The sequence below is a fragment of the Brevibacillus sp. FSL K6-2834 genome (genome assembly GCF_038592925.1).
Taxonomy (GTDB): Bacteria; Bacillota; Bacilli; order Brevibacillales; family Brevibacillaceae; genus Brevibacillus; species Brevibacillus borstelensis.
The window spans coordinates 1,135,590-1,192,383 of sequence record NZ_CP151945.1; the positions used below are offsets into that span (position 1 = coordinate 1,135,590).

General features: G+C 50.6%; 57 protein-coding genes and 2 pseudogenes (1 of these 59 running past the window's edge). 27 read left to right on the forward strand and 32 right to left on the reverse strand.

Going from position 1 to position 56,794, the window contains the following annotated elements; translation table 11 throughout:
• The 3 genes in view from NST96_RS05715 to NST96_RS05725 are tightly spaced (at most 7 nt apart) and all read right to left on the reverse strand, a layout consistent with a single transcriptional unit that may run on beyond the window.
• Nucleotides 1-1,050, reverse strand: the 5' portion of a protein-coding gene (locus NST96_RS05715) for a TRAP transporter permease (protein ID WP_171505729.1). It extends 912 nt beyond the left edge of the window; the window shows 1,050 of its 1,962 coding nt (coding positions 1-1,050); the start codon lies at nt 1,048-1,050; its stop codon lies beyond the left edge, outside the window.
• On the reverse strand, nt 1,031-1,561 hold the full coding sequence (locus NST96_RS05720) for a DUF1850 domain-containing protein (RefSeq protein ID WP_251247295.1): 531 nt from the start codon (nt 1,559-1,561) through the stop codon (nt 1,031-1,033). The genes NST96_RS05715 and NST96_RS05720 overlap by 20 nt, the downstream gene beginning before the upstream one ends.
• A gap of 7 nt (nt 1,562-1,568) precedes the next feature.
• Nucleotides 1,569-2,582 carry a TAXI family TRAP transporter solute-binding subunit gene (locus NST96_RS05725; RefSeq protein ID WP_122958440.1) on the reverse strand — a complete coding sequence of 338 codons (1,014 nt, stop codon included), beginning with the start codon at nt 2,580-2,582 and terminating at the stop codon, nt 1,569-1,571.
• A gap of 195 nt (nt 2,583-2,777) precedes the next feature.
• Between NST96_RS05725 and NST96_RS05730 the strand changes: the two genes are divergently transcribed.
• The 3 genes from NST96_RS05730 to NST96_RS05740 all read left to right on the forward strand — a co-directional run bounded on the left by NST96_RS05730 (nt 2,778) and on the right by NST96_RS05740 (nt 6,194).
• Entirely contained in the window at nt 2,778-4,055 is a 1,278-nt protein-coding gene (locus tag NST96_RS05730) for a sensor histidine kinase (RefSeq protein WP_003391076.1), read from the forward strand.
• A gap of 4 nt (nt 4,056-4,059) precedes the next feature.
• Nucleotides 4,060-4,980 (forward strand): response regulator, encoded by a 921-nt coding sequence (locus NST96_RS05735; protein WP_003391078.1) that lies wholly within the window; start codon nt 4,060-4,062, stop codon nt 4,978-4,980.
• A 158-nt stretch (nt 4,981-5,138) separates the two neighbouring features.
• Nucleotides 5,139-6,194, forward strand: a complete 1,056-nt coding sequence (locus NST96_RS05740; protein WP_003391081.1) for a tetraprenyl-beta-curcumene synthase family protein — start codon at nt 5,139-5,141, stop codon at nt 6,192-6,194.
• Between the two features lie 10 nt (nt 6,195-6,204).
• Here NST96_RS05740 and NST96_RS05745 read toward each other — a convergent pair whose 3' ends face one another.
• Nucleotides 6,205-6,378, reverse strand: coding sequence for a YlaF family protein (locus NST96_RS05745; protein ID WP_003391083.1), 174 nt, complete (start codon nt 6,376-6,378; stop codon nt 6,205-6,207).
• Between the two features lie 118 nt (nt 6,379-6,496).
• On the opposite strand from NST96_RS05745, the gene NST96_RS05750 reads away from it, so the two are divergent.
• Nucleotides 6,497-7,117, forward strand: a complete 621-nt coding sequence (locus NST96_RS05750) for a PilZ domain-containing protein (RefSeq protein ID WP_251237655.1) — start codon at nt 6,497-6,499, stop codon at nt 7,115-7,117.
• 59 nt (nt 7,118-7,176) lie between these two features.
• Here NST96_RS05750 and NST96_RS05755 read toward each other — a convergent pair whose 3' ends face one another.
• Genes NST96_RS05755 through NST96_RS05765 form a run of 3 tightly spaced genes read right to left on the reverse strand, consistent with a single transcriptional unit; the run spans nt 7,177 to nt 11,351 of the window.
• Entirely contained in the window at nt 7,177-8,427 is a 1,251-nt protein-coding gene (locus NST96_RS05755; RefSeq protein ID WP_340701141.1) for an MFS transporter, read from the reverse strand.
• Nucleotides 8,428-8,482: 55 nt separating this feature from the next.
• On the reverse strand, nt 8,483-9,628 hold the full coding sequence (locus NST96_RS05760) for a winged helix-turn-helix domain-containing protein (protein WP_024985412.1): 1,146 nt from the start codon (nt 9,626-9,628) through the stop codon (nt 8,483-8,485).
• Between the two features lies 1 nt (nt 9,629).
• The gene (locus NST96_RS05765) at nt 9,630-11,351 is read right to left on the reverse strand and encodes a sigma 54-interacting transcriptional regulator (RefSeq protein WP_342405731.1); all 1,722 of its coding nucleotides are present in this window, start codon (nt 11,349-11,351) and stop codon (nt 9,630-9,632) included.
• 237 nt (nt 11,352-11,588) lie between these two features.
• Between NST96_RS05765 and NST96_RS05770 the strand changes: the two genes are divergently transcribed.
• A complete protein-coding gene (locus NST96_RS05770) occupies nt 11,589-12,509 on the forward strand; it encodes a proline dehydrogenase (RefSeq protein ID WP_340701143.1) in 921 nt (306 codons plus the stop codon).
• Between the two features lie 72 nt (nt 12,510-12,581).
• On the opposite strand, the gene NST96_RS05775 is transcribed toward NST96_RS05770, so the two are convergent.
• A complete protein-coding gene (locus NST96_RS05775; RefSeq protein ID WP_243014355.1) occupies nt 12,582-13,166 on the reverse strand; it encodes a spore coat protein in 585 nt (194 codons plus the stop codon).
• Nucleotides 13,167-13,272: 106 nt separating this feature from the next.
• Here NST96_RS05775 and NST96_RS05780 point away from each other — a divergent pair, with 106 nt between their 5' ends.
• Nucleotides 13,273-14,196, forward strand: coding sequence for a DNA-3-methyladenine glycosylase 2 (locus NST96_RS05780; RefSeq protein WP_340701144.1), 924 nt, complete (start codon nt 13,273-13,275; stop codon nt 14,194-14,196).
• Between the two features lie 201 nt (nt 14,197-14,397).
• On the forward strand, nt 14,398-15,732 hold the full coding sequence (brnQ, locus tag NST96_RS05785) for a branched-chain amino acid transport system II carrier protein (protein WP_340701145.1): 1,335 nt from the start codon (nt 14,398-14,400) through the stop codon (nt 15,730-15,732).
• Between the two features lie 20 nt (nt 15,733-15,752).
• Here the strand turns inward: brnQ and NST96_RS05790 are convergent, their stop codons facing one another.
• The 3 genes from NST96_RS05790 to NST96_RS05800 form a co-directional block, all read right to left on the reverse strand.
• Entirely contained in the window at nt 15,753-16,670 is a 918-nt protein-coding gene (locus NST96_RS05790; RefSeq protein ID WP_340701146.1) for a DMT family transporter, read from the reverse strand.
• Nucleotides 16,671-16,845: 175 nt separating this feature from the next.
• Nucleotides 16,846-17,412: a GNAT family N-acetyltransferase gene (locus tag NST96_RS05795; protein WP_340701147.1), complete on the reverse strand. Its 567-nt coding sequence runs from the start codon at nt 17,410-17,412 to the stop codon at nt 16,846-16,848.
• The gene (locus NST96_RS05800) at nt 17,409-17,864 is read right to left on the reverse strand and encodes a DinB family protein (RefSeq protein ID WP_003391106.1); all 456 of its coding nucleotides are present in this window, start codon (nt 17,862-17,864) and stop codon (nt 17,409-17,411) included. Before NST96_RS05800 ends, NST96_RS05795 begins: the two co-directional genes overlap by 4 nt.
• A 172-nt stretch (nt 17,865-18,036) precedes the next feature.
• Here NST96_RS05800 and NST96_RS05805 point away from each other — a divergent pair, with 172 nt between their 5' ends.
• Entirely contained in the window at nt 18,037-18,459 is a 423-nt protein-coding gene (locus tag NST96_RS05805; protein ID WP_342406534.1) for a thioesterase family protein, read from the forward strand.
• Between the two features lie 94 nt (nt 18,460-18,553).
• Nucleotides 18,554-19,267 carry an HAD family hydrolase gene (locus tag NST96_RS05810; RefSeq protein WP_342405736.1) on the forward strand — a complete coding sequence of 238 codons (714 nt, stop codon included), beginning with the start codon at nt 18,554-18,556 and terminating at the stop codon, nt 19,265-19,267.
• Between the two features lie 65 nt (nt 19,268-19,332).
• Here NST96_RS05810 and NST96_RS05815 read toward each other — a convergent pair.
• From NST96_RS05815 to NST96_RS05830, 4 genes and pseudogenes are all read right to left on the reverse strand, one after another.
• A pseudogene (locus NST96_RS05815) lies at nt 19,333-20,234 on the reverse strand (ABC transporter ATP-binding protein).
• Nucleotides 20,235-20,918 carry an ABC transporter permease subunit gene (locus tag NST96_RS05820; RefSeq protein ID WP_039071420.1) on the reverse strand — a complete coding sequence of 228 codons (684 nt, stop codon included), beginning with the start codon at nt 20,916-20,918 and terminating at the stop codon, nt 20,235-20,237.
• 695 nt (nt 20,919-21,613) lie between these two features.
• On the reverse strand, nt 21,614-21,700 hold the full coding sequence (locus NST96_RS05825) for a YjcZ family sporulation protein (protein ID WP_031932133.1): 87 nt from the start codon (nt 21,698-21,700) through the stop codon (nt 21,614-21,616).
• 178 nt (nt 21,701-21,878) lie between these two features.
• On the reverse strand, nt 21,879-22,334 hold the full coding sequence (locus tag NST96_RS05830) for a GNAT family N-acetyltransferase (RefSeq protein ID WP_003391117.1): 456 nt from the start codon (nt 22,332-22,334) through the stop codon (nt 21,879-21,881).
• A gap of 63 nt (nt 22,335-22,397) precedes the next feature.
• Here NST96_RS05830 and NST96_RS05835 point away from each other — a divergent pair, with 63 nt between their 5' ends.
• Nucleotides 22,398-22,844 carry a YbaK/EbsC family protein gene (locus NST96_RS05835; RefSeq protein WP_003391118.1) on the forward strand — a complete coding sequence of 149 codons (447 nt, stop codon included), beginning with the start codon at nt 22,398-22,400 and terminating at the stop codon, nt 22,842-22,844.
• A gap of 63 nt (nt 22,845-22,907) precedes the next feature.
• On the opposite strand, the gene NST96_RS05840 is transcribed toward NST96_RS05835, so the two are convergent.
• From NST96_RS05840 to NST96_RS05855, 4 genes are all read right to left on the reverse strand, one after another.
• Nucleotides 22,908-23,792: a YitT family protein gene (locus tag NST96_RS05840; protein ID WP_003391120.1), complete on the reverse strand. Its 885-nt coding sequence runs from the start codon at nt 23,790-23,792 to the stop codon at nt 22,908-22,910.
• A gap of 171 nt (nt 23,793-23,963) precedes the next feature.
• Complete coding sequence (locus tag NST96_RS05845; protein WP_003391123.1) at nt 23,964-24,227, reverse strand: zinc ribbon domain-containing protein; 264 nt, start codon at nt 24,225-24,227, stop codon at nt 23,964-23,966.
• A gap of 65 nt (nt 24,228-24,292) precedes the next feature.
• Nucleotides 24,293-25,300, reverse strand: coding sequence for a YafY family protein (locus NST96_RS05850; protein ID WP_003391126.1), 1,008 nt, complete (start codon nt 25,298-25,300; stop codon nt 24,293-24,295).
• A gap of 66 nt (nt 25,301-25,366) precedes the next feature.
• Nucleotides 25,367-25,870, reverse strand: coding sequence for a GNAT family N-acetyltransferase (locus NST96_RS05855; protein ID WP_342405741.1), 504 nt, complete (start codon nt 25,868-25,870; stop codon nt 25,367-25,369).
• A 226-nt stretch (nt 25,871-26,096) separates the two neighbouring features.
• On the opposite strand from NST96_RS05855, the gene NST96_RS05860 reads away from it, so the two are divergent.
• Nucleotides 26,097-28,271 carry a hypothetical protein gene (locus NST96_RS05860; protein ID WP_342405743.1) on the forward strand — a complete coding sequence of 725 codons (2,175 nt, stop codon included), beginning with the start codon at nt 26,097-26,099 and terminating at the stop codon, nt 28,269-28,271.
• Nucleotides 28,272-28,302: 31 nt separating this feature from the next.
• Here NST96_RS05860 and NST96_RS05865 read toward each other — a convergent pair whose 3' ends face one another.
• Both NST96_RS05865 and NST96_RS05870 read right to left on the reverse strand, forming a co-directional pair.
• Nucleotides 28,303-29,739, reverse strand: coding sequence for a glycosyltransferase family 4 protein (locus NST96_RS05865; protein ID WP_170208411.1), 1,437 nt, complete (start codon nt 29,737-29,739; stop codon nt 28,303-28,305).
• 104 nt (nt 29,740-29,843) lie between these two features.
• A complete protein-coding gene (locus NST96_RS05870) occupies nt 29,844-31,031 on the reverse strand; it encodes a glycosyltransferase family 61 protein (protein WP_342405745.1) in 1,188 nt (395 codons plus the stop codon).
• 228 nt (nt 31,032-31,259) lie between these two features.
• Here NST96_RS05870 and NST96_RS05875 point away from each other — a divergent pair, with 228 nt between their 5' ends.
• On the forward strand, nt 31,260-31,982 hold the full coding sequence (locus tag NST96_RS05875; protein ID WP_003391137.1) for a class I SAM-dependent methyltransferase: 723 nt from the start codon (nt 31,260-31,262) through the stop codon (nt 31,980-31,982).
• 243 nt (nt 31,983-32,225) lie between these two features.
• Here the strand turns inward: NST96_RS05875 and NST96_RS05880 are convergent, their stop codons facing one another.
• Complete coding sequence (locus tag NST96_RS05880; protein WP_338462352.1) at nt 32,226-33,389, reverse strand: bis-aminopropyl spermidine synthase family protein; 1,164 nt, start codon at nt 33,387-33,389, stop codon at nt 32,226-32,228.
• 598 nt (nt 33,390-33,987) lie between these two features.
• On the opposite strand from NST96_RS05880, the gene NST96_RS05885 reads away from it, so the two are divergent.
• From NST96_RS05885 to NST96_RS05900, 4 genes are all read left to right on the forward strand, one after another.
• Nucleotides 33,988-34,692 (forward strand): futalosine hydrolase, encoded by a 705-nt coding sequence (locus NST96_RS05885; protein WP_251237662.1) that lies wholly within the window; start codon nt 33,988-33,990, stop codon nt 34,690-34,692.
• A complete protein-coding gene (locus NST96_RS05890) occupies nt 34,692-35,534 on the forward strand; it encodes a 1,4-dihydroxy-6-naphthoate synthase (protein ID WP_003391143.1) in 843 nt (280 codons plus the stop codon). The genes NST96_RS05885 and NST96_RS05890 overlap by 1 nt, the downstream gene beginning before the upstream one ends.
• A 238-nt stretch (nt 35,535-35,772) precedes the next feature.
• A complete protein-coding gene (locus NST96_RS05895; RefSeq protein ID WP_243015134.1) occupies nt 35,773-36,732 on the forward strand; it encodes a sugar phosphate isomerase/epimerase in 960 nt (319 codons plus the stop codon).
• Between the two features lie 2 nt (nt 36,733-36,734).
• A complete protein-coding gene (locus NST96_RS05900) occupies nt 36,735-37,463 on the forward strand; it encodes a hypothetical protein (RefSeq protein ID WP_003391146.1) in 729 nt (242 codons plus the stop codon).
• 173 nt (nt 37,464-37,636) lie between these two features.
• On the opposite strand, the gene NST96_RS05905 is transcribed toward NST96_RS05900, so the two are convergent.
• The 7 genes from NST96_RS05905 to NST96_RS05935 all read right to left on the reverse strand — a co-directional run bounded on the left by NST96_RS05905 (nt 37,637) and on the right by NST96_RS05935 (nt 43,167).
• A complete protein-coding gene (locus tag NST96_RS05905; protein WP_122957809.1) occupies nt 37,637-38,041 on the reverse strand; it encodes an acetylxylan esterase in 405 nt (134 codons plus the stop codon).
• A gap of 110 nt (nt 38,042-38,151) precedes the next feature.
• Nucleotides 38,152-38,823: a restriction endonuclease gene (locus tag NST96_RS05910; protein WP_003391150.1), complete on the reverse strand. Its 672-nt coding sequence runs from the start codon at nt 38,821-38,823 to the stop codon at nt 38,152-38,154.
• Nucleotides 38,824-38,870: 47 nt separating this feature from the next.
• Complete coding sequence (locus NST96_RS05915) at nt 38,871-39,617, reverse strand: NERD domain-containing protein (RefSeq protein WP_003391152.1); 747 nt, start codon at nt 39,615-39,617, stop codon at nt 38,871-38,873.
• A gap of 88 nt (nt 39,618-39,705) precedes the next feature.
• Entirely contained in the window at nt 39,706-40,602 is an 897-nt protein-coding gene (locus NST96_RS05920) for a hypothetical protein (protein WP_003391154.1), read from the reverse strand.
• Nucleotides 40,603-40,936: 334 nt separating this feature from the next.
• Nucleotides 40,937-41,485 carry a GNAT family protein gene (locus tag NST96_RS05925; RefSeq protein ID WP_342405754.1) on the reverse strand — a complete coding sequence of 183 codons (549 nt, stop codon included), beginning with the start codon at nt 41,483-41,485 and terminating at the stop codon, nt 40,937-40,939.
• A gap of 464 nt (nt 41,486-41,949) precedes the next feature.
• A complete protein-coding gene (locus tag NST96_RS05930; RefSeq protein ID WP_003391160.1) occupies nt 41,950-42,507 on the reverse strand; it encodes a GNAT family protein in 558 nt (185 codons plus the stop codon).
• 24 nt (nt 42,508-42,531) lie between these two features.
• Entirely contained in the window at nt 42,532-43,167 is a 636-nt protein-coding gene (locus NST96_RS05935) for a TetR family transcriptional regulator (protein WP_342405756.1), read from the reverse strand.
• 552 nt (nt 43,168-43,719) lie between these two features.
• On the opposite strand from NST96_RS05935, the gene tnpA reads away from it, so the two are divergent.
• From tnpA to NST96_RS05960, 5 genes and pseudogenes are all read left to right on the forward strand, one after another.
• Nucleotides 43,720-44,130, forward strand: a complete 411-nt coding sequence (tnpA, locus tag NST96_RS05940) for an IS200/IS605 family transposase (protein WP_152562205.1) — start codon at nt 43,720-43,722, stop codon at nt 44,128-44,130.
• Nucleotides 44,131-44,132: 2 nt separating this feature from the next.
• Nucleotides 44,133-45,224 carry an IS200/IS605 family element RNA-guided endonuclease TnpB gene (gene tnpB, locus NST96_RS05945; protein ID WP_122957805.1) on the forward strand — a complete coding sequence of 364 codons (1,092 nt, stop codon included), beginning with the start codon at nt 44,133-44,135 and terminating at the stop codon, nt 45,222-45,224.
• A 55-nt stretch (nt 45,225-45,279) separates the two neighbouring features.
• A pseudogene (locus tag NST96_RS05950) lies at nt 45,280-45,800 on the forward strand (helix-turn-helix domain-containing protein).
• Between the two features lie 52 nt (nt 45,801-45,852).
• On the forward strand, nt 45,853-46,770 hold the full coding sequence (locus NST96_RS05955; RefSeq protein ID WP_342405758.1) for a DNA-3-methyladenine glycosylase: 918 nt from the start codon (nt 45,853-45,855) through the stop codon (nt 46,768-46,770).
• Nucleotides 46,754-47,239 (forward strand): methylated-DNA--[protein]-cysteine S-methyltransferase, encoded by a 486-nt coding sequence (locus NST96_RS05960; protein WP_338462338.1) that lies wholly within the window; start codon nt 46,754-46,756, stop codon nt 47,237-47,239. Before NST96_RS05955 ends, NST96_RS05960 begins: the two co-directional genes overlap by 17 nt.
• Nucleotides 47,240-47,408: 169 nt before the next feature.
• Here NST96_RS05960 and NST96_RS05965 read toward each other — a convergent pair whose 3' ends face one another.
• Entirely contained in the window at nt 47,409-48,008 is a 600-nt protein-coding gene (locus NST96_RS05965; protein WP_227278349.1) for an undecaprenyl-diphosphatase, read from the reverse strand.
• Between the two features lie 296 nt (nt 48,009-48,304).
• Here NST96_RS05965 and NST96_RS05970 point away from each other — a divergent pair, with 296 nt between their 5' ends.
• The 3 genes from NST96_RS05970 (at nt 48,305) to NST96_RS05980 (ending at nt 51,269) form a co-directional block, all read left to right on the forward strand.
• Nucleotides 48,305-48,712, forward strand: a complete 408-nt coding sequence (locus tag NST96_RS05970) for an SRPBCC domain-containing protein (protein WP_024985433.1) — start codon at nt 48,305-48,307, stop codon at nt 48,710-48,712.
• A 45-nt stretch (nt 48,713-48,757) separates the two neighbouring features.
• On the forward strand, nt 48,758-50,572 hold the full coding sequence (gene pepF / locus NST96_RS05975) for an oligoendopeptidase F (RefSeq protein ID WP_003391181.1): 1,815 nt from the start codon (nt 48,758-48,760) through the stop codon (nt 50,570-50,572).
• A gap of 268 nt (nt 50,573-50,840) precedes the next feature.
• Nucleotides 50,841-51,269 carry a VOC family protein gene (locus NST96_RS05980; protein ID WP_003391183.1) on the forward strand — a complete coding sequence of 143 codons (429 nt, stop codon included), beginning with the start codon at nt 50,841-50,843 and terminating at the stop codon, nt 51,267-51,269.
• Between the two features lie 214 nt (nt 51,270-51,483).
• Here the strand turns inward: NST96_RS05980 and NST96_RS05985 are convergent, their stop codons facing one another.
• Nucleotides 51,484-52,032 carry a cysteine hydrolase family protein gene (locus NST96_RS05985; protein ID WP_339167403.1) on the reverse strand — a complete coding sequence of 183 codons (549 nt, stop codon included), beginning with the start codon at nt 52,030-52,032 and terminating at the stop codon, nt 51,484-51,486.
• A gap of 142 nt (nt 52,033-52,174) precedes the next feature.
• Here NST96_RS05985 and NST96_RS05990 point away from each other — a divergent pair, with 142 nt between their 5' ends.
• Complete coding sequence (locus tag NST96_RS05990; protein WP_003391188.1) at nt 52,175-52,540, forward strand: helix-turn-helix domain-containing protein; 366 nt, start codon at nt 52,175-52,177, stop codon at nt 52,538-52,540.
• A 281-nt stretch (nt 52,541-52,821) separates the two neighbouring features.
• Here NST96_RS05990 and NST96_RS05995 read toward each other — a convergent pair whose 3' ends face one another.
• Nucleotides 52,822-53,631 (reverse strand): methyltransferase domain-containing protein, encoded by an 810-nt coding sequence (locus tag NST96_RS05995; protein ID WP_122957802.1) that lies wholly within the window; start codon nt 53,629-53,631, stop codon nt 52,822-52,824.
• A 323-nt stretch (nt 53,632-53,954) separates the two neighbouring features.
• On the opposite strand from NST96_RS05995, the gene NST96_RS06000 reads away from it, so the two are divergent.
• Complete coding sequence (locus tag NST96_RS06000) at nt 53,955-56,237, forward strand: hypothetical protein (protein WP_342405765.1); 2,283 nt, start codon at nt 53,955-53,957, stop codon at nt 56,235-56,237.
• Nucleotides 56,238-56,247: 10 nt separating this feature from the next.
• On the forward strand, nt 56,248-56,625 hold the full coding sequence (locus NST96_RS06005; RefSeq protein WP_171506083.1) for a hypothetical protein: 378 nt from the start codon (nt 56,248-56,250) through the stop codon (nt 56,623-56,625).
• Nucleotides 56,626-56,794 lie beyond the last annotated feature (169 nt).

Consider the following 56,794-nt stretch of genomic DNA (forward strand, 5'->3'; position numbering starts at 1 on the left):
CCCGCGCAAGCCGAGGCGTTTTGCTTCCAGGTGGGTCATGATCCAAACTCCGGTGAAGTAGAGAATGGCTGGAAGTGCAGCTGCTTTGGCAATTTCGAAGTAAGGCTTGTTCAAAAACTCGGACATCAGAAAGGCTGCCGCCCCCATGATTGGCGGCATGATCTGTCCGCCAGTAGATGAAGCGGCTTCGACGGCACCGGCGAATTCACTGCGGTAGCCGAGGCGTTTCATCATGGGAATCGTAAAGGACCCCGAAGTCACTACGTTTGCGACCGAGCTGCCGCTGATCGTTCCTTGCAGAGCGCTGGAGAAGACCGCCACTTTTGCCGGTCCGCCAATGCGGCGCCCAGCGACGACGAGGGCGAGATCGTTGAAGTATTGCCCTACGCCAGTCTTTTCAAGAAAAGCCCCAAACAGGATGAACAGAAAAATGAACGTAGATGATACGCCAAGCGGTGTGCCCAGAATCCCTTCCAGCGTAAAGAACGAGTGGCCGACGATCCGGTCGACATCGTTTCCGCGGTGTTCAAGGAAACCGGGCATATACGGACCGAAGTATGTGTACAGCAAAAACAGAGAGGCGATGATGGCGATCGGAAGTCCGACAACGCGGCGAGCCGCTTCCAGTACGAGTACGATGGCGATACCGCCGATTACCAGATCGAGCGTGGTAAAGTTCCCCGTACGTACGACCAGTCCCTCGTAATCGTATACCCAATAGAGAGGGAGGACAAAGGCGATGACTGCCAGCAGTATTCCGAAAATGCCAATCTTATGGTTATTTCTTTTCGTGCTGAGCGGATACAACAAGAAGATCAAACCCAGACCGAAGGCCAAGTGAATCGGACGGTGGATTTGCGGGGGCAGGGCATAAAAGATCGTACTGACTAGCTGATAAACCGTAAACAAAACCAACAGACAAAAGGTAATCCATTTCATCGGGCCGATGTAATTCCGTACGGCCGATTCCTTGTCGTACTGAGCAATTAGCTGGTCCATCTCTTGCTGACTCATATTTTGTGTGCTCAATCTAGTACCCTCCAATCTCATTCAAAATGGAATGCTTCTCCACCTGAATGGTAACGGCCGCTCCCGGCCTGTCGACGCTTGCGAGCGGTATTTCCCTTCCAGCGAAAAGCAGTGTATGATTAGCCCTCACCTGACCGATGAACAGGTGCAAGGCAGGGAAGGCGCGATTCATATTGACAACGCGAAACTGGCCGTCTTGGCTGATCAGCTTTTCTCCGGGAGCAAGTTCGCTTTCCATGCCAATGCCGTAATCCTGAAAAGACATTTCGGATAAAAGGATGTGCCCGTCTCGGATGAGGTAGGTCTCTACCACGGGCGTGCGGTGAATGGAATGAGTCCAACGTATGGAAAATGTGCCATTTTCTTCGATGCGGCCGCTCCAGATCGGCCGGTTTGTCTCCGTGTCGCGGATGACCAGAGACGGGAAGAAGGGGATGACAACCAGGGAAAGCACAGCGATGAGACACAGTAAGGAGAAAAGGCGGAACGACGTCCGCCCTTTCCCGGTTCCTACTTGCGTTTGCAGAAACATAGGGTAATTACTTTACGCCTTTTTCTTCAAAGAACTTCTTCGCGCCAGGGTGTACAGGCAAGCTCACGCCAGCAAGTCCTTCTTCAATGGTGATTTCTTTTGCCTTGGCATGGCCGAGCTTGTCAGTGTTTTCGAAGATCGCTTTGGTCGCTTTGTACACCAGATCTTCGCTCAGGTCAGCGCGAATAACGAGCATGGCTTTGACAGAAACAGTGTTGATCTCTTCCGGAACCGTTTGATACGTGTTGGCCGGAATTGTTGTTTTTACATAGAACGGATATTTTGCGATCAGCGCATCGATCTTGTCTGCGTCAATCGGGATGATTTTTACGCCCTTGGTCGCAGCCAATTCGGTAATCGCAGCGGTTGGAGTTCCAGCAGTTTGGAATGCCGCATCCAGTTTGCCGTCCTGGATTGCTTTCGCAGAATCAGCGAAGGAGAGGCGCTGCAGTTGCAGATCGTCAAACTTCAGGTCATATGCTTCCAAAATTTGCTGTGCGTTCATCTCGGTACCGCTTCCAGGTGCGCCTACAGATACGCGTTTGCCTTTCAGGTCAGCTACACTTGCGATGTTGCTGTCGCTGGAAACAACAATTTGGATCGTCTCGTTATAGAGAGCGCCCATCGCCTGGAATGCATCGATTTTGCCATCTTGCTGGAACATATTTTCGCCTTTGCTGGCGTAATCGGCGATGTCACTTTGCGTGAAAGCGATATCAGCTTTCTTGTCGCGAATGAGGCGGATGTTTTCAGCCGAAGCTCCAGTTGCTTGCGCCGTAGCGGTTACGCCGGCATTTTTGCCGATCAGGTCAGCCATACCGCCGCCCAGAGGATAGTAAGTTCCGCCGGTACCGCCGGTTGCGATGATCAACTGGGAAGGATCGTTGCTTCCGCCACCGCTTCCGCCGGTGCTTCCACCATTGCCGCCTTGGGCGTTGTTTCCGCCACCGCCGCCACAGGCTGTGACCAAAGACATGGTCAGAAGCAGTGTCAGAGAAAGAAGGAGACTGCGTTTTTTCATGAAAATTCCCCCTTATTTAAAATATCTGTTCATTTCCTATAGTACCTCTTTTTCGCAAGAATACAATATTTATGCGAAGACAAAGGTACTACCATCAAGCAGTGTAAGCGCATACCTATAAAAAACTACAAAAAACTATACGAAAATATAGTAAAATAAATGTCGAAACCATTCGACAAAAGAAAGCGAACGATTATGAGAGAAAGCGTATACATTTTGCTGCTGATGCTGATAGCCGTCCCTATTGCCGGAGAACTGAAGTTTCACCCGTTTCAGGATGACTTTCGGATCAGCTTTGGAACGACGGCCTTTTTCTTTTTTTTGCTATGGTTGAGGAAAATCCCTTCCTATATAAGTGGGCCGCTTACGGGATGCATGGTCATCCTGTTTCGGCTGGGACTCGATTGGATCGCCGATGAGCCTTTTGACTTGCTCGCATCGTTCCAGATGCATCTTCCTGCTTTTTTCTTTTACGTCACTTTTTCGGTTATTTTTGCGCTGTTTCGCGTCAATCAGCTTCATCATGTTCCGTTAGCAGTCGGTTTGCTCGCTACTGTTGCCGAAATCGCCGCCAATTTGGTCGAGCTGGCTTTCCGCTCTCCGCAGTGGGATGCCGTTTTTCAGTGGGAAGTGATCAGCTCTGTCGCCGTAATCGCTCTGATCCGCAGCTTTTTCGTGCTGAGCTTCTTCAATATGATTCAGCTTCGGCAGGCCAAGTGGATGGAGGAGCAGCAGCGCACTCGAAATGAGCACATGCTCATGCTCGTTTCCAGCCTGTACGAGGAGTCCATTCATCTCAAAAAGACGCTCCAGGATGTGGAGGAGATCACCAGAGACTGCTATGAGCTCTATCGGGGACTAAAGGAAACGGACGGACAGGGAAAGGGCTACGCCAAGCAGGCGCTCCGGATTGCCGGACAGGTGCACGAAGTGAAAAAGGACAACCAGCGGATCTATGCAGGCCTCTCCAAGCTCATCTCGGACGAAAACGACCGGGATTACATGCCTCTGGGCGAACTGCTGAAAGTGATTGTGCGGGCAAACGAAAAGTACGCCAGGCTGCTCGGAAAGGATATCAGGCTGACCTATCGGGTGGATGTTCCTTTCCTCGCCTGCCATATATTTACGACATTGTCCCTTTTAAACAATCTGGCAGCAAACGCAGTGGAAGCGATCCGCGAGCGCGGTGCGATCGCCATCACTGTGACGCTGGAAGAAGGCCAGTTTCTTCTTTTTACAGTAAAGGATGATGGTCCCGGCATTACTCCGAAGAATCGGGAGCTTCTCTTCGTGCCCGGTTTTACGACCAAATACGACGTGTCAGGAAATCCTTCTACGGGAATCGGCCTTTGCTATGTCAAGGAAGTCGCGGATAACTTGCGGGGACAGGTGGAGCTGTTGGAAGGAACGGACGGGTACACAACGGTTTTTACGATCCGTTTGCCGGTTGCAAATCTGGTCCAGAAAGGTTGATAGCATGCGTTACTTCATCACGGATGACGATCAGGCGGTGCGTTCGATGCTCGCTCACATTATCGAAGATGCCGATCTGGGAATAATAGCGGGAGAAGCAGAAGACGGCTCGCAAATTGACGGAGATTTTTTGCGATTGAAACAGGTCGACATTCTCTTGATCGATCTTCTGATGCCGAACCGCGACGGGATTGAAACGATCCGGCAGCTGATCGGCTTCGAGGGGAGGATCGTCATGATCTCCCAGATCGAGTCGAAGGAAATGATCGCGGAGGCGTATTCGCTTGGAATCGAATACTACATTACAAAGCCGATCAACCGTCTGGAGGTTTTGAGCGTCTTGCAAAAAGTGCAGGAGAGGATCTTGCTGCAGCGTTCCATTGAAGGGATTCAACGCTCGCTCAGCGTGCTCCAGGGCGGTGCGGCAAGAGAGCCGCGAGAACAGCCGTTTACCGAGAAGACAATCCAGACACCTGGCAAGTTTTTGCTGACCGAGCTGGGCATGATCGGAGAGAGCGGAAGCAAGGACCTGCTGGAAATGCTCGATTATCTCCATCGTCAAGAAGGTATGCAAACAGGCGTTTACAAATTCCCTGCATTAAAAGAAATCTTTTTGGCTGTCGCGCAAAAAAAGCTGGGCGATCAGGCGAGCGGCTATGAACTGCAAAAGGAAGTAAAAGCGGCGGAGCAACGGGTACGCCGGGCGATTTACCAGGCGCTTTCCCATCTGGCCTCACTTGGACTGACTGACTACGCGAATCCGAAATTCGAGACCTACGCCTCCACTTTTTTTGATTTTACCGAAGTGCGCAAGCGGATGAGGGAGCTGGAAAACCAGATCGAGCCCGGCCCGTCGTCGACGAAAATCAACACAAAAAAGTTTATGCTGGTGCTTTATCTGGAAGCAAAGCGCTTGATGGGATAACAATAAAGAACGAGGCGGCGTAAGCGTCCAATCTTTTTGATCATGCCGGTATTTATGGTAAGATAGCACTATTAATAGAAAGAGAGCCTGCGCATGCCGATCAGGCAGCAAAGGCATGTGACACGGCGGAATCGCGCTGTCGGTTAGGAGGGAATTGCGTGAGGGAGCTACGACATCCGTGGCAATTGCTGTATCGGATGTATCGCCATGTGCAGCCGGTTTTGGAGCGGGAGTTTGACGCTTGGTATGGACGGGCCCAAAGAATTGAGGACCCGGAATTGCGCAAACAGGCGATGGCTAGCATGGAAAGCAAGAAGTTTCACTGTCAGGGAGGATGTGTTTACGCGGCACAGGTAGTACCTCACATCGAAGTGATTGTACCGCTAATCGTGGCCTACCAGACGATCAGCGACTATCTGGACAACCTGTGCGACCGGAGTACGTCGCTAGATCCCGTTGACTTTAGGCAGCTTCACGTATCCATGCAGGATGCGCTGACGCCGGGAGCGCCGCTGCAGGACTATTATCGATACCGGGACGAAAAGGACGATAGCGGTTTTCTCGCGGAGCTGGTTTTGGCTTGTCAGCGGTATACGGCACAACTGTCCGGCTATGAGAAAATCAAGCCGCATGTTCTGAGATTGTCTCGTCTATACAGCGATTTGCAAGTGTACAAGCATATTGCTCACGATCAGCGGGAAGCGCGGCTGCTCGCCTGGTGGGATGAGCACAAGGAAGAGAATTCCGAGCTGTACTGGCAGGAATTCGCTGCGGTAACGGGATCGACGATCAACATCTTTGCGCTGTTCTGCTTGGCGACGGACGAGGATGTCCCGGATGAGCAAATTCTTGCGATAAACGGGGCGTACTTTCCCTGGATCAGCGGCTTACATATTTTGCTTGATTACTTGATTGATATGGAAGAGGATCGGCTCGGCGGAGATTTGAATTTTGTCAGCTACTACACTTCCGAGCGGGAAGCTACCGAGCGGCTGCGGCATTTTATCAAGCAAGCAAAGGCAAGCGTAGACCGCTTGCCCAATCCGGATTTTCACCGTATGATCGTAGACGGACTGGTCGCCTTTTACCTGGTTGATCGCAAGGTAAACCGGAACCAGCCGCGCATATACACCATTGCCAGAGAACTGTTGAAACAGGCCAGGGGGTTGCCTTCAGTATTGTTCTACGTGAATAGTCTGCTCGTCAGGCGGTAGGGTCTCGGTTTTAACGCAAGTGCTTCCGCTTGTACGAAAAGCCATACCCCATCAGGGCGCAGGCACCGAGGATTCCTCCGATGACACCCAGCGGGCTGCGTTCACCGATAGCGACACCAACCCCGATGAAGCAGGCTGCTACGCCCAGAGCCAGCGTTAAGGTAACCCATTGATATCGATTCATCGGTCGTAACCTCCTATCTGTCAATGTTCCCATTATACCTTATTTTCCTTGAAAATGATTGAATTCCGTTAGCATGGAAGAAAGCAGCAAATCTTTACGTGAAGTGGTGGAGACTCGGATGGACAGCTTCTTACAAATAAAAAAAGGAAAGCAATTGTTCGAAGGCAGTGTCATCTATGAAGAAGGTGATTTGATCGAAGCCGTCTTCCCTGAGATTACAGAGGTAGTGGTGGGCGATCAGCTGCCATGTTTAATGACCGATAATTACGAGACAATCAGTAATTTTGAGGCGGTCGTTGTGGCGAAAGAGAAAAATCGCCTGTTTCTTTTCCATTCCCCGACTGTGATCGAATTTCGCGAACAAAGGCGTCGGTATCCCAGGTTCGACGTCGATATGAGTGGATGGATCAGGTATAAAGCGGACCCCGGACAACACAGATTTTCTCTCCATACACAGAGGGTGGCCTTGATCAACCTGAGTCTGGGGGGACTGGCCCTGCGTGTGGACCGGCCAATCCCGCGCGAACAAACGATCACCTTTTCCACAGAACTGTACGGCCGCCATCGGGAAGACGGCGTGGTCCTGGCCGAGCTGCAGGTGATACACGAGAGAATGGAAGGGGGCTTTTACTTTTACGGCTGTAAAATCGTCCGTATTCAAGCGCGTTACTTCCATGCTTTGCGCAAGTATATCCTGCAGAGACAACTGGAAGAACGACGCCATTTCCTTCCGGAATAAAATAAGCAGACTTCAGAATTGGTTCCTGGTGGACCAATTTTTTTGATTCCGGCTCTTTCTCAGCCCCAGCCTTGCAGGCTTTCGTTTTGCACCGATTTTCTTTTCCAAATGACTTTCTGCAGGAGGATGCCAGATGCGCCGATGCCTCCGATGAGTATACCCGTCCACTGAAAGCTCAGGCTTACGCCCCATGTTTGAATGAGGGCCCCGCCGAGCAGCGGCGCGATGATAAAAATAGAGCTGCTGAGCGAGTCGAGAATGCCGGTGACACGGCCGATCGCTTCCTTTGGCGTCTCTTTCTGCCGAAGGTAATTGGAGCCGACGGAGGCAAGACCTGTTCCAATCCCTCCGAGGAAAGCCGCGAGCAAGAGCCACGAGACCCCGCTTCCCGGCTGGTACAAGCCGGCCCACGTTACCATGACGCCGATCAAAAGCACGCCTCCGCCGAGGACCCAGCCGTACGAAACAATCTCTTTTAAGCGGGAAAGCCACATCACGGCAAACAAAGCTCCTACTCCAATCGCACTGATCATATAGCCCAAAAGCTCGGGCTGACCCGGTGCCTTTTCACGCAGGATGACGACAAACTGCGCGTCAACGAGCTGGATGGCCGTGAGCGAGAGGAGAAAAAAGAGCGTACTAAAAAATAGCGTACGGTTGTGCAAAAGAATGCGCCAGCCCTCCAGCCAGGTCGCGATCCAGCTTGTATGTTCCGGGGTCTCTGCGGTGTTGGTTTCCCCCTGCGCAGACTCGCGTATGCTCCCGATCCCAAGCAAGCAGGCAGCAGAGCCCAAAAAGCTGAGCGCGTTGATCAGAAGGCAGACAGCAGGCGAGACAAAGGCGGCAGCGATCCCGCCCAAAAGCGGACCGATCAGCTTTCCCGACTGAAACACGCTCCCGTTCAGCGAAGCCGCCTGGAGCAGCTGGTCTTCAGAAACGACATGACGGGTAAGCGCCTGATGGGCTGGAGCATAAAAGATTTCAGCCGTCGAGCGGATCAGCACGATGCCGAGCAGCCACCAGGGGTTGGGCGCGAGGATCAACAGAAGAGTCAAACCAAATCGAATCAAGTCCGTGATGATCATCACCTTCAGCTTGCCGAAACGATCTGCGGCAATCCCGGCGAACTGGCTCAAAAAAACGCTGGGCAGCGCGTACGCCAGAGGCAGCAAGGCGAGTGTCATCGGTTCGGCTTTCCAGACGTAGCCGAGCAGCATGGACAGGGCGATGAAATCGAACCAATCGCCCAGCGTAGAAAGCCCGTAAGCGGCAAACATTTTGGCAAATACGCGGTTTTTCAAAAGCATCATGAACAATTCCCCCTTTTCCTTGACGTTAGTATAAGGGGGAATTGTCAGAGCAATATCAGAGATGGCGGGCAAAGACATCGACTAATTGACGCCGCAGAAGTGGAAATTGGTACTCTTCGCTTACCCGGGCCCACTCTTTTTTGTACTTCTGCTGCCAGACGCTGTCGACTGGGAAGGCTTGAAAGAAGCGGTCAATTTTGCGGACAGCAAAAAGGTAGTGGGGAATAAAGCGGGTCCGCTGCAAAATCTCGATGCCTTTATCCAAAGACAGCCGCCCCTGTTCAGGAAGACCCTGCAGATATTGCCACATGCCTTCTAAAATGACCAGCATTCCCTGCTCGCGCTGCATCGGTTTTGCAGCGAGCAAAGCGTTTGCTTGCGTAAAGGCTTCCTCTGCCCCGGCTACATCCTGCCGATCCAGCAGATAGCAGATGTGCTGAAACAGAAAGGTCAACGTATAGCTAGGCGACTGAATTCTGGCGACAATCTTCTCAACCTTTTGAATCTGGTCGGCAGCTTGCTGCCATTGCTTGGCCTCAACGAGGAGCGAAATCATGTTGATCTGAAGCTCTTCTTCCCACAAGCCTGGCAACTGCTGCTTGCCGTCAACGATCCGCTTGTAGAGGTCCAATACTTTTGCGGAGTCTTCCTCTGCAATGAAGTAGAGATGGGCCAAATAGAACAGCTTCTCGTTGAAGGGGAGGTCCGATGTGGTCAAAAACCACCGGAAATCCCCTGAGACAAAACGCAAATAAACAGCGTAGAACGGGTCCAGCTCAAACCCGAGCACGTCCTTGTTTGCCGACAGCGTTTGCATCGCAGCCCCCATCCCGAGACCGTGATACATCTCCAGCATGTGCCTGACATGTCCCGCGAATTCAGGATTGTTCTCGAGCAGATTTTGCCCTTTCGGCTCTTTCCAGGTGAGCCGGTAGCCCATCCCCCGCACCGTCTCGATGGTCAACAGATGCCGCCACCCATGCAGTTTTTTGCGCAGACGATAAACGTGATCATCCACTGTCCGGTCCGTCGGCATCTCGTCTTGTCCCCATACCAGATCGAGCAGATCGCTGCGGCGGAAGACCTGATTGCGCCGGGTAAAGAGAAAGCGCAAAAGCGCGTACTCCTTTGGCAAAAGGGCAATTCTCTCGCTATTTAGGCACACTTCATAAGCTTCATCGTAAAAATGGAGCGTCTCCACTTCAGAATCCCTCGTCAATTCCGTATTTTTTCATTTTGTTGTACAGCGTTCCCCGGGAAAATCCCAAAAGAACCGCGGCCGCTTTTTTGTTCCCGTAGGTTCGTTCCAATGCAGCCAGAATCCGCTCCTTTTCACTCCCGCCATGCTCGAAGCCGGGGCGCGATGCAGCATACGACGCAGAAGCGATGGGATGATTGTCTGCGGAAGAGAACCTCGGCTGCGGAATGACAGGCTGTTCGAGCTGCTGCATCCTGATCGAGGAGGGGAGCTGATCGTATAGGATCAAACCGTTTTCTTGCAGGATGGACAGCCGCTCGATCACATTGCGCAGCTGCCGGATATTTCCCGGCCAGTTGTAGTCGTACAAGGCTTGCATCACTTCGGGGGAGACCCGTGGCACCGGATGTTCGTGAGCAATTGCATACTCGTGCAGAAAGATCTGCACCAGCTCGGGAATGTCCTCGCGCCGCTCGCGCAGGGATGGGATTTCCAGTGTAAAGACGTTTAACCGGTAGTAAAGGTCTTCGCGGAAAAGCCCGTCTGCGACCATTTTTTCCAGCTTCCGGTTGGTAGCGGCGACGATACGGGTATTGACCGTGATCGGTTCCGTACCGCCGACGCGATAAAATTGACGCTCCTGCAGGGCGCGCAGCAGCTTCACCTGAAGCTCGAGCGGCAACTCTCCAATTTCGTCGAGGAACAGCGTCCCTCCATGGGCCAGCTCCAGCTTCCCGGGCTTTCCTTTCTTTTCCGCGCCTGTAAAAGCGCCGCCCTGATAGCCGAACAGCTCGCTTTCGAACAGCGCTGCAGGGATCGCGCCGCAGTTGATCGCAATAAACGGTTTGTCTCTTCTGCGGCTGGCCTGGTGAATCGCCTGGGCGAACAGTTCTTTCCCTACACCGCTTTCGCCGTTTATCAGGACCGTTGCATCCGTCTGCGCCACTTTGCGGGCAGCCTGTATCGCAGTCTGGATAGAGGCGGAGTGACCTTTGATCGGAAAAAACGGATCGTCGGCAGGATGAAAACGGCTCATCTCCTGCTGCAGGTTGTGCAGGTGGGCAGTCGTATGGGCCAGCTCATCATTTAAGCGGACCAGTTCGGTAATGTCCTGCTCGATCGAAATGGCGCCGATGATTGCGTTTTCCCGGCGGATGGGAGCGGCATTGATCAGCACATGGCGGTCTGGCCTCGGAACGTGGTAGAGGCGATAGACGGTCTCCCCTTGCTGCAGGGCATCCAGCAGACGGATCGATTCGCTGGCAAAATGCACGTCCAGACGGGTGCCGACCACCTGGCTCCGGTCGATATCATAAATTTTTTCGGCGGCGGGGTTCCAATACTGGACGATGTTATCGGTATCCACGATCGTGATCGCTTCACTCATCGTATCGAGCAAGGTTTTGAGCAGGATCGCCTGATTGCCTGCGATGGAGACGAAGGCTCCAAGCAAGCGCTTTGCTTCCACAAACCCGCTCACATGTCCCTCGTTGTTGACGGTGACAATGTCGGGCGCAAAGGCGCTGTCGTCGGCTTCAGCCAACAGTCTTTTTCCGGCATCAGCCATAGACATCGCTTCCGGCAAGATGAGCACGGGTGACTCCTGATCGTTTATCCGCAGCAGACCTACACCCGGCGTGATTCCCTCGCGTATACTGACCAGAGCAGGATCGATGGGCCTTGCCAGGCTGGAAATACGGGCATCCAATGAAAACAGCGGTTTCAAATCCTCACTTCCAATCCACACTAAGAGATAGGAAAACGGTTTCAATCTTTTCATGTACGTCTTATGTCGGATCTTGTCTAAGCAAAAGTGTACAACAATAAACACATTCTGTACATATGTGTAAAAATGGTGAACAACCAGGAACGAAATTGTTGTTTTTTTCGAATTTATGATGTTGGCACGGTTTATGCTAATAAAATCTCGCAGATGTATTGTTGAGGAGGAGACGGATTTACGATGGAACAACTTATGAAGGACTTTTTCCTGTTCCTTTCCAAGAACAAAGCGTTGAATGCTGCTGCGAAAAAATGGGGCTTGCGGTTCGGGGCCAACCGTTTTGTTTCAGGTGAAACGATTGACGAGGCGATCAAGAAGGTCCGCGAATTGAATCAAAAAGGGCTTGTCTGCACGCTGGACCATTTGGGCGAGTTCGTATTCAGCACAGAAGAGGCAAATGAGTCGGCTGACTACTGCATCAAAACATTGGAAGCGATTCACAAGTCCGGTGTCGATTGCAACCTGTCTCTGAAAATGACGAGTCTCGGTCTGGATATCAGCCGCGAGCTGTGCATGACCAACATGCGCCGCATTCTCGATTTTGCCAAGAGCCATGGAAATATTTTTGTCCGGATCGACATGGAGGACTATGCCCATAAAAATATTACCCTGGAAATCCTGCACGAGCTTCTGCAGGATTACGACAACGTAGGAACCGTTATTCAGGCGTACCTGTACGATTCCGCTGCTGACATCGAGGGTGTAAAAGAGAAAAAGGTCAACCTGCGTCTCGTCAAAGGGGCGTATAAGGAATCGCCGGAGGTGGCGTTCCCGAACAAAGCCGACGTGGATGAGAACTACAAAAAAATCATCAAGCAACACCTGCTGAATGGCTGCTATGCTGCTGTGGCTACTCACGATGACGCGATCATCGACTACGTAAAAAAGCTGGAAAAGGAATACAACATTCCGCGCACGCAGTTTGAATTCCAGATGCTGTACGGCATCCGTGTGCAATCGCAGATCGATTTGGCGCGCGAAGGCTACAAGATGCGTGTATACGTGCCATACGGCAGCGACTGGTACGGCTATTTCATGCGCCGTCTGGCAGAACGCCCGGCTAACGTTGCTTTTGTCTTGAAAGGGATGTTCACGAAGTAATCAAGCAGCTATCGTTGCTTGCAAAAACGCACCCGTCTCCAAAAAAGGGGACAAAGGGTGCGTTTTTGCCGTTTATTGCTGCTGCTGATACTGATAGGCTTCCATCGGCTGATGATAGGGAACCTGCTGGTACACCAGACCGAGTGTCGAGACAGCCTGCGGAGGCGCCATAGTGACGGCGTACCAGCCTTTTTTGACCATATACTGCCACACTTCAAACGATTGATGGGAGCACATCCGGAATGCATCCTCGAGGAAAATGCGCAGCTGCGGAGTCGTCGTTTCAAAGGCTGACCAGGCGTATTCCCGTCCTGCCCGCTTCAAGGTCAGCAGATACGAGGTGGCAATCGCGCGGTCATCCAGATGAGTAAGTTTTACCTGGGGCTGGATCGGCTGATATTGATGGCCGGGGGCAGGTGTGAAGGCTTGTCCTGTAATTGCCGGGACATTCAATTGATCGCGGGAGCCCATCTGTTGTGTGACAAATTCTACCTTCATGTTGTAGTCTTGTACGTGAGCCGAATAATGGCGCTGAATCATCGAGCGCAGTTCCGGGTCCTGAGCTTGGTTGATGAACAAGGCCATGCTTTGGATCGAGTTGGTGCAGCTCATCAGCAGTTCGTTTAATTCGGCTGCTTCATGAGAGGCAAGGCGCATGCAAAATCTCTCCTTTTTGCAGTAATCCGGCAAATGCCTGTCATAGTATGCCCATTCGCTCCTGTTTCATTTTTCCAATGGATTGAAAAGAGAGGTGTATCAACCCGTGAGCAGCCAAATCATTCAACTAAAGGCCCCCTACTCGTTTGAGCGGCTTTTAAGGCGGCTTGAGACCCATCCCGACCCGCAGATGAAGGTTCAAGCGGAACAAAAATCGCTTCAGCGGATATTTCGTGTAAATAACCGTCCCATTTTGACCAGCATCCGTTTCGCCGGCGAGCTGGACCATCCGAGCCTTTCCTGGGAGACAAGCGCGGCATTAAGCGCCACCGAGGCGGCGGGGCTGGAGAAACACATCCGGCATATGTTCAGTGCAGATGTGGATCTGGCTCCACTCTACGCGCTTATGCAGGCAGATGCCAAACTGGCTCCGCTCGCAGAACGGTTTCGCGGACTGCGTTTTGTACTGGATGACGACCTGTTTCAATCAATGGTCAAGACGATTATCGGGCAGCAGATCAACCTCGCTTTTGCAGCGACGCTGACTGAGAGGCTCTTGGAGCTTGCGGGAGAAAGCGTCCAGGATGCGGACGGCACTCTCCTCTATGCCTTTCCCACCGCTGACCGGATTGCAGCCATGGAGCCGGAGACACTGCGCCCCCTGCAGTTTAGCCAAAGAAAAGCGGAATACATCATCGATCTGGCACGAGCGGTCGTAAATGGCCGTGTAGACCTGGAGGGACTGTGGAGAATGGACGAGCAGGAAATCATGGCCACGCTCACTCCGCTTAGGGGGATTGGCAAATGGACTGTCGAGTGCATGATGATGTTCGGCATGGGGCGGCCCGATCTGCTCCCTGTAGCTGATATCGGACTGAAAAACGGGATGCAGCTTGTTTACCAGTTGGACGCAAGACCGGATGAAGCTGAAATGAGAAGGATCGGGGAGAGCTGGGCACCCTGGCGAAGCTATGTCTCCTTGTACGTATGGGAAACAGTCGGAGCGCTGAAGCGGAAAGAAGCCTGGTAATCATCAAATCGGTCCGCGAAGCAAAGCTTGCAGCCGCTTGATCGGATGCAGGCTTTTTTGTTGATATGACAGCGTTTGTCTATGTTCTGGAAAAAAATATATTTGAAAAAGATCTTAATACATACTATAATCTGTGTTCAGTTACATTATAAAAAACTTTCGCAAAATTTAAAAACAAGAAAGGCAATTGGAGAGGAAAATATGAAAGAATTATCCAAAAAAGAAACCATATCGATAGGACTCATGTTATTTGCCTTGTTCTTCGGTGCGGGGAATATGATTTTTCCACCGGCATTGGGGCAATCCGCCGGGACAAATGTCTGGATTGCCATGCTCGGTTTTATTATAACTGGAGTGGGGCTGCCACTGATGGGCGTGGTGGCTGTCGGCCTCGGCGGAGGGAGTCTGTCGGCACTGGCTGGGCGCGTTCATCCGGTATTTGGCGTACTGTTTACGGTTGTCGTCTACTTGGCGATCGGCCCGTTTCTGGCGCTTCCCCGTACAGGGACGGTTACGTTTGAAATGGGGGTATTGCCGTTTCTGCCCGAGTCGGTGAAAGGCAGCTGGGTACCGCTGTTTATCTGCACCGTGGTCTTCTTTGCCCTGACCTACTGGCTTTCCCTGCATCCGTCAAAATTGGTGGATCGCATCGGGAAAATTCTGACACCGGCGCTTCTGCTGATTATTGCGGTCATGTTTTTCCAGGGAGTGACACATCCGATCGGCGATGTGGGAGCACCTGCCGAAGCATATCAATCGACACCGTTTTTCAAAGGCTTTTTGGAAGGGTATTTGACACTTGATGCACTGGCTGCCATGGTCTTCGGGATCGTCGTCACGACAGCGATCAAGGAATTCGGCATCACTGACCGCGCGAAATTGTCTCTGTCTACAATCAAAGCCGGCATTATTGCGGCAACCGGCTTGGCCCTGGTTTATCTGGCGCTCGGCTACCTCGGCGCTACCAGCAAGACATTGGGTGTCTCGGACAACGGGGGGCAAATCCTGACTGCTGTGGTCCAACACTTGTTTGGCTCGATGGGATCTTTGCTGCTTGGCCTGGCTGTTACACTCGCCTGCATCACGACATCGGTCGGCCTGGTGACTGCCTGCAGCCGATTTTTCTCGGATCGCTTTCCGGTTGTATCTTACAAAACGATGGTCGCAGTCTTGTGTGTGTTTAGTACAGCCGTAGCCAATGTGGGGTTGACCCAGCTTATTGCCTTGTCCGTACCAGTGCTTGTTGCCATTTATCCGCTGGCAATCGTGCTGATGCTGCTGTCCTTTTTGCACCCGGTATTCAGAGGATATTCTTCCGTCTACATCGGGGCAATCGTCACTACCGCAGCTATCAGCCTGACAGATGGACTGAAGCAGCTCGGCGTTCCGATGGACGCGATAACTGCGCTGTATAAACACCTGCCGCTTTACGCGGAGGGGATCGGTTGGCTTCTGCCAGCATTCGTCGGAGGAATGCTTGGCTACCTTTGGGGAAGCCTTCGCCAGGGAAGTACGAAACAGAAAACCATCTACTAGGAAAAAACAAACGGCACACCCTAATCGGGTGTGCCTGCTTTTTGCTTGGCAGCAGATTGTTGGAGATTGGAAAGCGCGACGCCCAAAAAGATAAAGACTGCGCCGGCGAAAAATCCAATGCCGAGATGTTCTCCAAGCAGAAGCCAGCCCAGAGCAGCGCCGACGATCGGCTGAACGAAGAAAAATCCAGCTCCGCTACCCGCCTGGAGCAGTTCAAAGCCTTTATTCCACAGGTAAAAGGCGCCTGCCGTAGAGATAATCCCGATATACAGGACACCGGCCCAGATTTTCCAGCTGAAATCCCAGGATACAGCTGTGACGGACAACTCCCACACCATGACCGGACTGGTAAAGATGAGACCAAACAGAGCGACATACGTCGTTACCGCCAAAGAGGAGTAGCGCAAAGTCGCCTTTTTGCTCATGACCGTATACAGCCCCCAGCTCACCGCGGCGACCAGAAGAATGAGGTTGCCGAGCAGGGAAGATTGGGCGTCCGCCTCGTCGGGAAAACCGATCACAATCAGGACACCGATCGTAGCCAGCAGGATGCCCGCGAGCTGCAGCTTGTGGATGCGCTCTTTTAGCAGCCAGACGGCAAACAGCGCGATGAAGGCCGGGGAAGCAGCGGTAATCAACGCTCCCATGTGCGCCGTCGAAAGCTTGGTCCCCAAAAATTGCGCGCCGATCGAAATTGTCACTCCGACAAACGCGATCGCCATGATCATGGGAAAATCCTGTTTGGCGATGAACTCACGCCGTGCCACTACAAATACCCCCAACACGACGGAAGCAATGGCAAAACGGATAATCAAGAGTGTAAATGGCGGAATATCTTCCAGTACTACCTTGCTTACCACATAGACGCCGCCCCAAATGGCTGCTGCCAAAGTCAGGCAAAGCGCTCCAAACAACTGCTGTTTCCACATCGCATTCATATCAACGTGCCCCTCCCGGAAAAATGGTACTGTTTCTTTTCCGTAGCCGGGGGGACGATTTCACACGTTCCCTCTCCGACTAGGTGAGGAGAACGACGGGTACATCACATTCAAAACGCGGACGTGCGAGCATGGTTTCACCTCCTTTAAAGGACAAAGTTGTGCTGGGGAAAGGTCAATCCGCGATTTGCTTGCCCAAGAGCAGGACAGGCTGGGTCAAGCGTCCGACGGGAGCCGTGACCTGGCGATACTGTTCAAAGCCGAGCTTTCCCCAAAACCGGAGAGTCTGCTCGTCCTGGGCGATCACCCCTAGATGTAGCTGTGAGCACCCTTGCTCTGCACAGTATTGCTCCAGAAGCGAGCAAGCCTCACGACCGAAGCCTTGGTCTTGGCAATCCCTGTGAATCAGAAACAGGCCAATCCACCCTTTTCCCGGGGAAGGATGAGCAGTGGAGAAGTGAACAACCCCGATTATCTTCGGTTCCGGCTGAGTGGCTTGCGCGGTCCGTCCAGTCTCTACGGTCTCTACAGTCTCTACAATCTGTACGGTCATCCAATGGCCGGAAGGAATATCGAGCATCGCCTTGTACTCCTGCTCAAGCTCGGCCAGGCTGAACGCTGCAGTTCCGTTTCGCCAAAGATTGTAGGCGGGGTGACTGTTGTACACTTCCAGCACAGCACCCAGGTCATCCGGGGTCATCTCCCGAAGCCATACATGTTTTCCTTGAAGCAAAAGACTCATCGTTTGCCTCCGTATTTGCGGATCAGCCCGATCTGGCCCGCGTGATACCCTGTATGGTAGATCAGCCGGCCCAACGCTTGCCGGGGGGATAATGTTCCGATCGGAGCTTCCACAGGGTGGTCCCAGGCTTCGCTGGGCAGTTGACGAAGTGATTCCAGCAAGTATGCATACGACTGTTCGCGGAATGCAAGCAGAGCGGAAAGGTCGGTAAATTGACCCTCATCCTTTACCGGTCCAATCGTGTCCAAGGTTACCGTATTTGGCAGCGGGCGGCCAAAAAACATCAGGCAAAAACGATACTCGACTTCTGCGATGTGCCGGATCAGAAACCCGACAGAATTGGAGCCGTCGGCCAGCTTCCAGACCAGCTCGCCCTCGGTGAGATTGGCGAGAGCATCCTGGTAGCGGGAGCGCGCCATCTGCAGTGCAGGCAGCAGCATTTGTTCAAACATCGGCATCTTCCTTTCCGTGTCCGTACTGTAAGCGCTTGTGTAAGCTCTATTATAGTGAAGCCTGGAACAAAATACAGCCGTATCCTTCGGAATATTCCGAAATAGATTCCGAATGAATGTTCACTCAGTTCCTTTGTTTCGGTATACTAGGGAAAAGAAGGGAGCGATGAGTATGCAGCAGCACTTGTTTGATCTGGTTGTCCGTTCTACCGATATTGATTTTATCGGGCATGTAAACAACGCCAAGTACTTGGAATATATGGAGTGGGCGCGCTTTGACTGGATTTGCCAAAGGGGGTTTACACTAGACGAGCTGCAGCGAAGAGGACTGATGCCGGTAGTGGTGAACATCAATATCAACTACCGCAGGGAGCTTCGCATGCTTGAGCAGGTGCAGGTGCGGACGCGGGTGCTGGGGATCGGCGAGAAAAGCTATGTCATCCGGCACGAGCTGTACAAGGAGCAGGGTGAGCTTGCAGCCGATGCCGATGTGACGATGGTGATGATCGATGCGAAGACGCGCCGCTCGGTAGCGTTGCCGGAAGATTGGCTGGGCGAATTGGCAAAGGCTGCGGAGGGTGAGCAGGAGAGATAGAAGCTTTCTGGGAGGAAAAAGGAAACGGCGATCCGGTGCGGGCGAAATGGTAGAATGAAAGAAGCAAACCTGGAAGCAAGGGGGCCGTATTTCTGTGAGCAAAAAAGAATACAAGCTGATCCTGTTTGACCTCGACGATACGCTGTTTGACTATTCGCAGAGCTGGGAGGCGGGGATGCGCCTGACCATCCGCCGCCATCCTTTGACTGCGGGTCTGAATGAAGACGACTTTTACTGCAAGCTGAAAACATACAGCGACGAGCTGTGGCCGGATTTCACAGAGAACCGGATTTCGCTGCGGGAGTATCGCCACCAACGGATGGAGAAGGCCACTGCCGACTTTGGACGTGCTGCGAAGCCGGAGGAGATGGATGATTTTCAGAATATGTTTATGTCGGCTTGCTTTGAGGTGATCGCGCCAGTTCCGGTTGTGGAGGAATGCTTGAGCAAGCTTGCCGAACGTTGCCGGCTCGGCATCGTGACAAACGGACCGGAGGATATGGCCTATACCAAGCTGGAGCGGCTCGGCCTGTCCAGGCTCTTTCCGAAAGAAACGATCGTCATCTCTGAAGTCGTCGGCTATCACAAACCGGATTGGCGGATTTTTTCAGCGGCATTGCGGCTTTTCGACGCCAAACCGGAAGAGACGCTGTTTGTCGGAGACAACTGGGAAGCTGACGTCGCCGGAGCGATTGAGGCAGGGATGGACGCAGTCTGGATCAATCCGCGCAAGCTTCAGCCGGCTACCGGCCACGTGCCGCTCGCTGTCGTGGAGCGGTTGGAACAGTTGGCGGACATCCTCGTCTGAAATGTCACGAAAAAGGGGGCAGTGCCCCCTGGCTACTCCTCTAGGAAGCTACTCCATCCAAGAAGCTACTCCTCCAGGAAGATCCGCTCGAGCGAAGGCTCGTCCCCGCAGACGTGGTAAATATCGACCCCCGCATGGACGAAAGCGCGAATCAGCGCGGCCACCTTTCGTTTGTCATCGACCCAAGGGAAAGAGCCTCCTCCCGCCATTCGAGGTGTTTGCCCAGTCCTTCCACAAACGAAACCAGTTCATACGGCTTGTCGGCCAACGCTGCATGGCGCACAGTAACGGTACGCCAACTGCGATGCTTGGCCTGCAGCTCGGAAAGGCTGCCCGCTGCAGCAATCGTGCCTGCTTTCATGATCGCGATGCAGGTGCAGATTTTTTCGATCTCATGCAGATTGTGCGAGGTTATGAAGATCGTCCGTCCTTCTTTTTGCAAACGCAGCAGCAACTGCTGGATTTGAAGCGAGGACTCCACATCCACTCCAGAGGTAGGCTCGTCTAAAAACAGCAGCTCCGGGTCACCTAGGAGCGCTTGCGCAATGCCGAGCTTCTTTTTCATACCGAAGGAAAAAGCCTTGGCCCTCTTCCCGGCATGCTCGGCCAATCCCACTTCTTCCAGGATGCGGTCGCACTCCTTCTTCGTGACGCGTATTCCTTTCACACGGCTCAGGTACAACAGATGATCTCTGGCCGTCAGTGAATCATAAAAGGTGGAGTAATCCGGCAGTACACCGATCCTGCGTTTCCACTCCGCGGTGTTTCCGTCTCCGTCAAACAGGCGAATGGTTCCCGAAGAGGGGCGGACAATACCGGTCAGCATATTGATAAAGGTGGATTTTCCGGCTCCGTTTTTTCCTAGAAAGCCGAAAATTTCATTTTGCTGTACGGTGAGCGACACGGAATTGACAATCGTTCGTTCCCCGAATCGCTTGGTTAACTGGACAGTCTCTATAAGCGGCATTTAAAAATCCCTCCTTTGAAACAGCAAGGCAGAGGCGGCGAGAAAGAGAAGCGCATAGAGCCAGATCACGCCGATGTACGCTTCGCCTTTTTCCAAATACGCATAAGGCAGCAAATAGCCGATCCACTTGGCGGCAGGCTGGCTGGAGGCAAGCGTCCAGATGCCGAGAATCGGGAGGAATAAACCGAGAATGATCCCCCCGAACATGGTGTAGCTGGGACGGGCGATCAGCACAGAAAGCAACAGGCACAACGAAACGCTGTACACCAGCATGGACATGCACTCCAGGAAGGTCTTCTCATCAAAAGTATGGACAGAGGCCAAGACTGTTCCAAAGGTGACCAGCATGCAGCACAGCCAGAAAAGCAGAACGCCGAAACATTTGCCCAGCACAATGCGGAAGCGGGAAGTGCGGGTGACTAAAAAACGGACGGTCCGACTGGATACTTCCCGGTTGATCATGTCATGCGATAATCCAAAGACAAACAAAGGGCCAAACAGCATGACCAAGGCAAAAACGCCGAGCGCATGGCCCTCTGTCAGCTCATGCTGGGAGATGAAGCCGGCGGCCTGGTTGACCAGATCGGACACCCAGTACGATACGCCGGCAATAAAAGCGATGGTGATCAGGGATTTGACGCTTCGAAACAGTCGGATAAATTCGTGAATGCAGATAGCCCACATGGTTTCCACTCTCCTTTCACCGTCAGTGTAAAGGAGCAACCTTATCAGCACCGAATGTCTGCCTTACCATTTCCTTAACGCTCGGTGTCAGCAGCCGTGGAAGGATGACAGGGAGGGGGGGCGGAGCGGAAAAATTGCAGCGTGTTGTGAAAAAAGCAAGCAGTGACCGTAGTTGCCCAGTAAACGTAAAGGACGCAGATCCCATGAGACCTGCGTTCCGAAAAGTGAAGCGATGCAGAGCTTCCATCGCCTTGGCCTGTTTTCCATGAGCCGGTAATGGCTGCTCCGTATTTTCCCGCCTAATCATCGCTTCTGGACGAATGATTGAGCAGTTTTGTCCCTTGGAATGTTCTCATGACCTCGGTTGCCATTTGCATGCCATTGAGAATGGTTCCAAGATCAATGTTTAGGTTCGGAAGCTGAAACAGCGACCGTCTTCGCGGCCTATTTTTCCGCTGCGTTTTCGACCACTCTTGATAATACTGATCGAACAGTTCGGGATTTCTTTGCAGCCTTCTCCTTGAAACCTTCTTTCCCTTTAGCCAATCCATAAATTCCGGTGAAAATGAGTCGCTTTTTTGGTTTGTTCGTCTAGCCAAATCTTCTTTTCACCTCGATTCGCAAATGAAAAAATGCAAAGAGAGAAAGCCTGTTCATTCTCCCTTTGCACACACTTTCTGCTCCAAAGGTCATCATCAATCACAATCGCAGCCTACGATGACCAGCAAGATGAACAGTACCAGGATGAGAGTAAAGTCGTCAGATCCGTTAAAGAGCCCCATTCTCCTCCCCCCTTTCAACAGTAACACTATATGTCCGCAGATTATTTTTGCTTGAGCGGGTGCCTGAAAAGAGGACAAAAGCAGAGTGGAATTTCAAAAGCGCCTTTCAAAACTGGTAGGAACAAAAAAGACACGGGCATGTTGGTTGCCGTGTCTCATGTGGCGAAAGCAGCAGGCGTCAGGGGGCGACTTGTTTTTTCATCAAGGGGAGTCGACGGTCCGGAAAAACAGTGGAAGGGATGTCGCCAATCCGAACAGCTCCCATCTTTTCATAAAAACCTTCTGCGTACGGATCGCTGTGGATGAGAAAATGGTCAATGCTGAGGGAGCGGGCGGTATCCATCAAGTGGTTCCACAACGCTTTTCCGACCCGCTTGCCGATGGCAGCAGGGTCTACGAACAGATCGCTAAGCTCTGCCCCGGTTTCGTCTACGGATAAACGGTAAAATCCCAGAATGTTTCCAGCCTCCTCGGCCAGAAACACATGGGAGGTCTGAAGAAACGCAGGGGTAATCGTCAACTCCTGCCGACATGCCTCCATAAAATCGTCATCGTAGCCCCAATATCCTTTTGAGCGAAATGCCAGGTCGCTGAGTGCAGGTGTTTCTTCCGGGCGGGGAGAACGAATAATCATGGCAGGACCTCCAATTTTCATCTATACAGAAAGTATACAATATTTCCCATAGTGAGGTGTAAGATGGAACGTGTGAAAGCGATCCTCGAAGAGCTGGGATTGGAGTATGAGCTGATTGAACACGAGCGTCCGGTTCGTTCGGCCAAGGAGGGAGCAGCTCTTTTCGGCATTGACATGGGGCAGACTGCACCGGTATTGATCGCAATAGCTGATGATTCACATGTCGCCCTGATTTTGTCGGGCAAGCGTGGGCGCATAAGTTTCCAGTCCCTCGCCGCTCAACTTGGCTACCAAAGCATAAGAATGACCCGGATGGATGAGGTAAAGGGATTGACCGGGTACGAGCCAGGCAGTATTCCGCTCATCGGGCACGGTTTGCCGGTCATTCTGGATGAAGAACTGTTCAACTACCCTGAAGTATATGGGGGATCAGGGCACCCAACGTGGACACTAAAGCTGACTCCACAAGCTCTTGAAAAGGGGAGCAATGTAATTGCAAGGCTTGCATAAAACGAAAAAACGCGAAAGCAGCTTTGAACTGCCTCCGCGTTTTTTGCATTCACACTATGCCATTTAGTGAATGTCACGTTTTTTAAACTGTCCGCCCCGTACATCGTGAATATTGCCAACTGCCAAAAATGCCGATGGATCGACTTCTTCAACGATCAACTTGAGCTTGGCTTCTTCCAGACGGGTAATAATGCAGAACACCACATTTTTATCATCCCCGGAATAACCGCCTTCGCCCTTCAAATAGGTAACGCTGCGGCCCAGGCGGGCGACGATGGCGTCACCGATATCTTTGTGGTTGTCGCTGATGATCCAGACTGATTTCGACCCTTGAAATCCTTCGATTGTCAAGTCGATCATTTTAAATGCGATGTAATAAGCCATCAGGGAGTACATGGCGCGATCGACGCCAAATACGAGTCCTGCGCTACCCAGGATGAACAGGTTAAAAAACATCACAATTTCACCGACAGAGAACGGAGTCTTTTTGTTGATCAAGATAGCCACAATCTCTGTTCCGTCCAAAGACCCGCCGTAACGAATCACCAGCCCCACACCAATGCCCAGGATGATTCCGCCAAAGACAGCAGCCAACAGGGGATCTTCGGTGACTCCTTTCACATCGTGAAGCAGGGAGCTCACAATCGACATCGTGCTGACTCCGAGCAGTGTGGAAATCGCAAAGGTTTTTCCGATCTGTTTGTAGCCAATTACGAGAAAAGGCAGGTTCAACAGAAATAAAAACATCCCCAACGGCAGTCCCGACAGATGCGCGATAATAATGGAGATACCGACTATTCCGCCATCAATAATATGATTGGGGACCAAAAAAATTTCCAGCCCAACAGAAAATAAGGCGGATCCGATCAGGATAAAGAGTATTCGCTTGATAAGTTTGGCAACAGACAGTTTTTGATGATGCGATGACTTTCCTTGCACACCTTCCAAAGGCAACTCCTCCCGGATGTCCAGATTTTCTCTTCGCTTTATTATACCATTTATTGTAGGCAACATTTTAGCTGCATGTAAAGTTCGGAATGTTCAAACTGTTGCAGGCAGTATACCCTCCGCCTGAGAAGAGGATATCCTGCCTGCAAGCTTGGCTTTACCAAACCCGGATTAGCTGACTGTTTTCCACCTGGCAAGCTCGGGAAGATGTTTTTGCAGCATCGCGCGGGCCGCATTTTCTTCCATGCCTTCTTCCTTTAAAAAGGGAACACAAATCTCGATCATTTGCTCCATCGTGATGTCAGGCTGCTTGAAGGCTCCTTCTTCGTAGCAGTAGAGGCAATACTCGCTGTTTTTGGAGCCGTCTTTTTCGGTTCCGAGGATGTGGGCATCCACCATGGGCATACTGCAGCTTTGGCAAAAGGTTTTCGTCATTGAACAACTGCCTCCTTTTATTGGGGATGTCTCCATGATAATGAAGCAAACCTGACAACTGTCTGTCATGTTTCGTCGCGTTTTTTTCCTCCAGCTTTTTGTTCTGCCGAGATGGAAGAACATGTCGGTGACGAACTGCCCGAATAGACGCTCCCGATCTCGTGAGCCAGCTTCTGAATGTTTTCCCGAAAAAAGAGCGGCTCTACGACTTCTACCCTGGGACCAAAGCTGAGGACAAACCCGTACAGCCAGTCGTCGAGGGGATAAGCTTCAGAGACCCAGCAATACCCTTGTTCGTCGATACGGATGTGATCGACGCCAAACATTTCTTCCACGATGGAACGGATCTGGGGAACGAACCGGAGGACGAGCTGGACGGTTTGCCCCGGTTTTCTCCATTCATTGTCCCATGGCAGCTCCTCCAGATTGATCGGTCTGCGTTGAAAGGCGTCTTCCAGCAGAACGGGCTCCTTCAGCCGTGACAGCCTGAATAGACGGAATTCGCACTTGTTTGTACAGTAAGCGTAAAGGTACCATTGGCGTCCTTTTAAAACGAGAGTGTGCGGCTCCACGATTCGCTCGGAAATCGTCCCGGAGACGTTGTGATAGGTAAAGGAGAGCAGGCTGGATGTCTGGATTGCGTGCTTGATCCGCGTGATCTTTTCTTTTTGCGGAGCATCTCCTCCCCATGGGCTGTAATCGATATAGATCTGCTCGGACATCATCTTGAACGCCTCGGACTGTGTGCTTTCCACTATGCCGCGAATCTTCCCGAGTACTACCTCAGCCCGTGCATCCCGGTAGGTCGAGGCAACGCTTTTCAGAGCCATCGTGACTGAGGCCAGCTCCTCCTGGGTCAAAATGTGCTGGTTGAGCCGGTAGTTTTCCATAATGCCGATGCCGCCATTGGCTCCCTGATAGCTGACAATCGGGATGCCTGCCTGATTGATCGCTTCGATATCCCGGTAAATCGTTCGGACAGATACCTCAAACATGTCGGCAAGCTCTTTGGCAGGTATACGCCTCCTCTGGATGAGGATCATCGTGATGGCAAGAAGTCTGTCCAGTTTCATCGTTCAGGCCCCCTTTCTACAGATTGCGGACCCGATACCTGTTGCATGGCTGACAGGTGAAACCGTTTACGAGCGATCCGCTTTTTCCAGTGAAACGAAGGATTGATACACTTTTCCGGGCTCTTCCCATTCCTGAAAGTCGCCATTGGTATACTCACTTATTGTTTTCCTCCAGAATAGTTGGGCAGGCACGTTGGAAGCCAACTGAACAACCTCCCAGTGGCCAGGGAACATGCGAAATACCTGGTGAGCAATGGCTTTGCCAATCCCGGACCTGCGATATTTCCGCATAATGAAAAATTCTGCAATGGAAAAATAACTGCTGCCCAAGTGATTCTCGTCTGCGATTTTTCTCACAAGCACAAACCCGGCCCATTTGCCCTCGGCCTGGATGAGAAACGGAAAGCGATCCGGTTCCGTCCAATAGTTGTCCAAATAAGGATATCCGTATCGTCCCTGTTCGTCCACATCCAAGTCCATATATTCACTAAAGTCGTGATTGTACAGCTCAAGCAAATTGCTTATAATTGATTTTTCTTCCAGAGCGGCTTTTTTTAATGTAAATTTCACAAGGTACCCCCGATATACGTTATCATTCTTTTGGTATTATAGGGACATTTTCGTAAGTTCTGCAAGAAACTTCCAAAAATTAGTGGAAACATCTGCTTTAAAAGAGAAAGTGGACAGAACCCGCGGCATAAGCTTACCTTGGCTTTGAAATCCGGTTTGCCATTTTAGCCAAACGACGAGAGGATGGGGCGGAGTAAGACCATAGAAAAGGAGAAAGGGTACAACAATGATTCGGAAGGTAATGACAGCATGGCTGGTATGTGTGCTTTTGTTTGCGTTCAGTCCATTCACGACACATTCCAGCGAGGGGCAGACATCTTTTCAAAATCCGTATTACAAAGCTGCGTGGGACGCAAAGGGACAACTCAGGATTACGGACGCTGGAGGCAAGGAGATTCTTCGTTCAGTCCAGTATGTGGCTGAGTACGGGGACATTTACAATCTGCTCGTTCCGCAGCTTCCCGCTGGGACCAGCAAAATCAAACTGGACGCGCCGCCAGCCATTCCGGTGGGAAGCATGATACAAATTCGCTCGGAATCGTTCGCGGGCAGGCTGAATGCGCCGCTCGTTCATCAGGCCAAGGTAACAAGCGTACAGGGAAATGAACTCGCCTTTTCGCCGCCGGTGTCAAAACCGATAGATACCAATATGTTTATTCGGCGGGAGCATACGATTGTCCGCCAGTATCAGAAGACAGCGGTGCTGACCGAGCAAAAGCCCGACGGCCTGCTCGTCAAGGTGATCGGAGATACTCCGGCTGCCCAGGTAGAAACGAATTACCTGCTGCGCCAAAACAGCCCGGTCGTCGATGTGGAAGTGAAGACTACATACAAGCGTCAAATCAAGGTTTTTCGCGAGGCGCTGACACTCAGCTTCGCGCCAAAGGTGTCAGAGGTCTATCGGAAAAACAGGAAGGTAGATACGCATTCTTTTCAAAAGCAATACTGGTTGGACCGGGAAGGCGTCTGGTTCGGGCAAGGAAAGCAGTCGGCTTTTCTGTACCACACCCCGCACGTATCGTCGCTGGAGTTGAACACGGTCCAAAATCAGCTGGTCGTCAATCTGGATCATATGGGAGATCACCGATACGTAGAGGAGACCGTAGGCAAGCAGGTCGGGAAGGTGAGACACGCCTCCGAATACAAGCCACAGGAACAGCGGATCAATACATTTTCACTCATAGTCGGTTTTCAACCGTCACTGATGCCGCGGCTGATGAACCAGCCTCATGGGTTTCTCGCGACGCACGTCTGGACGGAGCATGCGGATGAACAGTCGCTGGCAAGCAACAGGGCGGCTTACTACGGCTCGGAGAAGATTGCGAGCCCGGATAAAGCAGTGGGTGGTTTTGTCAAATACAAGATACCTGTGACCAAAAGCGTCTTTTATTCGAACCCGTATTACCGTCTGCAGCAGCCGATGAATGTAGCGCTCCATGAGAACCAGGAATTCCTGCAGTTCTTGAAGGATTTGCACAAGCGCGGAATAGAAATCGGGCTGCACACGGCTTATCCGTTCGATTTGCACCTGTACCGGGATGTGGCGGAGAACATCCTGGCTTTTATGAAAAATGAGTTTCATAGCGTGACCTGGATTGATCATGGCTACGTAAAATACAGCTTTGGCTTTCAAGGCTTGGACATCAAAACTCCCTATTATATCGCCGATTTGTGGCAAAAGTACGACACCCGGTATTTCTGGCACTACAGCTCGGAGGACGTGACCAACGTCAACCAGGCATTTGACCTGTTGCAAACGAGAAATGGAGACAGCAGAAGAACGCCCCTGTATTGGGCCCATCCGACAGTGACAGGCCCGTTTTACTCATGGGCGGCAGCGATCGTTCCCGAAAATACGATGTATAGGTACAATGAACAAAATTTACTTCAATTAATCAATGATCGCGGTGTTTTTATCAGCCATGCCTATATCGCCAGAATCCCGCAAGGCAAGGCCGCGGGGAAAATTTTGAAACGGGATCAAAAAGGAGCGCTGGTCATCCAGCCAAGCTTTGATCAATTGCTGAAAAAGATGGCTTCTCTCCGCGATCAGCAAAAGCTCTATCTCACTACCGTGCGGGATTTGATGAAGTACTGGCTGGCGCTGGAGCAGGTGCGGATGGAGTACGATGCAAACGGTACGGTGCGGGTTTACAATGACGGACCCGCGAAAATATCCGGGCTTTCGATGGCTGTAAGAGGTGCGGAGGTGTACGTAAACGGGAAAAAGCCTCCGCAAAAGAAGGACCAGGGAGACCTGATCTTCTGGTTTGACCTGGAGCCTCATGCCCACGCCGTGATTGCGAGAAGTGCTGCGGCCAGCATGCCAAAAGCGGCCGGTACGACAACTCCGGCTAGCACGACAGCCACGGCCAAAACAACACCTGCTGTGAACAGATGAGAAGGCAAGGCGCTTCCGACAAAGGCGCCAGTCACTCGTCAAACTGATTGGTTTCGGTCAAGACGCGCAAAAAGTCAAAATCAGGAACGAGATAGGAAGCCGGGAGACGGTGTGCAAACTCATTCCATCCGCCCTCATCCAAGCGGTGGCGGAGGCGGAAGGCGAAGAGCTGCGCAACTGAATCCCGGCTTTTTTTCTTCTCCCCCGCAGGCGCAGCGACCCGGTGTTTCCTCTTCATCTGGAGGTAGAGCTGCTCGACCTGCTCGGCCCACTTGGCAGACGACCATTCGTTCATCCCGTAAGTCTTGGAGCTGTTTCGCAGATGACTTGCCAGCTCCGGGGTGTCCAAAAGCTGCAGAAGCCTCTCTGAAAGCTCCAGACTGTTGCCGGCTTCAAACAGCAAGCCCGTTTCGCCGTGTCGAACCATTTCCTGGATCACGCTGCTGTCACAAGCTACGATCGCTGTTCCAGCGACCTGTGCCTCCATAAGCGGAAGAGGGAAGTCGACAGCAGGTGCGGGCCACACGACAATATCCGTTTTCGCCAAGAGAGATGGCCAGTCTGTCCGTTCGCCGAGAAGCAGCACATGCCGAGTCAGGTCTTTTTCCCTGCAATACGCTTCAAGCTCCCCTCTCCACGGACCGTCTCCAACCATCCAGCACAAAAAATCGTCCCGCTGCTGCTTGAGCCTTGCCAGAGCGTCCAGCAGCGTAGCAGATCCGCTTTGAAAATCCAGTCCGGGCGGGCAGGCAATGATCTGCACACCTTTCTTTTTTTCGACGGGAGGATACGGTTCATATTGGAGCCATTGAAGAAAAGGGGTAAATTCCATTCCTCGATGGATCACGGCTGAATGCCCGTCCGGTATAAAAAACTCCTCCTGCCATACTTTTTTCAGCCATGCGCTGGGAACGATGGCCTGATCGCAGGAAGTGGCAGCCATGTACTCCTCGCAGGCGACATACCGCGCTTTCAGACTGTCCGGGGATGTGACTTCCGCCGCCACCGCCGGATCGTGCCGAAGCAGTCCGCCGCACTGATACAATAGCGGGACATGAGAAGGCTTTACCCGCCAAACAGCCCTTGTCGCCAGCGCGTCATGGGTATGGATCAGATCGTACTTCCCCAGATCAAAGAGGGACAGGATCAGCTCAAAGGTGTACCGTTCGATTTCTCTCCAGCGAATCCATGGATGGACATGGGGCAGATATTTTTGATAGTAACGAAATACTTCATCGTACACCCGCTCTTTGATTGGCGCTTTTGGGACGGATTGGCCTTGCAAATTCAGCGTCCATGGACCCGATCTTGTCTGGGAGATCAAATAGACGCGCTGCATGTCAGGATGGTGGCCCAGGACATCGACTTGATGCCCGCGCTGCTCCAGCTCTTTTTGCAGCAAGGAAAAAGGCGATGGGAGCTTGCCAGCTTGCGGAATTTGGCCATAGGTGGCAAACAGGATTTTCACACGTATCACCTGCTTTCTTTTTGACTCTTCAGCGGAAATTTGCTGCTTTTTCGGTTTATTCAAATTTCCTTGCATATTTGTTACAGACCCGCTTTATTGTTCTGTCATACAACGCCCAGCAAACTCAAAAGCTTTTGCAGCGAATCCGGCGGGATCGTCAAGTCTTCCTTCCCCCGCAGCTCGTGCACCGATTCTGGAGATCGTCTGCCGCTGCCGATCAGGTAGGCATAGCGTAGCTGTGCGTGATTGCTCAATGCCCAGTAGATCGGATTCACATATCCGGGTGAAAACAGCTCGATCACGAGTGTCCCCGGTTTGCAAAAGACGATATTGGTCAGATTGGCTCCGTGAGGGGAAATGATGACATCGGCGGAGGCAAACAGACGTATTTGTTCGGACACGCTGTATTCGCTCGGAGTAATGGTGACAAAACCGTGAGACCCAAGCGGGCTGACAATCTGCTGTTCATTGGATACGCGCCGGTGAAATGCATCTGCCCGACTGACGTAAATACGCTTGTGGTTCAGGGCCCCCGATGGACCTGGACGGAAAGACTCGCTCGCTTCCTTGCTCGGCGCTGTCTGTCCAATGGAAGAGGGCAGCAGTTCCTTGCGCAAGAAATCGACAGCCCATTTGGGATAATGGGACGTATAGCCGATCAGCGACGGGATGACTGCTTGCTTTACCTGACAATGGCTGTCCGCTTGCGGTTGGAACCTTTTTCCGGCTGGAATGCCGAGCATGTTCAGCGTCTCATCCTGAAAGGGAAGGATCGGGATGGACATATAGTTAAAGACGTACCTGTCGATCGACAGGCCGCTTTTCCGGATCAAATCAAGCCGGGGCAGCACGTCCAGCATCCAGTGAAAATAGCTGTCGCTGGCGGTGTAGGTAAGTACTGCCCAGGTCTCATCATAATGCTGCGGGGCAGGCAGAGAGGATTGGCGAAAAACAGAATGCTGCTCCGGAGGCTCTGACGAATGCTCGACCGACACATCCCACACCAGCTTGTTTTCCGGCGTAACCACCGCCCCTTTTGTCCCCCAGAGCCGTCCGTCCGGGATGATCCCTACAAAGGGGCTGGGGTGGCTGGTAAACGGTTTTTCTCTAAATTCCCAGGGAGCAGGCTCATCCAGGCCAATGGGCAGCGCGAAGTCGCTCTCATGGTCGGCGTAATATTCCTGAAACAGCCCGTCCATGGATCGGCCTCTCGCCAGATGGTAGGCTACCCATTCCCCCATCGTTCGGTAGAAACCGTCTGGAGCGGGATGGCCATCGGTGATTTGGCTCATGAAACCGGCCCTCCTTTCAAAAAAACTCTTGATAGTGTATGTACAATCATTCGCGTCTGCATACGCAGTCATGGAGCCTGTCGAAAAAACATCTCCTGACCAGCGGCCGCTGTCTCGCGGTGCTTGAAAAGGGGAGATGGCGTCTGCTGTGGAAGTAGAAGAGACTGGGAATCAACCCGGCATATGCACGGTTGGTAAAAACCGGAGCGGACAAGGGAGGGGCTTGCCGTGGGCTTTCGAGGATCTGATTTTTTTGACGACGATTGCATTTTTCAAAACTATATGGCGCGGCGCGAAGGACAGGAGAATGCCAACGATACTTTGGAAAAACCGCTGATACGGGAAATGATGGGTGACGTGAGCGGCTTGTCGGTTTTGGATCTTGGCTGTGGCGACGCCCGGTTCGGCATCGAACTGCTGGAAGCGGGATGTGCGGACTATCTGGGGGTGGAAGGATCACACAACATGGTCGAAGCGGCAGCAGGAAATTTGCATGGCTATCCCGCAAAGGTGGTCCATTCCACCATCGAGGATTGGCCATTTCCTGCAGGCCGCTTTGATCTTGTGCTCTCCAGATTGGTGCTTCACTACATCGAAGATCTCGATTCGCTTTATTGCCGTATCCATCAAGCCTTGAAGCCGGGCGGGAGACTTCTTTTTTCTGTCGAACACCCCGTCATTACGTCTACGCTGCAGACAGCAGGGCAACGGACGAATTGGCTGGTCGATCAGTATTTTGTCAACGGACCGAGGCAGCAGCACTGGATGGGTGGAACAGTTTCCAAGTACCATCGTACGATCGAAGACTACTTCCTCGGGCTGCAGAAGGCCGGCTTTACTGTAGAACAGCTAAGGGAATCCCGGCCGCTCAGGGAAAACTTTCTTCATCAGGAGACGTATGAGCGGCGGATGAGAATCCCTTTGTTCTTGCTGCTTTCCGGGAGAAAGTGAAACCGGCATGCTGTCGTCATCGAGAAGGGAGAAATCCCGGCGGCATCTGAACAGAAGCAGAAGGAACGCTGATGAACAGAAAGAAAGCTGATCATCTAGAAAGAAAACGCCCGGCTGTGCGAGCGTAAGCGTAAAACGCCGCGCAGTCGGGCTAAAAAACGAGAAAAGATAGCTTTCCCCTTCGGCAAAGACATGCTTGGAAGAGGTGGAGCTATCTTTTCTTATCTTTCGTCAGGCAATCCGTCAAACGCTTTTCTTGTTTACGAGATCAAACGTATGATGCTGGCAGCGCGGGCAGCCGCGCATTTTTAGCATTTCAATCGTAGAAAAGCGCTGCTGAAAGCCGACCTGCACGCTTCCATTGCATTCCCTGCAGCGGTATGTCCGCATCGTCCTTTTCACCTCGCCGGTATACAGCGCATCGTCGAAGCCTCCTTTTATTTTGGGAGTTGTCTGCTCAGTCGTTTTCAGTACGATCATCTGGCCTCTGTTCCCGATCATCTCCGCCCCCTCGTATTCATTGAAATGCGGAATGATCTCGCTGACCATCAGCCCCATCCGGATAAACTCGCGCTGCATATCGAGCATAAAGCCAGGCGATTTATGGGCGAAGGACAGGAAGATAGGCAGTCCTGTCTTTTGCTTGAGCAAACTGATTCCCCGTGAAACGAAAAGGCTCATGCCTGGCAGCGTATAGGGCGGGTCGGTGAAAAAACAGCCAAATGTGCCGAGCTGCTTCTGGGACAGAGGCTTGCGGAGGTCTGCACGGTGACCGCTGATCGGCAGGCCTTCGCGCCAAGCGATGTCCGCGATGAACGCAAGGAACCGATCATCGATGTCGACGACGGTGATCCATGCCTTGTGCTGGACCGCTTCCGGGAACAAACGCTTGAGCAGCAGTCCGAGAGATACGCTCACCAGATCATCATCGCCGACGCACAGAATCCTGCTGCCGATGAGCGCATGATGTTTCAGGCAAAGAATCGCCCGCCTCAAGCTGGTCTCCGGCGTGCATTTGGACTGGTCAATCTCTACATTTACCTGCGGACGAGCAGGGAACCATTCGTAGAGACGAGACAGGATGTCGGCGAGCTCGGCCTTCCAATCGCAGTCCTCCAGCAGCTTGCGGTACAAATCCATGTCCAAACCGTCGAAGCCCCACTTTTGCCGAACGTATTCTGCCCCTTCTTCGGTGCAGCAAACTCCGCGATCCTGGCGAAGCGCGCCCAATTTGATCAGCTCCTTTTTGATTGCAGCCGTCACGGGAACAGGCAGCAGGAGCTTGCGAGCCAATTCTTTCGTAGAGATGCCGGGATTGACAAAAGACTCCAGCAGGAGCTGTTCGATCGCCTGTACACCTTCCTGCAGGGTTATGCGTTTGCTTGCGAGTTCTATATAATTTTTCAATCGGATCACTCTTTTCATCGTTATTTTTCAAAAAACAAACAGGCAGAAAATGAACACAGCGTCCATCTTCTGCCTGTTTGGGCATGTGTTGACGATACACGGATTCCAGGGAGCAGGGTACGACAAATAAACGCTCCTCCGGGACATGCGTGTAAACAAACAAAACCGCGCATAAGAGCACGGTCGTCTGCAGTCAACAAAGATATTGAATGGGATGGCCGGTTCTTAACTAATTGGGTATCCCCTCATGTTCCCAGCACAAATAGACCACGAAAAATGTGGGTTTTTTGCAAGGAAAGCAGGAAAACACCCTATCAAATTTGATTAGTTAAGAACCAACGCGGACATCAAGACATCCCCTTAATTTCAGTAAAGTTATTCATAGTATAGCTGGAAGCGGATGGAATTGCAAGGCTGCTTCCATTTTTTCCATATCGGCGGAAGCCCGGATTCGCATCAGAAGACAGTGGCAGGAATAGGCCTTATTTCCATGCACTCGATCCCTTTACACAAGAGGGAGATAAAGATAACGTAAAGGATGGGAGTTTTATATCGAACGATTATCGATCCTGTGGATCAACCCGAAGGAGCTACACAGATGAATGTTGATAAGAACACGGAAAACTCTTGGGCATCACCCGATCGAGAGGCAGGAGCGGGGAGAATTCTCATGGTTGTCTCTGTTCAGCCTGAAAAAGAAGCGGTCTTGCGCGGACTGGGCGGCGACAGCCGGTTTGACGTCCTGGTAGGGGGCGTCGGTTCCGTAGCGGCTGCTGCCAGGACGGCCAGAAGACTGGCAACAGCAGAGTCCGGTTACAGCCTGGTCATCTGCGCAGGAATCGCCGGCGGATTTGTCGGCCAGGCGGAGGTAGGCTCTCTGGTCGTGGCTGCCGAGATTATCGCGGCCGATCTCGGAGCCGAGACGCCGGATGGCTTTTGCAGCGTGGACGAGCTCGGCTTCGGCTCCGCCCGCGTGCAGGTCGAAGATAAGCTCGCATCCCGCCTGACCGAGGCCTTGCGGGCAGCGGGACTTCCCGTCTGTCACGGTCCGATCTTGACGTTGTCGACGGTAACGGGCACAGCGGCTACCGCCTCTGAGCTGAAGGCCAGAGTCCCGGAAGCAGCCGCCGAAGCGATGGAGGGATACGGCGTCGCAATAGCTGCAAAGGACAGCGGCCTGCCTGTCCTGGAAATCCGTTCAATCTCCAATGCGGTCGGTCCGCGAAACAAGGCGGCATGGCGTATGAAAGAGGCCTTTGAGGCGCTCGAAGCCGCATGCAAAGTAATTCGGGAGGTACTATGATGAAGATTGCGTTTTCTCCTTGCCCTAATGACACATTTGTTTTTCACGCCTGGGTGCACGGACTGGTTCCCGGCGCTCCAAAGCTGGATGTGATGTATGCAGACATTGACATTACCAACGGACTTGCGGCAAGCGGACAGGGGCCGGAAGTGCTGAAGGTTTCCTATGCGGCTCTTCCGTGGCTGCTCGATGACTATGCTCTTCTGCCATGCGGCGGGGCGCTTGGCCGGGGCTGTGGCCCGCTTGTTTTGACGAAAGGCAGTCTCGCTGGAACGAACGATCCGTCCGTGCTGTCGGGCAAACGCGTGGCTGTCCCTAGCGAACGCTCCACGGCGTATCTGCTGTTCCGCTTGTGGGCAGCCCAGAATGTACCCGGAGGCGTGGGCGAAATCGTGGTCATGCCGTTTCACGAAATCATGCCCGCCGTCCGCGATGGATTGATCGATGCGGGACTGGTGATTCACGAGGCCCGCTTTACGTATCAGACGTATGGGCTGACAATGCTCGCTGATATGGGAAGCTGGTGGGAGTCGGACACCGGCCTGCCGATTCCGCTCGGTGCGATCATTGCCCGCCGTTCGCTCGACCTGGACAAGCTGGCGGAGTGGACGCGGGCGTCTGTCGAGTACGCCTGGGCGCATCCCGAGGCATCTCAAGACTACGTGATGAGCCACGCACAAGAAATGGACCCTGAGGTAGCCAAAGCTCACATCAATCTGTATGTGAACAGCTTCACGGCAAATTTGGGAGAAGACGGCTATGCCGCGGTGACGGCGCTGTTGGGCCGCGCTGCCGAGGAAGGACTCGTACCGAAGTTCGATCTGGCGGCGCTGCGAGTATAAAAGCGATTGATGCAACAAGGAAGGCTGAAGCCTCTGTCATTTGTTCAAACGAACAAGTGCAGGGGCTTTCTTTTATGGAAAAAAAGGGAAAGGTCGGAACTTGTCGAATACGGGAGAGGGATGAATAACGGTAGTGTGATCAACACCCAAAGTGATAGGCAAGCCGTTCGATCCATACGTGTGCACAGAAGAGGGATGAAGGGGAAGGCTGCTTATCTCTCGCGATGAGGTGACCGTGATGAACCGTTTTTTGATTGGCCAATACGCAGGTTTTGACGAGAAAAAATACAAGCGTGATTTCCGGGACGGCTTTTACGGAATCGAAGCGTGTCTGTTTTCCGCACCGGAGGATATCGCCAAACTGGTCGGGGAGTCAAAGCGCAGGGGCTTTCGGATCGGGGTGCACTTTCCGTTTCGCTCCGGCTTCTCCCCGCTGAGAGACGCGCTTTTCCTGTCTTCTGATGATGAAATTCGAGCCAACGCGTACGCCTATATCGAGAACGAGCTGGCGTATTTATCCGCTTCGGTCCAGCCAGAATATGTGCTGTTTCATTACCCCAAACCGGTTATCTTGGACGACAGGGTAGATTGGGAAAAATGGCGCTTTTACGATTCGGCGGAATACATGTATGAAAGTGCCTGCAGCTTTGAAGAGACAGCGGCGAAAAGCGAGGAGCTGTTTCAGTGGCTCACGGAGAAAAGCGTACAGTACGGCTTCGTTCCGGTGCTTGAGTTCGACGCGCTCAATCGGTATGTGTACGAGGCCGATTTTTTGGAAAGCTTGCTCGTGCGCTATCCGGCCATCAAGCTATGCCTGGATACGGGACGGCTCTTTTTTCAGGAAAAGCTGGATCCGCATTTCCGGGCCAAAGAGGTCATCAAAAAGTACGCCAAATATGCAGCGACGATCCATCTATGGACGCTTCGGGTGAATGAAGAAGGGGATTTACAGCACTATCATTACCCCGTGCTCCCTGATCAGAATCCTGCGGACGGATGGGCTCCCATCGAAGAGTATTTGAACATCATCGCCGCAGAGAACGACAGCGTGCGAATCATGTTCGAGCACCGCTCTGACCTGATCGCTGATGAACAGTTGGAAAGCTGCTATGCATGGGTCGCAGGCATCATCGACAAATCCGCGGGCAAGGGAGCGGTAGTGGAAACGCTGCAAGAGCGGGAGGAAAGGGAGCAGTAGACGTGAAGAAAATTTTTTGGCTATTCCTGTGCATGTATCTAGCAGTTGGCCTTACCGGGTGTGAATCGGACAGCTCGCTGCCCAAAGCGGGAAAGGGCAATCTGGCGCAAAGCGAGCATTACCATGTATACGGAGGCGACACGGAGGCAATGTACTACCGGCCGGTTGAATTCAATCAGGTGTTTCCGTATCTGCCTGAAAAGCTGAAGCAAAATGCAAAGCTCATCGACCCGGGCAAGCTTCCTTTTCCGGTGGGAAAACAAAACGCTTATCTCGTCAGCTTTCAAAGTGGACAAGAAAGCGGACATTTGCATCAGGTGCAGTTCTCCTATTTAAAAGACAAGGACGAATACGGCAGATATGGCAACGAGTTCGTTATCGTCCGCATGACGGAAACAGCTTCCGATCCTTTTGTGGGGTTCGTCGGGCGCAAGTCAGGGACGGATGATATGGGAAACAGGATTGAAGTGGAGACCATTGGCGACGACAATATACGCCTGTACCATCACATCCTGCAAACAGGAGGCGGCTACGTGTACTCCTACTATGACTGGGATGAGCAGAAGCGCTCTGTCCAAATGGTGAAAACCATGGCAAATGAAATCGATTTCTACCACAACGGGGTCATGTATCAAATCGGTTATTTGGTGAACGGGAATCAGTTTGACGAAAATGTGCAGAAGCAGATGGTGGCGCTTGCCAAGGAATTGGTTGCGGACGAGGAAGGATAAAGGATAAAGAGGCGGAAACCTGGAGTATTCATTAGCAGGTTTTCGCCTCTTCTATTGCGGGACAGCCGCGAACACGCTGGGATTCTCGATCTGCTCGTTTTGCATGGAAAGCCAATACCTCCTGCCGCTTGGCTGGATTGTGAAAATGGCCCGTGCAGACAAACGTTACTTTTTCAAATGATCACGCAAAAATGCCAGCTGTTGTCTTCGCTGCTGTGCTGCCCCCTGACGAGCATGCCGAACGCAGCATAGCCGTGCAACGCCCAATTGACCACGTCATGGATGCCGCCGTCGAAGCACCAGTCATAGCCGTGATAGAGAATCAGCCCCGGATGTGCGCCCGGCTTGTCCGGAACGGCGAAATACCCCTGAATCCTTGCACCTCCAAATCCACGGTAGCTGAGCTGATACAAGCGAACACCGTCTGCGGGATGTGTCAGCGGCGCAAGTTCATAGGTGAGCGGTTCCTGATCCAGAAGCGCTTTGGTGGCTTCCCAAAAGTCTGCAAAATCGTCTTTTCGCGTAAGCGCCGGACGGTATGTCTGCAATTGGTCCAATGGCAAATCATATGGCTGCATGAAAAGTTCCTCCTGTGATCTGCGATGAGTAGAGCAGCTTGGTGGGAATGTACGTTCTTAGTATAAGTGAAAAAAAAGCCCTTTCCACAATAAGGAAAGGGTGACGAACGTCAGCTCATATTTTTTGCTTTTTCCTTTCTCCAACGTCGAATCATATCATGGACTTGAGCCCCATTAATTAATGTAATATTTAGGGGACCTGCGATTTCTATTGCTGTCTTGGTAAAATGGCTTGTTGTGACAATCCAAGCGTCATAGCAACCGTACACCTGCTTGCCAGCCTTTAATCGCAGCACTATGTCATTTCCTACGTTCTTTTTCCAGCGTTTGCACTGTACGGCGATCTTGTAGCCTTTCTTATCTTGGAGAATCAAATCAACCTCGTTATCCCCTGAACCTCCAACCCTTTCTACTTGATACCCCTTGTCTCGGTAATAAGCTTCCATTAATCTTTCAAAGTCCGGTCCGGAAAGGGAATCAATATCTGCGGTTAACAACTCTTGATCCGTAAGTGGCTTACGAGATTGTTTTTCAGTTTTGTGATTTCTCTTGGTTAGTTCTTTCTTTGCCCCATTCTTTTTTTGCTTTGCTTTTCCTTGATTGTTTACCCTAGCTAACCAACTTCCAATGATTACAGACAAGACGAGACTAACGCCAATAGAACCGAAGAAAAATAGGTAGCCAAGATTATAGGCAAAGCAAATTGATGCCGAGGAAATAACGAGTATCCCCCGTATCAGGTTTTCAATATTCGTTAATTCTTTTTTTGACCATTTCGCCATAAGATGTCAGCCTTTCCGGTGCTACTGAACAAGTTAATCATCTGTCGTCAGGCACGATTTTTGAGGGTGAATTTGCAACTTGGATAGTTTGAACATCCAATAAATTTTCCGTATTTTCCATTCCGTTCAACTAATTCTCCGCCACAAGAGGGACACAGATTATTTTTTATACGTTGATTACGGATTTCATTTTCTTTTTGCAATGTTTTGGCGTGTTTTGTTCTCGCATCCTTATCCTGCAAATTATATACGGCGAGCTTCCGAACAATGGCTTCTCGATCTGCTTTCGAAAGGACGGGATCTTTGTACGAAAGGATATTTTTAACGAGTTGACTAGTATAAATGACTGTTGAAGAAACACTCACTTTCAGAGTAGCTCTGCCGCTAAATACTACGATGGGGATGTAACGGATGTTTTCAAACTCCGATAAGAGAGCTTTAAGTGCTTCCACATGTCCTTTGTTTTGCCAAATTGGATTGAATAGTCGTGCTTTCTTTTTATAAATGGTTTGTGTCCAATATTGGGAATTCTCCGTACCGGTGATCCAACCTTTATAGTTTTTTGTTTCAATCACAAAAATACCGTAAGCTGAAATGACAACGTGGTCGATTTGTGTTGTTTTTCCTTTTGTACCAGGAATGAGTAGATCATTAACGAGATAATATTCATTTGGATCGAGTTTTTTTAGGAGAAGTTGCACAGTTTTTTCTCCGACAAATCCTTTTACCGACGGATGCTTCAAAATAAAGGCGATGATCAGCAGAATTATCAGAAGCGTATAAGTAAACGCCATGTTTGTGCCTCCAAACTTTCATTGCGTCAATGGAAAGCTGCTAAAAAATCAAGGCTTCAATGGGAGCAACGTTTGTTATCCCGGGAAATTAATAAGCTTGTATACCAAATTTCAGTAATTTTTTTGGAAAAACGTCATCTAGATTTTGAATATCTGCATCCGTCAGTTCGATAAGATGAAACCCATATTTTTGATAGATGTCCAACTTTGCTTTTTTTCTGTCGAGGTATTTTGGGTCATTTTCCATCCCCCAATATTCGATATAAACCTTTCCTATGGGGAGGTAGAAATCACAATACACATCCTCTTCGATCGGCAATTTTCGTTCGTAGGCATGGACGATTTCCGACATATACAACCAATTATCGATGATCATCTCCGCTTTCGAACGCACAAAATGGCCATCAGCGGTTCGATGCTTCGCTTCAAATTTTTCCCGAAAACTTACATCGTTTTGTTCCTGCACCTCGTCTTTTTCTTCCATAGGTTCACCAATCAATTGCTGAAAGGTTTCAACAAGACGCTTGTTTTTTAGGATGCTCTCCGGCCAGGTTACATAGGGGATTCCGGTTTTTTCGTACTCCAACTGCTTTCCGCCAATGCTTTTGCCTAAATTCGTTAATATCCATCCTTTCCTGTCTCTTTCTACCCATCCTAGTTCCGACAGAATCGGATTAATACGAAACTTGGAGATGTTAAAAATTTGACTCAATGCAGTGGCGTTTATAAATTTTGTCTCCGGTTTATGAAATGACTCTAGAAAATCCTTGTCTTCATGAATGTTTTCCGGCCATACAATCCAGGTTCCTCGTATAGAGTCCGATCTCAATTGTCCATCTTTCATTTTTCCTTTTTCCGTCAAACACCAAGTATCATTTTTTCTTTCAATCCAGCCCATTTTCATTAATAGAGAAAAAAGCTCACTGGTGGGAATGTTTATTAATTTTGAAAGAGCGGTTGTTGAAATGTACTTCGTATTACCCATTTCCTTCCTCCTGAAATACATCCCTGTAGTGCAGAGGGAATTATTGTTCATAAAAAAACTAGTTCAAATTACATGGTTCGTCAAAATAATACTAAAACCTTCATTATTTGGCAAAATAACTGTAAAGAAGTGGTTTTTTTAACCATAAAATTTCGTAACCTAGTACCTTTCATTGGTTCTACTTACTTAGGACTGATGGTATAAAAAGAAAAGGGACGCGGCCCGGTGGTCATTAGTATCGACCAAGGGTTCACGTCCTGCTATTTGTATGGGTTGCTTTGGAAGGCAATCACGGTAATGTCTCTTGTCTTTCTATTAGCGGCTATGCGCTTCTTCAGTTGCTGTCATCCTTATTCACAATCGCAAGGATCTGATGATCCTCCCATTTGCCGTTTATCTTCACGTTTTCCTTGGCGATGCCCTCCTTGTGGAATCCTGCCTTTTCCAATACCTTCATCGATCTGAGGTTGTGCGGCATGACGCCGGCCTCAATCCGGTGCAGCTTCAGCTCGTCGAAAGCATACGATACTACGAGACGGACGGCCTCTGTCGTATACCCTTTCCCATTGTGCTGCTGGTCGAGATAATAGCCGATCCAGCAGCTTTGCAAAGGGCCGCGTACGACCTCTGACAGAAATACGCTTCCGATCAATTCTCCTGATTTTAGCAAAAAAATGCCAAAGGAGTAATACTGATCGAGAGCCATCCTATCATTGTTTTTGTTTATCCGGTCCAGCTGTCCTGCCAACGTGTAAAACTCCGGTTCGCGCAGAGCTGTGTAGGTTTGAAAAAAGTCCCGATTCCGCAGTTCCAGATCGAGCAGAGCTTCTGCATCTTCGGCTTCAAACGGTCGTACAAAAATCAGATTGCCTTTTCGTTTCATTTGGTCGGCCTCCCTTTTTCAAAGAAATAAAAAACACCACAGGTACTCCCTGTGATGCCGGACAGCAAAACGATGAAAACCACAGGGAAGCGACCCGTGGCGTTTTCTTTTGAGAAAATGCTAATCAAAGGATGACGAGTCGCATGGATATCCAATTTTGGACAGACCTCTCCCTTGGTTAGCTGCAGAAAAGAAAACGGCAGTCGAGTACCCGATGCCTTTGGACAACGACAGAAGCGATCTTTTTTTCATCAGCGGCACTCTCCTTTCGCGTTTTCTAAATTGTATGATAACAGGTAAAGCTTCTCGGCGCAAATGATGCTGCTTTCATAAAAGGGCGGCCGTAGTCAGTAACGTCTTGCTCAATAAAATGAGGCTGCAGCAGCAGAGAGTGTCTTGTCAAGCAGAAAATGACTGTAGCTTGACAGTCGAGCTTACGAACCGAACGCACAAAGAGGGAGCCTTCAACTGCCCGGGACGGATCGCTTGCTCGTCACATATTCCTCCTGAAGAATCCCCATATGGCAAATGTCATGCCAGCGACCATCTCGATAGAGACTCTGACGTGAGCGGCCCTCGTCCTTGAAACCAAGCCTTTCGTACAGTCTGATCGCTTTTTCGTTAAAGGAAAAAACACGCAAGGATACCCGGTGCAAATTCAATTCCAAAAAGGCGTAGTCGAGGAGGAGCTGCAAGGCTTCCCTTCCATAGCCTTTGCCCCAACATTCCTTTTCTCCAATATCGATGATGCATTCCGCGTTGCGGTTTTTGTAATCCAGGTTGATCAGCGACGTAATCCCGACCGGTTTTCCCGATTCCTTGTCGACGATGATATAGCTCTTTCCGGAAGGCGACCCCAAGATCACCTGGTTTACAAACGAGGCTGTCTCCTCGAATGTAAACAGATCGAGAGTCGGACTGGTTGATTGCATGACAGCAAGGTCGTTTCTCCATGTATGATAGACGGCTGCATCATCGGGGGTCATTTTTCGCAGGCGAACTCTTGCGGATTCAAATAGCATCAGGCTTTCTTCCTTTCCTCTGTTTTATGAAGGGCTTGCTGTTTCTTCGACCGGGCAAAGCATTTCCTTCAGCGAAAACAAAAGCACATCGATTTGAGCGCTCACCCGCGTCTTTTCCTGGCCCAACTGAAAAGTGTCCAGCATCAAGCCATCGATGAACGAGATCAAATACAGAGCAATCGATTCGGCAGGCAGGCGGGGCTGAAGCTCCATCCGGGCTGTCCCCTTTTGGACAAAATCGACGATCGCTTCGGCCATACGCTGGTAGCGGTCCGTCAAATAGCGGCGGCTTTCATTTTCCGGTTGGCTGTGGATGGATAAAAAAAACTCCGAATTGGCCAGCAGCAGTGAGCGTTCGATGGCTTCGATCTCTTTTTTCTGCTTTTGTATCCAGCTGGTCAGCTGCTGCCAGGCTGTGGACGTATCGTCTGGATCGAAGAAGTGCAGTTCTTGTTCATCCTCGTGCCGCAGCAGCTCGCGGTAGACATGCTCGATGTTGTCGAAGTAGGCGTACAAGGCCCCTCGCGAAACTCCGGCTTCATCCATGATGTCTTGCATCGTTGTCCGGGTGTAGCCCTTTTTCATGAAGACTTGCTTGGCGGCACGGAGCAGTTCCAGTCTTTTTCGATTTTTATAGTCCTCGCTTACTCTTGGAGCCATAAGCACTCCTCCTTTCGCAGGGGATCATGTTTGTAAAAAGGGAGAAAACGCAGGGTAGATAAAGTATACACTCATGTCGTTTTTGTGATTATAAACGACACTAATGTCGTTTTTCAAGCGCAAGCTCTTTCTGCAACAGGAAGCCCAGGGCAAGCTCGATCATAAGAGCAAGAAAAAGGATGAATGTGATGATCTTCCTTGGTAAAGTTGTTCTATCTGCTGCATCCTTGAGAGGCATTGCATAAGAGCTGAGGCCGGGGTGCCACGTCGCATGAAACTTCCCAAAAAGGCAGGAGCTGAACGATGACGAATCATGTGAATCTCACATTTGACGAGAAGTGGGAAATTATTTTGGCCTGTGATCGCTCATATGACGGGTTATTTTATCATTCGTGCCGTAAAACCCCTTGCTTTAGCTATGGGGATATAAGGAACTTTGCTCTATATCCTCGTTAGGGGATGCTAAGAGCAAACAACAAATAGTTCTTTTTTGCATCGTTGTTAGATGTGTACCACATATCTAACGAGATGTGGTATCATTAATCATAGGTGATGGTTTTGAGTAGATCAGTGGAAAGCAACCACAATATCATATTTGACTGTAAATATCACGTTGTCTTTTGTCCAAAGTATCGTAAAAAGGTTTTGATAGAGCCTGTAGACATTCGATTAAAAGAGCTGTTTCTTGAAAAGGCGATGGAGCTACGTACCGAAATTGTTGAAATGGAGATCATGCCTGACCACGTTCATTTACTCATCAAGTGTGACCCAAAATTCGGAATTCACCGAGTCGTAAAACATTTGAAGGGCTATACATCCAGAGTGTTGCGAATGGAATTTAAACATCTCAAAAGCAGGCTCCCTTCGCTATGGACAAACTCCTACTTTGTTGCCACCGTTGGAACTGTTCAACTGGATGTGATCAAGAAATACATTGAGTCTCAAAAGGAAAGGAGTGATTGAATATGCACAGAGCGTACAAATTTCGTCTATATCCAAACAAAGAACAAGTGATGCTCATCAATAAAACAATCGGCTGTACTCGCTTTGTATTCAATCACTTCCTTGCAAAACGGAAAAATGTTTACGAACAGGAAAAGAAAACGCTCAACTACCACGAATGCCCTGCCATGCTAACACAACTAAAAAAAGAGATCGAATGGCTAAAGGAAGTGGATTCGACTGCCCTGCAATCCACATTGAAAGATTTGGATTCTTCTTACAAAAAGTTTTTCAAAGAGAAAAAAGGCTATCCCAAATTCAAAAGCAAGAAGAACCCGAAACAATCCTACACATGCAAAATGAATATCAAAGTGGAAGGAAATCGCATCAAACTCCCTAAACTTGGATGGGTTGAGTTTGCAAAATCAAGAGAAGTCGAGGGACGTATCCGATCGGCTACGATCAGACGAAATCCTTCGGGAAAATATTTTGTGTCGGTATTGTGCGAGACTGATATTCAACCACATCCGCAAATAGAACAGACTGTAGGAGTTGATCTTGGTATCAAGGATTTTGCCATTCTGTCTACTGGTGAGAAGGTAGCAAATCCCAAGTACTATCGTAAGTATGAAAAACAACTGGCGAAGTGGCAACGAATTCAATCACGTAGACAAAAAGGCGGTAAAAACCGTAATAAAGCACGCATCAAAGTAGCTCGTTTGCATGAGAAGATTGCAAATACCCGCAATGACTTCCTACATAAGCTGACAACCAAGCTGATTAACGAAAACCAAGTGATCTGTTTGGAAGACTTGCAAGTGGAAAATATGGTCAAAAACCACAAGCTGGCAAAATCCATTGCGGATGCTTCATGGTCTATGTTTCGCACGATGCTGGAGTATAAGGCGGAATGGTATGGTAGAACGATCTCCATCGTCGGGAAGCAATACCCTTCCAGCCAACTTTGCTCCACTCCAAATTGCGGATACCGCAACAAAGACGTGAAAAACCTGAACTTGCGAGAATGGACTTGCCCGAAATGTGGTACGAAGCATGATCGTGACGAAAACGCAGCCATCAATATTGAGCAAGAAGGACTTCGACTGTTGGCATAGCTAACTGAACTGTGGGACACACAGGGATAGCTTGGTGAATTTCACTCCGTTAGGAGTGACTACCCAAGAATCCCCTGCCTTTAGGCATGGGGAGTGTCAAACCGCAGTCAAAACGACGAAAATATATTGCCGTCCGTCCTGTCGGTCGAAAAAGCCGAAAAAAGAAAACGTCGTCTTCTACCAAAGCATCGATGCTGTAGAAAAGGCAGGCTTTCGCTCGTGCAAAAGATGCCAGCCCGATGTCGAGCTTCTCCGCAGATCGAGTTGGTAACCGCGGTGAAGGCGTTTTTAGTGGAGCATTATAAGCAAAAGCTTATTTTGCAGGATATAGCCAGGCACGTCGGCGTCAGTCCGCACTATTTGGAAAGACTGTTTAAACAGGTCACGGCGGAAACTCCCCGCAGCTACTTGGAGAAAATCAGAGTAGATAAAGCGGCACACCTCCTTGCCAACACGAGGCTTACGAACCTCGAAGTTTGCTACGAAGTCGGTTTTCAAAGTCCGTCCAACTTCTACAAGGCATTTCGCCATGTCAAACAGTGTTCTCCGAGCGAATATCGCAGGCTCGGGAGTTAGCACGTACTTTTATGTCTTTGCATAGTCAACGTCTTCGCGAGGGGGAACGATTATGAATTGGACCTGTCATGGATCTTCCATTGAACTCTTTCCGCCCAGGGAGTTCCATTTCGGCGAATGCCTCGTTTTTTTGGGCAGATCAGAGCTGGAGGTCCTGCATCAGATCAAAGACGGGTATTTGTACAAGCTGGTGAAAGTCGATCAAGAGCTTGTTCTCTTGAAAATCGGGTGTGCGGGTCAGACGATTCGCGTTGATTTTCCCTTGGGAACCCCGTCCGAGCAGGTGCGTGAAAAAGTGGCGGCGTACGTATGGGAATGGTTTGATTTGGAGCAAAATTTGAGCGGCTTTTATGAAATGGCCCGTCAGGACAAGGTATTGCATCAGCTTGTCCAAAACTATTACGGATTGCGGATCATTCGCATCCCCGATTTATTTGAAGCGCTCTCGTGGGCGATTATCGGTCAGCAGATCAATCTGCCGTTTGCCTACACGTTGAAAAAGCGATTTGTTGAGCAGTTTGGAGAAAAGCTTGTTTACGAGGGGACAGTCTTTTGGTTGTATCCTGCCTTTGACAAGATCGCAGCTATTGACATCAATGAGCTGCGAAGCCTGCAATTTACGACCAGGAAGGCGGAATACATCATTGAGGTCGCGAAAGCGATGGCGACGGGACAAGTAACAAAAGAAAGCTTGCGGCACATGAATGATCGCCAGCATGTGCAGAAAACGCTGCTGGGCATTCGCGGAGTGGGGTTGTGGACGGCGGACTATGTCATGATGAAATGCTTTGCTGATCCGGCAGCCTTTCCCGTAGCGGACGTCGGACTGCAAAACGCATTGAAGTCCCGGCTCGGGTTGCAGCGCAAGCCTACCGTCGATGAAATCATGGACTTGGGAGCAAATTGGGAAGGGTGGCAAGCATACGCTACCTTTTATCTGTGGAGGTCTCTGTATGAGCAAGCTGTATAAACTGGATTACGATTCGCCGATTGGTGTGCTGGAGCTGATCAGTTCGGATGACAGTGTGCTTTCCATCATGTTTCGTGAGGGAGGCGAGCCGCGGTATGCAGCCAGCGATGATACTCCCCAGGTATTGAAGGACTGCTATCGGCAGATGGAGGAGTATTTTCAAGGCGAACGCCGGGAGTTTACGTTTCCCTATACGCTAGACGGGACTGGCTTCCAAAAAACAGTGTGGGAGGCTTTGACCAGAATTCCCTATGCCCAAACGGTTGCGTATAAAGACATTGCAGCCGACATCGGGAATGAGAAGGCGATCCGGGCAGTGGGACATGCCAATAGCAAAAATACGATCAGCATCGTTGTGCCCTGCCATCGCGTGATTGGCTCGGACAGAAAGCTGACCGGATATGCGGGGGGAATATGGAGAAAGGAATGGCTGATTCAGCATGAAAAAACGTTTAGAACCGACCAGTGACACATACGATTCAATTAGGGCCCGTAACCGTTTTTTCCCCGATCCGCATTCCTTCCTCAATCACTCCCGGGCTATGGCGCATCGCAGCCAGTAGCTGCTGCGATGCTATGTGATGCACTGCAATAACGCAACCCGCTTTTGGAGCCCAATCATAAATGCCCATCTGCTTCTAAAAGTTCGTCGACTTCTTTTTTGCGGGCAGAATGCGGCCTTCCACTTTTTCATAAAACGAAAGCAATTGCTTGATAAAAGAGAGCTTCGGTACAGCCCAATAGCTGACCAGAGCGGCCAGCCAGCCGAAAAGCGCACCTGTTGCGACGTCAATCGGATAGTGGACGCCTACCATAATCCGGGAGAGGGACACGCAGATAGCGACTGCAAGCCAGAGCCATCCTTCCTTTTTGCGAACGAGCAGGAAGGATATGCAAACGGAGAAAAACAAGATCGTATGGTCGCTCGGAAAGGAATTGTCGATGTCGTGTTCAATCAGCGTATGGACGTCCGACAATACAGCAAACGGCTGGTTATGGAAGTAAAACTGCCCTGCCAACTTTCCGAGGATTTCAGCCAAAACAAAGGCTGCGACCGCCTGAATAACCATCATGCGGTTTTGATTCGATCTCGTGAACCAATACACGAGCATTCCCGCTGCCAAAACGTACATCATATATTCCGCAAAAAAGACGGCGATCGGATCCAGCGCGGCGTAATGCTTCCCCAAATCATTGATCCATCGAAACACTTCGATATGTAATTCCGCAAAGGACATGACTAGATTCCTCCTAAACTCATGCTTAATACGCAACTTTTAGGAAAACGCGTGCTCAGCAGTTTTCCTACCTAATAATTTACAGATGGAGCTTTGCTTGTGAAATCGAACTTTCTTACAAAACACCGCGTTAATCTTACATTTTTGTAAGCCACCCCACTTTTTCTCCCAAACATAGGTTCAATCGAAAATGATCGTGCGAAATGCAGGAAGAAAACAGGATAGGATACGCCTTGTATGGAAATGAAAGAGGAGATGATTGGGGGAAAATTCGAAAAAAGACGGGAGAAGGCGAAATGAACCAGAAAATCGTCGGGAAGACAAAATCGGTGGGGTTCCAAATTGGCGTAAGGAGAACGCTACCCGTCTCGCAGGAGAAAGCGTGGGAGCTTCTCACCTCGGCAGAAGGGCTGGAATCTTGGCTGGGAGCGGGCATCAGTGTCATGCTGCAGCCGGGGCAGAAATATTATTCTGACGAAGGGACAGGTGAATTCCGGATTGTCAAACCGCTCCAGCAGCTCCGCCTTACTTGGCAGAAAGAAGGGTGGCAGCGGCCTTCTACTGTTCAGGTTCGCCTAATAGCGAAGGAGGCAAACAAGACGACAATCAGCTTTCATCAGGAGCACCTTGCAGACGAGAAGGTCAGAGAAGCGATGAAAGAACATTGGGAGGCTGTTTTGGACAGGATCAGGGAAAATATCTAACGCTTTTGCATGGGCAGTTTAAATTGACGGAAGGAGACATTTCACATGGAAAAAACGGTAGAAACGCGTCCGACCCGCTCCGAAGTGCCTGTCGAATTGACTTGGGATCTCCGGGATTTATTCGCGTCTGACGAAGCCTGGGAGGCTGAGCTGGCAGAAATCGAAAAAGCCGCAGCGGAAATGGCAGCGTACAAAGGGAAGCTGAAAGAAGGGGCGAGTGTCTTGCTCGCATGCTTGCAAGCCCAGGAACAGATTTCGATGAAGCTGATCAAGGCCTGGACTTTTGCCAGCCTGCGGCAATCAGCGGATGGAACAGACCCTGTCAATCAGGCGAACTCGTCCAAGCTTTCCGCAGTTCGGACAATGGTAAGCGCCGCCTTGTCTTTTATCGATTCCGAAATCCTTCGGCTGCCGGATGGAACAGTGGAAGCCTACATCCAGCAAGAAGCAGGGCTTGAGCCTTTCCGCCGAAGCCTGCATGAGCTTCTGGAGCAGAAAAGGCACAGGCTTTCCCCGGAAACGGAAGAAGCCCTCGCTGCACTCGGAGAAGTTCTGGAAGCGCCGTATCACATCTTCAGCATGAGCAAACTGACGGATATGCAGTTTTCCCCGGTAGAAGACGAGAAAGGGAATGAATTGCCCGTTTCGTTTGCCTTGTTTGAAACCCGTTATGAATTCTCGCCCGACGCCGAGCTGCGCAAAAAAGCGTACGACTCCTTTGTCCATACGCTGCAGCAGTACAAAAATACATTTGCCGCCGTCTACGCGACGGAAGTGAAAAAACAAGTGGCCCTCTCCCGTCTCAGAGGGTACGAATCGGTCACGGAAATGCTGCTGGAGCCGCAAAAGGTTTCGCTGGAGATGTACAACAATCAGCTCGATATCATTGTCAGCGAGCTTGCTCCACATATGCGCCGATACGCCCGACTCAAGAAAAGAGTGCTCGGCCTCGAGACCGTGCGCTTCTGCGACTTGAAAGCGCCGCTGGACCCGCATTATCATCCCTCGGTCTCCTACGAGGAAGCGAGCAAAATGATCCTGGATGCTTTGCAGGTAATGGGGCCGGAGTACCTTCAGATCATGGAACGGGGATTGACGGAGCGATGGGTGGACCGCTCTGATAACATCGGCAAATCGACGGGGGCCTTCTGTTCGAGCCCGTACGGAGCCCATCCATACATCCTCATAACCTGGCAAAACACGATGCGCAATACGTTCACGCTGGCGCATGAGCTGGGGCATGCGGGTCATTTCTTCTTGGCGAACAAGAGCCAAAGAATCATGAATACCCGGCCGTCGCTCTATTTTATCGAAGCGCCGTCTACACTGAATGAGCTTCTCTTGGGACAGCATATGCTGGCAGGTACGAATGAAAGCCAAATGCGCCGCTGGATTGTGCTCCAACTGCTCGCGACGTACTACCACAACTTTGTTACCCACGCCCTCGAAGGGGAGTATCAGCGTCGCGTCTACCGCCTGGCAGAAAAGGGTGGAGCACTTACGGCGGCTTCGCTTTCCGAAATAAAAGGATCGGTTCTCTCCGATTTCTGGGGGGATGCTGTCGACTTGGACGAAGGCGCCCGCTTGACCTGGATGCGCCAGCCGCATTACTACAAGGGCCTTTATCCGTACACGTACTCTGCCGGATTGACAGCGTCTACGACTGTCGCCCAGATGATCCGGGAAGAAGGCCAGCCGGCCGTGGAAAGATGGCTGGACGTCCTGCGTGCAGGCGGAACGATGAAGCCGCTGGAACTGTTGCGGCATGCCGGTGTGGACATGTCGAACCCGGAGCCGATCCGTAAAGCTGTCGCTTACATCGGATCGCTTATCGACGAGCTGGAACGTTCCTTTGAATAGTGGCTAACAGGCATGGACGCAGGGGGCTCGTCCCCCTGTTTTTTAAGGCAGGAAAGTCGGGGGGGTTTCGTCGAACGTTCGAACAGATAGACTAGCAAAGATGTTTTTCCCTAAACCTTCCAGTTGCCTGCACTATACGGCCGAGCGACTATCGGACTGTAAATATCTTTTTGCTACGTAAGAAGATAAGAGCGTTTAAAATGAAGGAGCTTCGGATATAGTAGTAGATAAAAGAAGGAAAATTCGGATAACGAGGAGTTGTTTGATGATGGCAAAACGACTGATCCCCTATTTGATGATGGACGGAAATGCAAAGGAAGCGATTCAATTCTATCAAACTGCTTTGGGAGCGCAGTTGCTTTTCAGCCAGACCTTCGGTGAAATGCCGGAAAATCCGGAGTTCCCGATGCCGGCAGAGGCAAAGGACCGGGTAGCGCACGCAACAATCAAAGTTGGCGAATCCGAGTTGATGTTCTCCGATACGTTCCCGGGTCAGCCGCACAACGTTGGAAATCAAGTGACGATCTGCATTACAACGAACAGCCCGGAGGAAGCAAAGCAACTGTATGAAGCCTTGCAGCAGGGCGGTCAAGTCAACATGCCTCTGCAAGAAACGCATTTCAGTCCAGCCTACGGGATCGTCACGGACAAGTTCGGCGTGGTCTTCCAGGTATACGCGGAAAGTCACCACAGTTAACACTGTGCAGGTTAATTGAAAAAAGCGCATAGGGAATCCATAAAAAAGAACGGCCAGCTTCGCAGCTTTTTACAGTTGGCCGTTCTTTGTGTATGTTCCGAGCGGGCTTTGTCAGCTGTGCTTTGCCATTTTCTTTTTTTTCGGAGTGAGAAGGAAGAAAGCTGTCAGAATGCCGACTGCCAAATTTGCGGCAGAACGATTATAATGGAAAAACTTAAACCATGTCATAAAGGCTGCTAGTGTCAATTACCCGGGCAAAGGTATCCTGCAATGATGCCATAAAAGTATCATGAACGGTTTTTGCAGGAATCACTGTATCGTTCCATACCAAATCCTTGGTGGCACACGCTTCACTGAGCAATATCACTTCATAGCCCAAACGATGCGCGGTTCTCACAGTCGAGTCAATACATATGTGGCTCATCATGCCACAAACGACTAACCGCGTTACTTTCATCGACTCAAGATGTTTTTGCAATTCAGTTTGAAAAAAGCTGTCTGGCGTATGTTTCACAATCACTTTTTCGTCAGATTGGGGCTTTACGCGTTCATGAATGGTTATCCCGTCGGTATCGGGCAGAAAAAAGGCAGCCTCTTTCTCCAGAAGAATGCACTGAATATGGACAATAGGCAGATTCTTTTCGCGGAACAGCGACAATGCTTCTTCTGCGTGAGTTACCGCTTTATCGGGTTGGAATAATTCATTTCTCCCTCCTTTGAAATAATCATTTTGAATGTCTACCAATACCAACGCTGTATTCATGGTACATGGCTCCCTTCCGCAGGTTAAAGTTGTTTCTAAACAGCATTGTAATTTCAGTAAATGAAATGATGAATTACCCACTTTTTTGTGGGTATGGGAAAGGATCTTTTGCGTCTGATATGATTACACAGAGGTGAGTTCCATGATCATTCGAGAGGTATGCACCTGCCCTTTGGAAATTGTTCACGACATTATAAAAGGGAAATGGAAAACAATGATCATCTATCAATTGAAAGACGGGAATATGTCTTTGGCTCAACTGGAGCGAGAAATCGACCAGATAACCCAAAAGATGTTGTTACAGCATTTAAGAGAACTCAAATCTTGTGGGATCGTCGATAAAATCAAAACGGAAGGGTATCCGTTGCATGTAGAGTACTTTCTTACTGAACGCGGGAGAAAGCTGTTGGACGCGGTACTGATCATGCAGGAGATCGGCATTGAATACATGGTGGAACGGGGGCAAACCGAACTTCTTGATCGCAAAGGCATCAGTTATAAGATTTGAAACATGAACTTTGTTCAATTTGAATGGATGTCTTGCTAAATGAATTTGCCCGTTTGCGCAATCATTCAAGTGAGACTCAAACATGATGGTTAGTGGACAATCCACCGTCGACTGCTCCATCCTTCCAAACAAAAAGCCAGTCCAAACACGAAAAAAGTTTGAGACTGGCTTCGTTTCATGAACGATCTTTACCACAAAACAACGCTACAGAGGGAACCTTCTGCGACGTGTTTAGCCACATCTCGAAAGGCAGCATCAAAATCCTTCTTCAACGCGGCAGCTTATTTATCCCTTACTCCCTCAACAGCCAACATATACATCGTTAAAGCTTGGGCATCCCGGATTATCCATTCCCGGTATTCGCTTTCCGCTGCTACATATTCCTCTTCCGTTATATATCCGTCTCTTTTCATCTGGACGCCTCTGCTTGAAGCGGTATCCGCCCAAATGCCAATTCTATTTTGGAAATCCGGGTCCGATCGCTTCATGACTTCATGTTGGGGCGTTATCGTGATTTCTTTGAGGCCGCTTGCTTGGAACAAATCTGAAAGGCGGTCGGCAATTCCGTTGTCCATTCCTGCATCGGAACGCCATTTCAAATATGCCGAGTAAAAGGCGAGCATACTCGCGGGCGGCTGCGGCTCCCATTGTATTTTTTCATGATTATAATCGGCAGCCACAATCCTTCCACCTATTTTTGCAGCCGATACCATTGATTTCAAAGCCTCTAGCGGATCAGACAGCCAGATCAAAACGCGAGCCGAGGCAACAATATCAAATTCCTGCTCACAGGCAAGCGTGTAAATGTCACCTGTTTCAAAAGTCAACCCCGGGGTATCGCCATGAGCTTTCCGGGCTTTTTCGATGAGGGCCGGATTGCTGTCGATTCCGACAACACGTCCACTCGGACCTACCGCTTCGGCGATTCCGCGTGTAATGGCTCCAGTACCGCAGCCAACATCAAGAACGGTCATTCCTTCCGTCAGGATTTGTGCAAGCCTTCTGTGGGATGTTGCCAATGACCGCGAATCTAAAACATTGGTCAGCTTTCCCGACAATTCCGCACGATTTCGAGCAGTATTTGTGTCCATGTGGAGTCCTCCGTGACCAATCAGATTTTTCCACTTATTCTACCCCTGCGAGTGGTATAGATAAAATATTAAACTTTTATTAATTCGATAGGTATTAACTATAGGTTTGCGAGAGAACTATCGTTTTTGCTGTCTGGAGATGACCAAGGAGGGTTGAGCGGAAACATATGATAATTTGCAGGGAGCCGTTGTCCCCCCTAATCCATAGTGCCTACAAGTTTTTCGTACTTTTGCTGGATGTAGCCTCTCCATCCAAATACTACCATATGAAAAAGAGACGATTGCGGAAGAGGTATGTCCGGCAGGGAAAAGGAGGGGCACTGGTGATTCGGAAGCACTATTTGTTATTGATTCTGGCAATGATTCTTTGCCTGCCGCTGGCCACGTATGCAGCAGACAAGCCAAAGCCAAACATGCTGCGAGCAGATGAGCGAAATGATGCGATTTCGGGCGGAACAGCAAGAGCTGGGGCACCTCCCGACGAGCTGATGAGATTCAGGATCATGTACGCGACATATGCGGAAAGTATGTGGGACGGGCGGATACCGGGCCATTTGCACGGGGATGGGGACGACTTGGGCAGAGGCGGAGACGACCGGGGCAAAGGCGGAGACAACCTGGGCAGAGGCGGAGACGACCGGGGCAAAGGTGGAGACAACCTGGGCAAAGGTGGAGATGACCGAGGCAAAGGCGGAGACCCGGAGCACGGTACTCCAGCCCATGAAAACACCCGCGCTCCTTTTGACCCCACAGCCAGCGATCATGACCCAAAAAGCGGCGACTCCGATGGGAAAGGCAATGAGTTGAAAGCAAAAGAGGGCAAGCCAGGCTTTTGGGACTGGCTGATCGGCGGAGCCTCCGAAGCGCTCGACAAAGGCTTGGAGCTTTGGGAGTCCACCGTGGACAGCGTAAAGGAAACAGTGAGGGACGCCATTGACACCGTTGTAGATACTGTGAAGGACGTCGTAACTACCGTCGTAGACGCGGTCGTCGATGCAGGAAAATGGGTTGCGGACCACTGGGAGGTCGTGTTGGTCACGACAGCAGGTGTCGCCCTCACCGTGGGCGGCGTGTTCTTTCCGCCGCTGCTGCCGTTTGGCGTCTCGATCCTGGTCGGCGAAGGGATATCCGGTGTGATCGGGTACGCCTTTGGCATGCGCGGCGATGAGCTGCTGCGGGAAATGGCGCTGGGCGGCGTACTGTCGGCAGCGGGCTTTGGGGCCGGCGCTTTAATTGGAAAGGCGGCTACGGCAGTCGCTCGCCTCAAACCGGTGGCAAATGCCCTTGGCAAAGCATCCGCTTTGACGAGCCGGGCTACCAGCGCTGTCCGGACCGCCGTTGGCAAAGGAGCGCAAGCGGCAGGGGCGGCAGCCAGATGGGTGCGGCAAACCTCGGTTGGCCGTGCCGCAGCCCGCTTGGGAACACAAGCAGCAAATGCGGTACGGTCGGCAACGAGCGCGGCAGGCAAGGCGGGGAATGCTCTTCGCAGCGCTCTGGCAAGCACAGCGAAGCAAGCAGGCGGCGCTCTGAGAGCTGTTGCAGCACGCATCGGGCAAACGCGCCTGGCCCAGAGCGCAGCGTCTGTAGCGAAGAATGTAAGAAGTGCTGTCAGCAGCGCAGGAAATGCTGTGAAAAACAGCAGTGTGTACCGGGCAGTGGCCAGCCTCGGACGAAATACGGGGAAAGGCATCGGGAAGCTGGCAAGCAACGTGGGAAGCGGCTTGCGTACCGTGGCGAAGACGACGGGCAGCAAAATGCAGTCCATCGTCCAGACCGTGAAAAAGACGGCACCTGTCCGGGCTGTCGCAGGGTTCACTCGAAAAGCAGGCACGCAAATCAGCCAGAGCTTCCGGCAAATCGGCAGTGCAGTCTCCCGCAGCTTAGCTACGACAGTCTTACGGAGCAAAGCGGCGGGAGCAGGCGAAGGATTTACGGTCAGCGTGATGGATGACCGGGCGCGCGGGAAAAAGATCGATTACCGCAAAGCGACGATTGCCGCGGCCATCGGGGCGCTGCTGGTGACCGGCGGATCGATAGGACTAAACAAAGCGTATTCTACCGGGCAGGAAACCGCGCAGGCTATGGTGAAGAGCAGTGCTGAGCAGGCCGAGGATAGTTTGGAGGGGATGCTGCGGGTCGAGCGGCAAGTTGATCTTGCCAAGATTGGAGCGAAAGCTCCTACGGGAGACAATATAAACAAGAATAATATCATTAAAGCGCTTGAGGGGACCACCACTCAGTCTACTAAAATTGCTCAGGCTATTAAAAATGGAGACATTAAAGTTAGCATACTTGGAGATGAGCTATTTGACAGGTATTTTGGGGAAGAATTGGCATTGGCAGTAGGTGATAAGATATATCTTCGGAAAAGTTCGGGTAGCTTGTTAAGTGAAACAGTACATGAGGGAACGCATGCTCTTGATTTCAGAAATATGTATGGGTTTGAAGGAACGAAGACAGAATGGCAATGGGAAAAACGTGCATGGTTTTATGAACGTCAGTTCCAGAAAGCAACAGGTGGGAAAGTTGAGTTTGAGAAAATTGAAGACATGCTAATGCACATATATCTTAATTATAAAAATAAACCATATAATCCGTACGAGTAGGTGATAAAAATTGGATGAATTTGTTCGGAGTATGCTATTTTACCTAAAAAATGGGGTAAAATCCTCATTATTAGAAACAGCAGAAGAGAAGATAGGCAGTGATATGCTAAGAGGTGTCCTGCTTAATATTGTTAATTGGTTAAAATTAGAGTATAAAAGAGTGCATATATGGGATCGAAGAAGTATGCATTCCAAACCTCTTAGCCTTAATGAAAATTACCCATGGTGTAAAAACCTTGTAATTTTGGTTCAAGAAGATAAGTTGTTTGGGAAATATTTCGTTATTGAAAAAAATGGTCTTTACTATAGTTTTTTAGTTGATGAAGAAACCCGTAACATAGCTCGAAAAATAGCCTTCGAGGGTTATAATCCACCAAGAATGAGTTGAATAAATTCTTAAGTTCCAATTTTACTATCTTTATATTTGCTCGTTGGGAAAAATTTATCAGGAAGGAAAACCTAATAGAAATCAATTTCTATGAACTATAAATAAAGACAAATGTGTACTTGAAAATATGAGTTGGTGCTTTGCTGTACCGAATAAAACATTCTGTTAT

Coding starts and splice junctions, on each gene's coding strand:
- NST96_RS05720 (WP_251247295.1), bottom strand. CDS start 1,561: ATGTTTCTGCAAACGCAAGTAGGAACCGGGAAAGGGCGGACGTCGTTC.
- NST96_RS05725 (WP_122958440.1), bottom strand. CDS start 2,582: ATGAAAAAACGCAGTCTCCTTCTTTCTCTGACACTGCTTCTGACCATG.
- NST96_RS05730 (WP_003391076.1), top strand. CDS start 2,778: ATGAGAGAAAGCGTATACATTTTGCTGCTGATGCTGATAGCCGTCCCT.
- NST96_RS05735 (WP_003391078.1), top strand. CDS start 4,060: ATGCGTTACTTCATCACGGATGACGATCAGGCGGTGCGTTCGATGCTC.
- NST96_RS05745 (WP_003391083.1), bottom strand. CDS start 6,378: ATGAATCGATATCAATGGGTTACCTTAACGCTGGCTCTGGGCGTAGCA.
- NST96_RS05750 (WP_251237655.1), top strand. CDS start 6,497: ATGGACAGCTTCTTACAAATAAAAAAAGGAAAGCAATTGTTCGAAGGC.
- NST96_RS05755 (WP_340701141.1), bottom strand. CDS start 8,427: ATGATGCTTTTGAAAAACCGCGTATTTGCCAAAATGTTTGCCGCTTAC.
- NST96_RS05770 (WP_340701143.1), top strand. CDS start 11,589: ATGGAACAACTTATGAAGGACTTTTTCCTGTTCCTTTCCAAGAACAAA.
- NST96_RS05775 (WP_243014355.1), bottom strand. CDS start 13,166: ATGCGCCTTGCCTCTCATGAAGCAGCCGAATTAAACGAACTGCTGATG.
- brnQ (WP_340701145.1), top strand. CDS start 14,398: ATGAAAGAATTATCCAAAAAAGAAACCATATCGATAGGACTCATGTTA.
- NST96_RS05790 (WP_340701146.1), bottom strand. CDS start 16,670: ATGAATGCGATGTGGAAACAGCAGTTGTTTGGAGCGCTTTGCCTGACT.
- NST96_RS05795 (WP_340701147.1), bottom strand. CDS start 17,412: ATGAGTCTTTTGCTTCAAGGAAAACATGTATGGCTTCGGGAGATGACC.
- NST96_RS05800 (WP_003391106.1), bottom strand. CDS start 17,864: ATGTTTGAACAAATGCTGCTGCCTGCACTGCAGATGGCGCGCTCCCGC.
- NST96_RS05805 (WP_342406534.1), top strand. CDS start 18,037: ATGCAGCAGCACTTGTTTGATCTGGTTGTCCGTTCTACCGATATTGAT.
- NST96_RS05820 (WP_039071420.1), bottom strand. CDS start 20,918: ATGTGGGCTATCTGCATTCACGAATTTATCCGACTGTTTCGAAGCGTC.
- NST96_RS05825 (WP_031932133.1), bottom strand. CDS start 21,700: ATGGGGCTCTTTAACGGATCTGACGACTTTACTCTCATCCTGGTACTG.
- NST96_RS05830 (WP_003391117.1), bottom strand. CDS start 22,334: ATGATTATTCGTTCTCCCCGCCCGGAAGAAACACCTGCACTCAGCGAC.
- NST96_RS05835 (WP_003391118.1), top strand. CDS start 22,398: ATGGAACGTGTGAAAGCGATCCTCGAAGAGCTGGGATTGGAGTATGAG.
- NST96_RS05845 (WP_003391123.1), bottom strand. CDS start 24,227: ATGACGAAAACCTTTTGCCAAAGCTGCAGTATGCCCATGGTGGATGCC.
- NST96_RS05850 (WP_003391126.1), bottom strand. CDS start 25,300: ATGAAACTGGACAGACTTCTTGCCATCACGATGATCCTCATCCAGAGG.
- NST96_RS05860 (WP_342405743.1), top strand. CDS start 26,097: ATGATTCGGAAGGTAATGACAGCATGGCTGGTATGTGTGCTTTTGTTT.
- NST96_RS05870 (WP_342405745.1), bottom strand. CDS start 31,031: ATGAGCCAAATCACCGATGGCCATCCCGCTCCAGACGGTTTCTACCGA.
- NST96_RS05885 (WP_251237662.1), top strand. CDS start 33,988: ATGAATGTTGATAAGAACACGGAAAACTCTTGGGCATCACCCGATCGA.
- NST96_RS05890 (WP_003391143.1), top strand. CDS start 34,692: ATGAAGATTGCGTTTTCTCCTTGCCCTAATGACACATTTGTTTTTCAC.
- NST96_RS05895 (WP_243015134.1), top strand. CDS start 35,773: ATGAACCGTTTTTTGATTGGCCAATACGCAGGTTTTGACGAGAAAAAA.
- NST96_RS05905 (WP_122957809.1), bottom strand. CDS start 38,041: ATGCAGCCATATGATTTGCCATTGGACCAATTGCAGACATACCGTCCG.
- NST96_RS05910 (WP_003391150.1), bottom strand. CDS start 38,823: ATGGCGAAATGGTCAAAAAAAGAATTAACGAATATTGAAAACCTGATA.
- NST96_RS05915 (WP_003391152.1), bottom strand. CDS start 39,617: ATGGCGTTTACTTATACGCTTCTGATAATTCTGCTGATCATCGCCTTT.
- NST96_RS05920 (WP_003391154.1), bottom strand. CDS start 40,602: ATGGGTAATACGAAGTACATTTCAACAACCGCTCTTTCAAAATTAATA.
- NST96_RS05925 (WP_342405754.1), bottom strand. CDS start 41,485: ATGAAACGAAAAGGCAATCTGATTTTTGTACGACCGTTTGAAGCCGAA.
- NST96_RS05930 (WP_003391160.1), bottom strand. CDS start 42,507: ATGCTATTTGAATCCGCAAGAGTTCGCCTGCGAAAAATGACCCCCGAT.
- NST96_RS05935 (WP_342405756.1), bottom strand. CDS start 43,167: ATGGCTCCAAGAGTAAGCGAGGACTATAAAAATCGAAAAAGACTGGAA.
- tnpA (WP_152562205.1), top strand. CDS start 43,720: ATGGTTTTGAGTAGATCAGTGGAAAGCAACCACAATATCATATTTGAC.
- tnpB (WP_122957805.1), top strand. CDS start 44,133: ATGCACAGAGCGTACAAATTTCGTCTATATCCAAACAAAGAACAAGTG.
- NST96_RS05955 (WP_342405758.1), top strand. CDS start 45,853: ATGAATTGGACCTGTCATGGATCTTCCATTGAACTCTTTCCGCCCAGG.
- NST96_RS05960 (WP_338462338.1), top strand. CDS start 46,754: ATGAGCAAGCTGTATAAACTGGATTACGATTCGCCGATTGGTGTGCTG.
- NST96_RS05965 (WP_227278349.1), bottom strand. CDS start 48,008: ATGTCCTTTGCGGAATTACATATCGAAGTGTTTCGATGGATCAATGAT.
- NST96_RS05970 (WP_024985433.1), top strand. CDS start 48,305: ATGAACCAGAAAATCGTCGGGAAGACAAAATCGGTGGGGTTCCAAATT.
- pepF (WP_003391181.1), top strand. CDS start 48,758: ATGGAAAAAACGGTAGAAACGCGTCCGACCCGCTCCGAAGTGCCTGTC.
- NST96_RS05980 (WP_003391183.1), top strand. CDS start 50,841: ATGGCAAAACGACTGATCCCCTATTTGATGATGGACGGAAATGCAAAG.
- NST96_RS05985 (WP_339167403.1), bottom strand. CDS start 52,032: ATGAATACAGCGTTGGTATTGGTAGACATTCAAAATGATTATTTCAAA.
- NST96_RS05990 (WP_003391188.1), top strand. CDS start 52,175: ATGATCATTCGAGAGGTATGCACCTGCCCTTTGGAAATTGTTCACGAC.
- NST96_RS05995 (WP_122957802.1), bottom strand. CDS start 53,631: ATGGACACAAATACTGCTCGAAATCGTGCGGAATTGTCGGGAAAGCTG.